Origin of the sequence: Bacillus sp. SRB_331 (genome assembly GCF_003264175.1) — a bacterium.
GTDB classification, from domain to species: Bacteria; Bacillota; Bacilli; order Bacillales; family Bacillaceae_G; genus Bacillus_A; species Bacillus_A mycoides.
On the sequence record NZ_NADV01000008.1, the window covers coordinates 1 to 57,671 of the forward strand.

Annotated in this window: 63 protein-coding genes, 3 other RNA genes and 2 riboswitches (1 of these 68 running past the window's edge); of the genes, 8 read left to right on the plus strand and 58 right to left on the minus strand. The window is 36.0% G+C overall.

Features of this window, described 5'->3' with window-relative positions; all coding sequences use genetic code 11:
• Positions 1–48: 48 nt before the first annotated feature.
• From B5P42_RS06815 to B5P42_RS06840, 6 genes are all read right to left on the minus strand, one after another.
• Positions 49–189: an FbpB family small basic protein gene (locus B5P42_RS06815; RefSeq protein ID WP_001228050.1), complete on the minus strand. Its 141-nt coding sequence runs from the start codon at positions 187–189 to the stop codon at positions 49–51.
• Positions 190–526: 337 nt separating this feature from the next.
• Positions 527–1,393: a 5'-3' exonuclease gene (locus B5P42_RS06820; protein WP_113733887.1), complete on the minus strand. Its 867-nt coding sequence runs from the start codon at positions 1,391–1,393 to the stop codon at positions 527–529.
• Between the two features lie 132 nt (positions 1,394–1,525).
• Entirely contained in the window at positions 1,526–2,251 is a 726-nt protein-coding gene (locus tag B5P42_RS06825; RefSeq protein ID WP_060751457.1) for a P-type ATPase actuator domain-containing protein, read from the minus strand.
• Positions 2,252–2,605: 354 nt separating this feature from the next.
• Positions 2,606–2,771, minus strand: a riboswitch (M-box (ykoK) riboswitch).
• Between the two features lie 355 nt (positions 2,772–3,126).
• Positions 3,127–3,513, minus strand: a complete 387-nt coding sequence (locus B5P42_RS06830; RefSeq protein WP_002086561.1) for a DUF350 domain-containing protein — start codon at positions 3,511–3,513, stop codon at positions 3,127–3,129.
• Entirely contained in the window at positions 3,510–4,745 is a 1,236-nt protein-coding gene (locus B5P42_RS06835) for a glutathionylspermidine synthase family protein (protein WP_113733888.1), read from the minus strand. The genes B5P42_RS06830 and B5P42_RS06835 overlap by 4 nt, the downstream gene beginning before the upstream one ends.
• Before the next feature lie 3 nt (positions 4,746–4,748).
• A complete protein-coding gene (locus B5P42_RS06840) occupies positions 4,749–5,060 on the minus strand; it encodes a hypothetical protein (RefSeq protein WP_002126505.1) in 312 nt (103 codons plus the stop codon).
• 83 nt (positions 5,061–5,143) lie between these two features.
• On the opposite strand from B5P42_RS06840, the gene B5P42_RS06845 reads away from it, so the two are divergent.
• Positions 5,144–5,593 carry a hypothetical protein gene (locus B5P42_RS06845; RefSeq protein WP_002030848.1) on the plus strand — a complete coding sequence of 150 codons (450 nt, stop codon included), beginning with the start codon at positions 5,144–5,146 and terminating at the stop codon, positions 5,591–5,593.
• A 55-nt stretch (positions 5,594–5,648) separates the two neighbouring features.
• On the opposite strand, the gene ssrS (B5P42_RS06850) is transcribed toward B5P42_RS06845, so the two are convergent.
• From ssrS (B5P42_RS06850) to B5P42_RS06870, 5 genes are all read right to left on the minus strand, one after another.
• Positions 5,649–5,832: non-coding RNA, 6S RNA (gene ssrS / locus B5P42_RS06850), on the minus strand.
• A gap of 21 nt (positions 5,833–5,853) precedes the next feature.
• Positions 5,854–6,036: non-coding RNA, 6S RNA (gene ssrS / locus B5P42_RS06855), on the minus strand.
• A 115-nt stretch (positions 6,037–6,151) separates the two neighbouring features.
• Positions 6,152–6,985 (minus strand): sulfurtransferase, encoded by an 834-nt coding sequence (locus tag B5P42_RS06860; RefSeq protein WP_113733889.1) that lies wholly within the window; start codon positions 6,983–6,985, stop codon positions 6,152–6,154.
• A gap of 2 nt (positions 6,986–6,987) precedes the next feature.
• Positions 6,988–7,260 carry a YpbS family protein gene (locus B5P42_RS06865; protein ID WP_000451806.1) on the minus strand — a complete coding sequence of 91 codons (273 nt, stop codon included), beginning with the start codon at positions 7,258–7,260 and terminating at the stop codon, positions 6,988–6,990.
• 21 nt (positions 7,261–7,281) lie between these two features.
• Positions 7,282–7,749, minus strand: a complete 468-nt coding sequence (locus B5P42_RS06870) for a GNAT family N-acetyltransferase (protein WP_002086567.1) — start codon at positions 7,747–7,749, stop codon at positions 7,282–7,284.
• A 71-nt stretch (positions 7,750–7,820) separates the two neighbouring features.
• On the opposite strand from B5P42_RS06870, the gene B5P42_RS06875 reads away from it, so the two are divergent.
• Positions 7,821–8,075 carry a DUF3931 domain-containing protein gene (locus B5P42_RS06875; RefSeq protein WP_000369740.1) on the plus strand — a complete coding sequence of 85 codons (255 nt, stop codon included), beginning with the start codon at positions 7,821–7,823 and terminating at the stop codon, positions 8,073–8,075.
• 3 nt (positions 8,076–8,078) lie between these two features.
• Here B5P42_RS06875 and B5P42_RS06880 read toward each other — a convergent pair whose 3' ends face one another.
• Complete coding sequence (locus tag B5P42_RS06880; RefSeq protein WP_113733890.1) at positions 8,079–11,738, minus strand: dynamin family protein; 3,660 nt, start codon at positions 11,736–11,738, stop codon at positions 8,079–8,081.
• Between the two features lie 218 nt (positions 11,739–11,956).
• Positions 11,957–12,112: a hypothetical protein gene (locus B5P42_RS31925; RefSeq protein WP_002011935.1), complete on the minus strand. Its 156-nt coding sequence runs from the start codon at positions 12,110–12,112 to the stop codon at positions 11,957–11,959.
• A gap of 354 nt (positions 12,113–12,466) precedes the next feature.
• Between B5P42_RS31925 and B5P42_RS06885 the strand changes: the two genes are divergently transcribed.
• The gene (locus B5P42_RS06885; protein ID WP_113733891.1) at positions 12,467–13,630 is read left to right on the plus strand and encodes a DUF418 domain-containing protein; all 1,164 of its coding nucleotides are present in this window, start codon (positions 12,467–12,469) and stop codon (positions 13,628–13,630) included.
• Between the two features lie 15 nt (positions 13,631–13,645).
• Here B5P42_RS06885 and pbuX read toward each other — a convergent pair whose 3' ends face one another.
• The 13 genes from pbuX to B5P42_RS06950 form a co-directional block, all read right to left on the minus strand.
• Positions 13,646–14,962 carry a xanthine permease PbuX gene (gene pbuX / locus B5P42_RS06890; RefSeq protein WP_002168774.1) on the minus strand — a complete coding sequence of 439 codons (1,317 nt, stop codon included), beginning with the start codon at positions 14,960–14,962 and terminating at the stop codon, positions 13,646–13,648.
• Positions 14,963–14,964: 2 nt separating this feature from the next.
• Positions 14,965–15,558: a xanthine phosphoribosyltransferase gene (locus tag B5P42_RS06895; RefSeq protein WP_002086571.1), complete on the minus strand. Its 594-nt coding sequence runs from the start codon at positions 15,556–15,558 to the stop codon at positions 14,965–14,967.
• Positions 15,559–15,665: 107 nt separating this feature from the next.
• Positions 15,666–15,767, minus strand: a riboswitch (purine riboswitch).
• 117 nt (positions 15,768–15,884) lie between these two features.
• Positions 15,885–16,631, minus strand: a complete 747-nt coding sequence (locus B5P42_RS06900) for a type I methionyl aminopeptidase (RefSeq protein ID WP_002168775.1) — start codon at positions 16,629–16,631, stop codon at positions 15,885–15,887.
• A gap of 152 nt (positions 16,632–16,783) precedes the next feature.
• Positions 16,784–17,257: a GNAT family N-acetyltransferase gene (locus tag B5P42_RS06905; RefSeq protein WP_113733928.1), complete on the minus strand. Its 474-nt coding sequence runs from the start codon at positions 17,255–17,257 to the stop codon at positions 16,784–16,786.
• Between the two features lie 48 nt (positions 17,258–17,305).
• Positions 17,306–18,823 carry a carboxypeptidase gene (gene ypwA, locus B5P42_RS06910; RefSeq protein WP_113733892.1) on the minus strand — a complete coding sequence of 506 codons (1,518 nt, stop codon included), beginning with the start codon at positions 18,821–18,823 and terminating at the stop codon, positions 17,306–17,308.
• Positions 18,824–18,941: 118 nt separating this feature from the next.
• Positions 18,942–20,879 (minus strand): ATP-dependent DNA helicase, encoded by a 1,938-nt coding sequence (locus tag B5P42_RS06915; RefSeq protein WP_113733893.1) that lies wholly within the window; start codon positions 20,877–20,879, stop codon positions 18,942–18,944.
• 138 nt (positions 20,880–21,017) lie between these two features.
• Positions 21,018–21,200: a DUF3921 domain-containing protein gene (locus B5P42_RS06920; protein WP_002126488.1), complete on the minus strand. Its 183-nt coding sequence runs from the start codon at positions 21,198–21,200 to the stop codon at positions 21,018–21,020.
• A 61-nt stretch (positions 21,201–21,261) separates the two neighbouring features.
• Positions 21,262–22,401: a THUMP domain-containing class I SAM-dependent RNA methyltransferase gene (locus B5P42_RS06925; RefSeq protein ID WP_002011868.1), complete on the minus strand. Its 1,140-nt coding sequence runs from the start codon at positions 22,399–22,401 to the stop codon at positions 21,262–21,264.
• A gap of 180 nt (positions 22,402–22,581) precedes the next feature.
• Positions 22,582–22,973, minus strand: an RNA gene (rnpB, locus tag B5P42_RS06930) — RNase P RNA component class B.
• Between the two features lie 87 nt (positions 22,974–23,060).
• Positions 23,061–23,396 (minus strand): cell division regulator GpsB, encoded by a 336-nt coding sequence (gene gpsB, locus B5P42_RS06935; protein WP_000622426.1) that lies wholly within the window; start codon positions 23,394–23,396, stop codon positions 23,061–23,063.
• A 97-nt stretch (positions 23,397–23,493) separates the two neighbouring features.
• Complete coding sequence (locus B5P42_RS06940; protein WP_002030808.1) at positions 23,494–24,048, minus strand: SLOG family protein; 555 nt, start codon at positions 24,046–24,048, stop codon at positions 23,494–23,496.
• Between the two features lie 56 nt (positions 24,049–24,104).
• On the minus strand, positions 24,105–24,515 hold the full coding sequence (locus B5P42_RS06945) for a CotD family spore coat protein (RefSeq protein WP_113733894.1): 411 nt from the start codon (positions 24,513–24,515) through the stop codon (positions 24,105–24,107).
• 156 nt (positions 24,516–24,671) lie between these two features.
• Positions 24,672–25,262 (minus strand): YppG family protein, encoded by a 591-nt coding sequence (locus B5P42_RS06950; protein ID WP_113733895.1) that lies wholly within the window; start codon positions 25,260–25,262, stop codon positions 24,672–24,674.
• Between the two features lie 177 nt (positions 25,263–25,439).
• Between B5P42_RS06950 and B5P42_RS06955 the strand changes: the two genes are divergently transcribed.
• On the plus strand, positions 25,440–25,631 hold the full coding sequence (locus B5P42_RS06955) for a YppF family protein (protein ID WP_002030817.1): 192 nt from the start codon (positions 25,440–25,442) through the stop codon (positions 25,629–25,631).
• Positions 25,632–25,809: 178 nt separating this feature from the next.
• Here B5P42_RS06955 and B5P42_RS06960 read toward each other — a convergent pair whose 3' ends face one another.
• Together B5P42_RS06960 and B5P42_RS06965 are read right to left on the minus strand one after the other, a co-directional pair.
• A complete protein-coding gene (locus tag B5P42_RS06960) occupies positions 25,810–26,154 on the minus strand; it encodes a YppE family protein (RefSeq protein WP_002011864.1) in 345 nt (114 codons plus the stop codon).
• 15 nt (positions 26,155–26,169) lie between these two features.
• Positions 26,170–26,412 (minus strand): hypothetical protein, encoded by a 243-nt coding sequence (locus tag B5P42_RS06965; protein ID WP_002011865.1) that lies wholly within the window; start codon positions 26,410–26,412, stop codon positions 26,170–26,172.
• Between the two features lie 118 nt (positions 26,413–26,530).
• Between B5P42_RS06965 and B5P42_RS33080 the strand changes: the two genes are divergently transcribed.
• Positions 26,531–26,677 carry a phage portal protein gene (locus tag B5P42_RS33080; RefSeq protein ID WP_307838389.1) on the plus strand — a complete coding sequence of 49 codons (147 nt, stop codon included), beginning with the start codon at positions 26,531–26,533 and terminating at the stop codon, positions 26,675–26,677.
• 343 nt (positions 26,678–27,020) lie between these two features.
• Here the strand turns inward: B5P42_RS33080 and B5P42_RS06970 are convergent, their stop codons facing one another.
• Positions 27,021–28,046, minus strand: coding sequence for a DUF2515 domain-containing protein (locus B5P42_RS06970; protein ID WP_088030894.1), 1,026 nt, complete (start codon positions 28,044–28,046; stop codon positions 27,021–27,023).
• Positions 28,047–28,149: 103 nt separating this feature from the next.
• Here B5P42_RS06970 and recU point away from each other — a divergent pair, with 103 nt between their 5' ends.
• A complete protein-coding gene (gene recU / locus B5P42_RS06975; RefSeq protein ID WP_000155584.1) occupies positions 28,150–28,752 on the plus strand; it encodes a Holliday junction resolvase RecU in 603 nt (200 codons plus the stop codon).
• Positions 28,753–28,818: 66 nt separating this feature from the next.
• Complete coding sequence (locus B5P42_RS06980) at positions 28,819–31,503, plus strand: PBP1A family penicillin-binding protein (protein ID WP_113733896.1); 2,685 nt, start codon at positions 28,819–28,821, stop codon at positions 31,501–31,503.
• Between the two features lie 23 nt (positions 31,504–31,526).
• Here B5P42_RS06980 and B5P42_RS06985 read toward each other — a convergent pair whose 3' ends face one another.
• From B5P42_RS06985 to B5P42_RS07065, 17 genes are all read right to left on the minus strand, one after another.
• On the minus strand, positions 31,527–32,045 hold the full coding sequence (locus B5P42_RS06985; RefSeq protein ID WP_113733897.1) for a YpoC family protein: 519 nt from the start codon (positions 32,043–32,045) through the stop codon (positions 31,527–31,529).
• 3 nt (positions 32,046–32,048) lie between these two features.
• Entirely contained in the window at positions 32,049–32,696 is a 648-nt protein-coding gene (gene nth, locus B5P42_RS06990; protein WP_000933020.1) for an endonuclease III, read from the minus strand.
• Between the two features lie 15 nt (positions 32,697–32,711).
• Positions 32,712–33,419, minus strand: a complete 708-nt coding sequence (gene dnaD / locus B5P42_RS06995; protein WP_000728546.1) for a DNA replication protein DnaD — start codon at positions 33,417–33,419, stop codon at positions 32,712–32,714.
• 121 nt (positions 33,420–33,540) lie between these two features.
• Positions 33,541–34,728, minus strand: a complete 1,188-nt coding sequence (gene aspB / locus B5P42_RS07000; protein ID WP_113733898.1) for an aspartate transaminase AspB — start codon at positions 34,726–34,728, stop codon at positions 33,541–33,543.
• A gap of 18 nt (positions 34,729–34,746) precedes the next feature.
• Positions 34,747–35,250 carry a cell wall elongation regulator TseB-like domain-containing protein gene (locus B5P42_RS07005; protein WP_113733899.1) on the minus strand — a complete coding sequence of 168 codons (504 nt, stop codon included), beginning with the start codon at positions 35,248–35,250 and terminating at the stop codon, positions 34,747–34,749.
• A gap of 7 nt (positions 35,251–35,257) precedes the next feature.
• Positions 35,258–35,428, minus strand: coding sequence for a YpmA family protein (locus B5P42_RS07010; protein ID WP_002086589.1), 171 nt, complete (start codon positions 35,426–35,428; stop codon positions 35,258–35,260).
• A 250-nt stretch (positions 35,429–35,678) separates the two neighbouring features.
• On the minus strand, positions 35,679–38,483 hold the full coding sequence (gene dinG, locus B5P42_RS07015; RefSeq protein WP_113733900.1) for an ATP-dependent DNA helicase DinG: 2,805 nt from the start codon (positions 38,481–38,483) through the stop codon (positions 35,679–35,681).
• A gap of 130 nt (positions 38,484–38,613) precedes the next feature.
• Positions 38,614–38,997, minus strand: coding sequence for an aspartate 1-decarboxylase (gene panD, locus B5P42_RS07020; protein ID WP_000490176.1), 384 nt, complete (start codon positions 38,995–38,997; stop codon positions 38,614–38,616).
• A 12-nt stretch (positions 38,998–39,009) separates the two neighbouring features.
• On the minus strand, positions 39,010–39,858 hold the full coding sequence (gene panC, locus B5P42_RS07025; RefSeq protein ID WP_002086591.1) for a pantoate--beta-alanine ligase: 849 nt from the start codon (positions 39,856–39,858) through the stop codon (positions 39,010–39,012).
• The gene (gene panB, locus B5P42_RS07030; protein ID WP_113733901.1) at positions 39,858–40,694 is read right to left on the minus strand and encodes a 3-methyl-2-oxobutanoate hydroxymethyltransferase; all 837 of its coding nucleotides are present in this window, start codon (positions 40,692–40,694) and stop codon (positions 39,858–39,860) included. Before panB ends, panC begins: the two co-directional genes overlap by 1 nt.
• A 342-nt stretch (positions 40,695–41,036) precedes the next feature.
• Positions 41,037–42,017: a biotin--[acetyl-CoA-carboxylase] ligase gene (locus B5P42_RS07035; protein ID WP_002086594.1), complete on the minus strand. Its 981-nt coding sequence runs from the start codon at positions 42,015–42,017 to the stop codon at positions 41,037–41,039.
• Positions 42,002–43,195 (minus strand): CCA tRNA nucleotidyltransferase, encoded by a 1,194-nt coding sequence (locus B5P42_RS07040; protein ID WP_002086595.1) that lies wholly within the window; start codon positions 43,193–43,195, stop codon positions 42,002–42,004. The genes B5P42_RS07035 and B5P42_RS07040 overlap by 16 nt, the downstream gene beginning before the upstream one ends.
• Positions 43,182–44,327: an N-acetyl-alpha-D-glucosaminyl L-malate synthase BshA gene (bshA, locus tag B5P42_RS07045; protein ID WP_002086596.1), complete on the minus strand. Its 1,146-nt coding sequence runs from the start codon at positions 44,325–44,327 to the stop codon at positions 43,182–43,184. The genes B5P42_RS07040 and bshA overlap by 14 nt, the downstream gene beginning before the upstream one ends.
• Entirely contained in the window at positions 44,324–45,028 is a 705-nt protein-coding gene (bshB1, locus tag B5P42_RS07050) for a bacillithiol biosynthesis deacetylase BshB1 (protein ID WP_085310101.1), read from the minus strand. The genes bshA and bshB1 overlap by 4 nt, the downstream gene beginning before the upstream one ends.
• Positions 45,029–45,039: 11 nt before the next feature.
• Positions 45,040–45,435 (minus strand): methylglyoxal synthase, encoded by a 396-nt coding sequence (gene mgsA, locus B5P42_RS07055; RefSeq protein WP_000684753.1) that lies wholly within the window; start codon positions 45,433–45,435, stop codon positions 45,040–45,042.
• 14 nt (positions 45,436–45,449) lie between these two features.
• Positions 45,450–46,250, minus strand: a complete 801-nt coding sequence (gene dapB, locus B5P42_RS07060; RefSeq protein WP_002126457.1) for a dihydrodipicolinate reductase — start codon at positions 46,248–46,250, stop codon at positions 45,450–45,452.
• Positions 46,247–46,591 carry a nucleotide pyrophosphohydrolase gene (locus tag B5P42_RS07065; protein ID WP_113733902.1) on the minus strand — a complete coding sequence of 115 codons (345 nt, stop codon included), beginning with the start codon at positions 46,589–46,591 and terminating at the stop codon, positions 46,247–46,249. The genes dapB and B5P42_RS07065 overlap by 4 nt, the downstream gene beginning before the upstream one ends.
• A 391-nt stretch (positions 46,592–46,982) precedes the next feature.
• Between B5P42_RS07065 and B5P42_RS07070 the strand changes: the two genes are divergently transcribed.
• Complete coding sequence (locus B5P42_RS07070; protein ID WP_113733903.1) at positions 46,983–47,864, plus strand: YitT family protein; 882 nt, start codon at positions 46,983–46,985, stop codon at positions 47,862–47,864.
• 28 nt (positions 47,865–47,892) lie between these two features.
• Here the strand turns inward: B5P42_RS07070 and B5P42_RS07075 are convergent, their stop codons facing one another.
• From B5P42_RS07075 to aroA, 12 genes are all read right to left on the minus strand, one after another.
• Positions 47,893–48,543, minus strand: a complete 651-nt coding sequence (locus tag B5P42_RS07075) for a uracil-DNA glycosylase (RefSeq protein ID WP_113733904.1) — start codon at positions 48,541–48,543, stop codon at positions 47,893–47,895.
• Between the two features lie 133 nt (positions 48,544–48,676).
• Positions 48,677–49,357, minus strand: a complete 681-nt coding sequence (locus B5P42_RS07080; protein WP_002086606.1) for a zinc metallopeptidase — start codon at positions 49,355–49,357, stop codon at positions 48,677–48,679.
• Between the two features lie 105 nt (positions 49,358–49,462).
• Positions 49,463–50,248 carry a sporulation protein YpjB gene (gene ypjB / locus B5P42_RS07085; protein ID WP_002141040.1) on the minus strand — a complete coding sequence of 262 codons (786 nt, stop codon included), beginning with the start codon at positions 50,246–50,248 and terminating at the stop codon, positions 49,463–49,465.
• A gap of 107 nt (positions 50,249–50,355) precedes the next feature.
• Entirely contained in the window at positions 50,356–51,042 is a 687-nt protein-coding gene (lit, locus tag B5P42_RS07090) for a lipoprotein intramolecular transacylase Lit (RefSeq protein ID WP_113733905.1), read from the minus strand.
• Positions 51,043–51,067: 25 nt separating this feature from the next.
• Positions 51,068–51,658 (minus strand): lipoprotein heptaprenylglyceryl N-acetyltransferase LhaT, encoded by a 591-nt coding sequence (lhaT, locus tag B5P42_RS07095; RefSeq protein WP_002086612.1) that lies wholly within the window; start codon positions 51,656–51,658, stop codon positions 51,068–51,070.
• A 512-nt stretch (positions 51,659–52,170) separates the two neighbouring features.
• Positions 52,171–52,938, minus strand: coding sequence for a menaquinol-cytochrome c reductase cytochrome b/c subunit (gene qcrC / locus B5P42_RS07105; RefSeq protein ID WP_002011836.1), 768 nt, complete (start codon positions 52,936–52,938; stop codon positions 52,171–52,173).
• A 43-nt stretch (positions 52,939–52,981) separates the two neighbouring features.
• Positions 52,982–53,656, minus strand: coding sequence for a menaquinol-cytochrome c reductase cytochrome b subunit (qcrB, locus tag B5P42_RS07110; RefSeq protein WP_000932700.1), 675 nt, complete (start codon positions 53,654–53,656; stop codon positions 52,982–52,984).
• The gene (gene qcrA, locus B5P42_RS07115; protein ID WP_002011835.1) at positions 53,657–54,169 is read right to left on the minus strand and encodes a menaquinol-cytochrome c reductase iron-sulfur subunit; all 513 of its coding nucleotides are present in this window, start codon (positions 54,167–54,169) and stop codon (positions 53,657–53,659) included.
• A gap of 144 nt (positions 54,170–54,313) precedes the next feature.
• Positions 54,314–54,769, minus strand: coding sequence for a YpiF family protein (locus tag B5P42_RS07120; RefSeq protein ID WP_113733906.1), 456 nt, complete (start codon positions 54,767–54,769; stop codon positions 54,314–54,316).
• Between the two features lie 153 nt (positions 54,770–54,922).
• Positions 54,923–55,459 carry a ReoY family proteolytic degradation factor gene (locus B5P42_RS07125; protein ID WP_002086615.1) on the minus strand — a complete coding sequence of 179 codons (537 nt, stop codon included), beginning with the start codon at positions 55,457–55,459 and terminating at the stop codon, positions 54,923–54,925.
• Positions 55,460–55,532: 73 nt separating this feature from the next.
• Positions 55,533–56,795: a tetratricopeptide repeat protein gene (locus tag B5P42_RS07130; protein ID WP_002086616.1), complete on the minus strand. Its 1,263-nt coding sequence runs from the start codon at positions 56,793–56,795 to the stop codon at positions 55,533–55,535.
• Positions 56,796–56,902: 107 nt separating this feature from the next.
• On the minus strand, positions 56,903–57,671 hold the 3' portion of the coding sequence (gene aroA, locus B5P42_RS07135) for a 3-phosphoshikimate 1-carboxyvinyltransferase (RefSeq protein WP_113733907.1). Its footprint extends 506 nt past the window's final position; only the last 769 of its 1,275 coding nucleotides appear in the window; its start codon lies beyond the right edge, outside the window; its stop codon occupies positions 56,903–56,905.

The window sequence follows — 57,671 nt, forward strand, 5'->3', positions numbered from 1 at the left end:
TATTCTATAGGGTACATTTTAATTTATAGGCTATCTTTTTTATTTTATTTAATTATTAGCACCATTATATGCTACATGTCGTTTCTCAATCCGTTCTTCAATTTCTTTCATATTCTCTTTATTAGTTAGTAGGGATTGTTTATTTTCTATTAATAATTGTTTAAAGGATTTTCTCACTTTTTTTCGCATGTTTATTTTCCTCCTTGGGGGATGGTTTATATAAAAGATAACTTGAAACTTTAATCAATGAGAGGATTTACCCTCACTAATTATTAGCCTACATCAATCGGGCTTTTACAGGGAGTTACTCTTCCATCATCACTCTTTATTCAGCTATAATACTGAGATAGAAGTCCTATCTCCCGTTAATGCGGGATAAGGATTTATCTGTGTGTCCTTATAATAGTTGATTGTTGTGAATTCCATTTGAACTTCATATGAAAATTCCATTTATTTTCTGACAACTTTGTGAACAAAAAAAAGAAAGGTTAATCAAAAATATATTTGATCAACCTTTCCATACTCTTTAAAGCATATTAATTAATATTTCAGGTCTTCCCCAATTCATTTCGTTACAAACAAAGCGTAGTTTTTCTTCGTCCATTGTGTGTAACCCTTCTTCTAATAAGCATGAAATTGGAACTTCACAATGAATTTGCGCTAATTGTAAAGAGATATTTAAATTCTCTAAATCACTTTCAATTTTTGTGCGCTGCGCTTTCGTTAATAATGCTATATTTTCTAGCACTGCCGATACTGTCCCGTATTCTTGAATCAGCTTATACGCTGTTTTTTCACCAATACCTTTTACACCCGGATAATTATCACTTGTATCTCCCATGAAAGCTTTCGCGTGAACAATTTGCCAAGGTTCTACACCTTTCTCTTCCATGATTTTTTCCGGTGTGTAATACTCGTAATTTCCAATTCCTTTACGAAGAAGCATAACTGTAACATTCGTATCAACAAGTTGAAGTAAATCTGTATCACCTGTCAAAATATAAACTTCCGCTTCATTGCAATATTGTTTTGCAAGCGTACCGATACAATCATCCGCTTCATAACCTTTCATACCGATTACAGGCATAGATAATTTCGCAGTCATTTCTTGCACTAAATCAAATTGCGGAATTAATTCTTCCGGCGGTGCTGCACGATTTGCTTTATAATTCGAGAAAGATTCCGTTCTAAATGTCGTACTTCCCATATCCCAGCACGTTACAATGTGCGTTGGTTCGATTGCTTGTGTTGCTGTTAATAAATGCTTCATATAACCATGAATCCCATTCGTCGGGGTACCATCTTGTCGTTTCATAAATTGTCCATATACACTTGTTGCGTAAAAAGCACGAAATAATAGTGCCATACCATCAACTAATAATACTTTTTTCATAATTCCTCTCCTACTAACAAAAAATAATAACCTCACGTTATCACGTAAGGTTATATATAGATTACCATTCTACGTTTCTGTTCAACTTTGTCTATTATACATTGTTTTTGTATATTTAGCATCATTAACACATTAAGACATTCTACCGCAGCACGTATGAAGTATTCCTGAATACGTATTTTTACCTGTCGAAACAACTACAGCCTTTGCATTTCCGTCAACAATATACGTACCTTTGAAACATACATTTTCAAGTTCAAGTGGATTATAGTCTTTCATCCGTTTTAATGGAATAAATCGTTTACGTTCAAGATGATAGCAACTTTCAAATTTCTCAATACTAGCATCATTTCCTGTCAGCATAGATTCATTTACTAATAAATCATTTGCATAAATAATACGTACATCTGCTGGCACTGTATCGCCCTCTGAAAGAAAAATCATATCTCCAGGTACAAGCTCTTGTATTGGTAATTTCATCATTTTCAGTTCACTGTTTAGCCCTGTTACGCTACAGCCAGCTACTCTAGAAACAGTAACTGTTTCACATTGTAATTCATCACCCATATTTTGTTTTGAAAGACCTGGGATCATTCCACTTAGCTTCATCATTACTTCCGCAATACGCGCTCTTTTTGAAGTTAATTCATTTCGACCGTATACTTGAATACGCTTTTGTGCCTCTTTCATAGATAGTCCGTCTCTTGTTGTTTTAAAATACGCAAATACAGATTTTACATCTCTTGTTGCGATTTCAATTAATAAATCTTTATTTTTTTGAAGCATTGTTTGTTCTTTCATTGCTTTTTTACTTAATTTATACGAAGTGTTACCCACACTTTTATTTACATATAACATATTATCGTCTCCTCCTTTACAACATAGGAAGAAACGCTTTGTTTCTCAATTTATCCACTTTACTGTGAAAGTGTCTAGCGCTTAAATACTCGAATAAACGCTACATTATGATAAATATAGAGGGAGGAACAAGTCGTTTCCTGCCTACATCATATATTTTTGATTTGAAGTATATGGGTAACGGAACCGAGTCAGAATTTGACATGCTCCTCACCTCCTCTTTAATTTTTTAGTTATAATCTATACTATGAAATTACTCATAGCTTGCTAACAAAAAAGACCCTTACTCATAAGAGAGCAAAGGTCATTGCATACACAAATAAGCGATTCCTAATATAATACAATTAGAAATCTACGGACCTCTCCCTCGCCGAGTTTTAGCACTGTATAGCATAGGTTCATTACCAGCTACGTTAAGAAAAACCTTAATTCGATCATTCCTGTTGACCCATTGGCGTCTCTCGACATTTTTGGGCAGTAGCATTTCTCTATACAGGAGCCTCACCTAACAGAGACTTATTATAATTACATAGAAAATGTTACTCTTATTTAAAATAGATGTCAACACTTTGTATGGAAACTTTTCCTTATTACAATAACTATCTCGAGTTTAGTACACTAATACGCATCCTGCTCAGCGTTCGGCTACATAAAGTGAAACTTTAATCAGTGGGGGTTTTGTTCATCCCCCACTGATTATTAGTTGAACCAATCGGGCTTTTACGGGCAGTTAATCTCCCAACTAACTTCTTTGCTCCAACTGAATTTTGAGGTGGAAGTTTTACTGCCCGTTAATGCGGGATAAATTAATTGAACACATATTGCAAAAAATTAGCAAATGAAAAATAAAACCCTTACGTTAAAATGTAAGGGTTTTAATACGTTACACAACCAGCAATTACAATTCCGATGGAAAGTGATAAAAACATAAGGAAAAGACCAACTGCTTGATTATCTTCTTCAAGACTTTTATTAATATTAAAACGTGGTGTAAGCCATTCCGCTAAATAAAAGACAATAATTTGAGCTAAGATCCCAACAGCTCCCCATGAAACCATATCAAGAATTGAAATAGAATTAGCAGCCGTTGAATATAAAACGATAGCAAGACCAAGTAGTCTTCCTCCAAGTACATAGCTTACCGCTTTATTCCCTTGAGCCATTAACTTAAATTCCTTAACTTTCGTTGTCACTTCCATAAGAAAAAGACCGATACATAAAAGTACAAGTGATACTGCTAAATATAGTAAAAAATTAATCATTTATTTTCCTCCTTCTTAATACCTACCGGTAAATAATACGATTCATTTCCCGTAATTTTTTCTCCGGCACGTATACCGATGCTGCTCGCTTTTCCAGCAATTAAAAAAGCCCCAAACACGTACGACAGCTTCTCAATTCCTTTTTCAGTTTCCAAAAATACAACTGGAAGCTCTGTATATTTCTGAAATATAGGCAGTGACGATTTATACGTTTCATGTGCATTTCGAATCATAATATTTGTATCCTTATCACGAATCGTAATCGTGTCACCTTCCCTACCGAACGAAGGTTTTTGAACGAAAGGACTTTTCCCAAAAAATAAATCTGGCTCTAAATATGTAGGAAGCATATATTCTTTAATCCACTTTTGTTCCTCACTTGTGTAAAAAGCACCTTCTTCTGCTAATCCCCAAATAAGACATTGAATTGATTTGGGCTGAAGTAAAAAGGCCGACAAAGGATTTATAATAAAAAGCTTTCCTTCTTTTACAAGTTGCAAAAGTTCTACTCCCACCAAATCCCCCGTTTCGGGATCTTGATCTTCAATCAAGTCTTCAATTGGATATGTTTGGCGATACAAAACATCAATTGGTAAACCATCTCTATCTACTAAAGCATCATCTGTAATTCTAAGTTCTGTCATTGGCATCACTTTATTTTCAACATGACATAGCCCACTCAAATACATAGTCGTATTCCAATCTTCTATATGTTCAAGATGAGCTGTGAAAACAACATTTGGATCTTCCATTCCTTTTGTAAACTCCATTACGGCTTTTGTAATACCAGAAGAAAGTAAGCGCTCTTGATTTGCATTTGGATCATCATAGTCAAGTTCTTCACAAACTTTTCCATTCATTTGAAAGCATTCCACAATAAAAGTTGGAGTATCACTATTAAACTCAAGCATTTTAATACGATTATCCTCTGTTAAAGCAAAATCAAATCGTGAAATAACAGATTCAGGATACATCCCTTTCAGTCTAATAAAAGGCAAGCTTGCAGTTGGAAAACCGAGTTCAAGAAGCTGTTCATTAGATAAATTCCGAAGAACTCTAGCAGTCTTAAAAAATATTTTTCCCATTCGTTCAGTTGCTACTTGTAATTGTTTCATTGTTTGCTCTGTTATCGGGAAAACATGAAACAAACTATACTCACATTCATATAAATCCGACCAGAAATGAGGATAATTCGAATAAAATTCTTTTCTTTTCTTTATGTATTGCGACATATTTTAACCTCCAAATCCACCTTTTGAACCGCTTCCAATTCCACCTTTAAATTCGGCCGAAGATTGATAAGTTTTAAACTCTGATGAATTTTTGAAGGTGGATTTATTTTGATAGTATGTACCACCATAAAAGTAATGTCCACGATAACCTGAACTACTATCATCACACTGCCAAACACCAAGCTCATCATCCCAATCCCAATCAGAACAACTATTATCATTCGGTTCGGGGGGAATATCTTGCGCGCAGCCAAATAAAGTGCCCGTCATTAAAGATGTTAGGACACCACCTACTAGCCATTTCGTTTTTGTCACCTTTGCACTCCCCTTTTTAAATTATATTTCTATTATATAAGATGTCATGATAAAGTAGAAGAAAAAGGAAGAAGAGGGATAAAATGCGATTGGAATATCGGCTCAATGATGAAACAAACGGGTATCCAGCTTTATGGAACTACGCAAATATTTCTAATTCTGAAATTGTCGCGCGCATGACTTGTGAATATTTTATAAAAGATGGAAATACATATATCGTTACTGCAACTTCAGTAGATCCAGACGGGACAGCAGTGTTATATATACAAAAAGAAGTTTTTTCCAACGACCCTTCAGATCCTACATACTCGCACATAGGTTTTGAAATTAGAGAACTAAAGGAAACCTGCTCAATTATGATAGAAAGTAAAGATATTTGGAATTACGAGGATATCTTACCCTCTCTCCATTCAGATATTATATATATTCAACGGGATGGAATACATTTGGAATTCACCCTCGATTCAAGAGAAATTGATGAAGACCGCAAGTGCTATATTTATTATGGGAACTTTACAGGTAAATCTAGATAACATGAGTATATTTATTCAACAAAAAAACCTTACGTATAAAACGTAAGGTTTTTTATATAGTCCCACATATGCCGTTATCTATAGATGTCCATAAACCTGCTCTCACAGGTGGATGTTCTCACAAATGTTTGTAACTTCCTTCTTAAAAAGATGGCCTGCTATCTACATTTAAATATTGAACTTCCGCATTATACTTATTGGTTTAAGACATACACAAGCTACGTACACCGTAGGAATTTTATATACTATTAGTTGAAATAAGACCCCCGCAAGTGCCGTCTCTCGTAAATGTCCAAAAACCCGCTACTCGCAGGTGGATGCCCTCACAGTTACCGTATATCTTCCTCCACAAGGAAGGCTTGATAATGGTCACTAAATATTGAGCTTCCGTAAAACTAACATCGGTTTTAGACATAAATAAGTTACGCACACCGCAGGATGTATTATTTACTTGTCGTTATATTATCACATTGTTTCCAATGTGTAAAATATAATTTTTTGAAGCAATCTCTTGCTTGTGACCTTATTTTAATACAAATTATTTTTGCATGCAAGTGATTAATCTTCTTCTTTTGCAATTTGATTTTCTGGATAAGAAATCCAATCACTCCAGCTACCTGTATACAATTTAACATTTTGAAAACCAGCTAATTTTAATGCAACTATGTTCGGACACGCTGTAACACCAGAACCACAATATACGATTGTTTCCTTCTCTTTATCAAGATTTTGGAAACGCCCTTGCTGTTCCTCTTCGTTTTTAAAGTGTCCCGATTCTAAAATCCCATCTTTCCAAAAATAGTTTACTGCCGTCGGAATATGCCCTGCCTTCGAATCAACGAGCTCTTCCGCACCAGCATAACGTTTTGGTTCCCTAGAATCAATTAATGTCATATTTGCACCTGCACGAATATTCTCTCTCACCGTTTCCATCGTTACAAGCATATGATCTTGTACATTTACTTTGAATGTTTTTCGTATAGCAACAGGAATTTCCGTTGTTATCGGTAGTCCATTCTCTTTCCAAGCTGGAAATCCGCCATCTAATATATATACTTTCTCATGTCCTACATAGTTTAATAACCACCAGAGACGAGAAGCATTTGCACCCGCTTGACTGTCATATGCAATTACTGTCGTATGTTCACCAATACCAGCTTGTGAAAGCTTGTCTGCAAACTCCTCAATATTCGGCAATGGATGGCGACCACCATGTTCTGTTACAGGACTTGATAAATCTAAATTCAAATCAAAATATAACGCATGAAGAATATGTTCTTCCTCATACTTTTCTCTACCCCAATTAGGATTCGCTAAATCAAAACGACAATCGATTATACGGACATTCTCATCTTCTATATGCTCACGTAACCATTCGACTGTAACTATCATCTTTAACGACCTTCTTTCTCTTGCAAACGACTTACATACTCCATAACCATTTCTTCTGTAACAAATTTACGCTGCAGTGTAACACCATTTTTTGCAAGATCATTAATTTGCTTTGTTACAACATTAATGATATCAACCGAAAATTCTTTCCCCTTTGACGCAAGAGATACGGCTGCTTCAATAGCTGCTTCACGCTGCGCATCTAATTGTAAACATGCTTTTACACTTTCATTTTGTTTACGAGAATGTGCTGTAATTGCTTTATGTACTTCCATCTTCTCTTCCCCCTAAATAAGTTATACGTTCTTATTCAATTCCATTGCAAGCCGAATCATATCGCGACATACAATCCCATTTTCAATAATCTCTTCTTCATAATGCTTTGAAAAGTAATCAAAATCAATAGAAAAAATACGAAATCCACATTTTTGATATAAAGCAAGTTGTGAAACACTAGAATTGCCTGTACCAACTTCAAGTTTTGACATACCATATCCTTTAGCAGTTTCTACGGCATGACTTAATAGCTGCTTTCCAATCCCTTTTCCTTGCAAATGCTCTACAACCGCAATATTCATAATTTCCATTGTCCTTGGTCTTGTTTCCAAAAGCACATATACACCGATGATTCTTTCTTCTTGTTTAGCTATATACGTAAACCCTCTCTGTACATATGCATCAATTTGGCTTTCACTTGGATCAGCAAGAAGTAATAAAGATTTCGGTATAGCTTCTTTCGAAATACGCTCTATGACAACAGACATAAAAATTCCCCCTCCTCTATTGTTCTAAACCCCCCTTGTCTACCATAGATAATAGAAAGGAGGGATTCACCATGGACAACAATGAGAAAAAATGCAACGTCATCTCTATTGATGGAAAGAAAAAGAAGAGCGACACATATTCCTATCCAAAATTAGTAGTAGAAAACAAAACGTATGAGTTTTCTTCATTCGTCTTATGCGGTGAAACACCAGACGGCAGACGCTTAGTTCTTACCCATATGATTTCTACTGATGAGTTTGCAGGGTTTGTAAAATCTTTAGATACTGTACTACAAAAGAAAATTGAACGAATCTTTTTTTCATAACAGCTATTTAATATAAATTTCTTTTTCAATTTCTACTAACTGCTTTTGTAGCTCTTCTTTACTTTGTTCGTATAGCGATACATCAATTGTTTCAGCTAAAGCGAATAATATACTTTCATAATAATTCTCAACGTCTTGCTGCATCACTTTTTGGAATAGGTTCCATTTTGCATCCCACTCTTGCTTATAATGATGAACGAATAAATCTTCTTCATCAACTACATAGTTTGATACGAAAGGTTCTAACACTCCTTTAGCGTCTTCTTGCATAAAAGCTTTATCATTTTTTTCAAAAAAGCTTTTCTCATTTTTAAAATGTTCTAGTGCCTTTTTAAAATCTTTTATTTCTATTGAAGGAAACGGCTCTTTATGTGTAATAATTTTATATTCATAATCCACTGTTCCACCCATAGAAATCGATTCATTTTCCACTTTGCAATTCACAACAATTTCATCCTTTGCACGCTTCATCGCTTCATCTATCCATTTTTCAAGACGTAATGATGTCGCACGCATTTCTTGTAATAAATCATGTTGAATAAATGAAACTAATTCCATTACACACTGCTGCAACTGCATTTTCACATTCCCATCTGTTCGTAACGACGCCGGATTAATAAATTCAGTAAACACATCGTTATAGCGTAAAAATAGACGTTGGTGTACATAATAAAGCAATTCTTTCACTTCATTTTGCATTGCTTGCTCTTCAGCAAGTACACTATATGATGAAATAATATGAAGTAGCTGATTACGCTCTGCTTCATATTTTTTTGTTTGCTTCTCTTTCTCATCATTTCCCTGCTTTGCGCCATTTATCATATTTACAAGAAGCTGATTCGCTCCTTGCAATGCACCATATAAAGCATGCACAGATACAAGCATTAAATCCCTCATCATAAAGGACGTAAATGATTCTTCAAACTTAGTAATCCCGGAGTTTTGTAAAATACCATACTTTTCTTTATCAATACTTTTCCCTTGCTTTTCTTCAAGCGCACATAAACTTGAAATTGCAAATAAACGTGGATTTCTAATACCGTATTGCAGGAGCTGATCGGCAATATAACCTTTTACCATTTCAAGTTCTTCTTCAGATTGTGCTAAATCGGCAGCATTTATTAAGAAGAACATTTTATCAAGTGCAAATGTATCCTTTACACGACCGAGCTGAATTAAAAATTCACGATCCGCACGAGAGAAAACATGATTATAGTATGTTACGAATAAAATAGCATCTGCGTTTTTAATATACTGGAATGCAACATCCGTATGGCGCGCGTTAATAGAATCCGCCCCTGGTGTATCTACAAGAGCTACTCCTTGCCTTGTTAAAGCACAATCATAATAAAGCTCCATATACTCAACAAAGCATGATTTTTCTTCATTAGCTACATAATCAGAGAACTCCTCTAACGTAACTTGTAATTGTTCCCCTAAATGATTAGCAACTGCCTCATATCCTTTTTGTACCGCTCGCAAAAAGCTAAATGTTGTTTTTTGCTTCCCGCTTGGTGAAGGGTATTTCATAATTTGATCAATTTTCGTTAACGCTTCTTCCAATGTAGCAATTTCATAGTGAAACATTTTATAAACAGCTTTCATATCTTCTAACAGCGCTTGCTCTGACTTAAACTGGACAATTACCGTTCCATGTGGTTTATCTTCTGTAACTGGCAAAATTTGATTTATTGTTGCTGTCGTTGGGTTTGGCGATACAGGAAGTACCTTTTCACCGAGCAATGCGTTAGCAAATGATGATTTCCCAGCACTAAAAGCTCCAAATAACGCTACTGTAAATTGCTTCGTTTCTACACGCTGTCTTTTTCCAACTACTTCTTGCTGTAGATGTTTCAGTGTAGGCAATGGATCTAATATCGTTTCAGCTTTCTTCACTTTTTCTAATATACGCTGAATATTTAAAGCTTTCGTTCCTTTAATCTCTTCTTCACTAGCCGCTACGTTATCATTTACAATTTCTTGCTCTTGTAGTTTAAACTTCTCACTAACAACTTGTTTTTTACTTTGTAATATTTCGTCTATTTGCAATCCATCTGGTATAGAAATATTTTCATTCCAAATATCTCCTAAATAGCTCTCATATTCCTCATACGTCTTAATGTACTGTAATTTTGTTTCTTTTGCTGTTTGTAACATCGTGTATTTTTCAATTTCTTCTTCAATACGAGCAATCTCTATCTTCACTTTCTTCTGCAATATACCCGTACTTTTTCCAAAGATTTGCTGAGATTTCATAAAGTATCTTTTCTTTAACTCATTTGCAACGTCAGCAGTATAAAGAAGTAAGTAATCACCGGTAAATCCAGCCCCCTGTTTAATTGTTTCAGCCAACACTTCCGGTCCGAAAGCAATTTCTAACGCATATATGTCTTTCCCTATTTCCTCTGTAAATAACCCTTCTTCTTTTAAGAAGGCTACAATAAATTCTTTCACATGAAAATCAAGTTGCGTTTCAACAGTCTTTTGAAGAGCAGAATAAAAAGCATCTACACGTCTCTGTTTTTCTTGCTCCGTCTTTCCCTTCGCAAATAACAAACCAACTTTAAACTTCGTTAATTTCGTTTCTAAATATTTATTTGCCAATTCTCTCATTTCAAATGGCATTAAATACGCGTTATCTAATATGGCTTGTAAACCTTTTATAAATTCATTTCTCACATCAGATTCTTTACTAGCCACCCGATTTTTATTTTCAGTTAACTCTTCCTTTTTTTCAACTATCTCTGAAAGTGACAGTGGTGATGTTAATTCTTCTTCATATTTCATGAGATGTTTTTCATTTTCAGAAAGAATAAACGAACAATGTTCTTGCAGTAAATATTCTGTTTCTCGCTCCATTCCCTTTCTTACATACTGCTCTTTTTCTTTCATGATAGAAAAGATTAATGCTTCTAAACTTTGAATTTCATTGTATGGATGATTCATCATTCGCAATGATGTATAGAAAAGACCATCTACTTCAATATCCCAGTTAGAAAAAGACTGTTTTACACTATCTCTATACTCTTCAAACGATAACTCATTTGCTTTATGTTTATCTATTTGGTTTACAACGAGATAAACCGTTTTATTACGTTGTTTCAATTCTTTAACAAACTGTAAGTTAACCTCTGATTGGACATGGTTATAATCCATCATATAGAAAATAACATCTGCTAGATGCAGTGTTGATTCCGTCGCTAATTGGTGGGCATCATCCGTAGAATCAATTCCGGGCGTATCAACTAACATAACCCCATCAGGAATTGGCGCATCATTTCGATAAATATGAACACCAATTACTTCATCACCGTCTTTACATATTTGTTTTAATTCTTCTGCTGAATATGCGCCGTCATATTCATACTGTTCTCCAGACTTAATCGTTACAACAACACGATCAGATCCTCTTTCAATTTTAACAACGTTAGCACTCGTTGGAATCGGACTTGTCGGTAATAATTGCGCTTTATATAGGTGATTCATCATTGTCGATTTCCCCGCAGAAAAATGACCACAAAAAGCTAGCATAAGCTGCTCTTGTTTATATTTTTGAATCACTTCAAACAACTTCAAACTATTCTCTACATCGCCGTTTTTTTGCCACTCTTCATAAAAACAAACAAGTTTTCTCATACCGTTTGTCTGTACTATGTTTGTCATCCCCTTGTTCCCCTTTATCCAAGATGTATATACTTTATCCCGCTATTTGTGGGCAGTAAAAACCCGTTTCGTGCGGGCTAGTAATCAGTGAGGGATAGACCTCCCCGCTGATTAAAGTTTCACTTTATTATCATACTAAATTTTCAGCATATTCACATCAAAAATAAAAAATCCCTTTCATTCTTTTTACAAATGAAAGGGATTTTATGTAATAGTATTCATTTTGTTGTTCCTACTCCATTTAATACATACTTTGTAACACCAACATATATAGCAATCGTTCCTGCAACAAGTGCATACACCATATTAACACACCAACCTTTTTTGATAATGATTATCACTTTTGAATACATTTTATCATTAAAGAGAATCATTATCAACAAATTTCTAAAAAAAGAAAGCTCCTTCGGGAAAAGGAGCTTTACTGCCTGTTTTAAAGAAGTTTAAAACTTGCTGTGCACTCTTATTATATCTCATAATACACATCTTAGCAGTTTTAAAAATTGGAAATAACCTATATACCCTCCTCTTTACATTTTGTATAATAGAGTGAAACTGTAATTAGTGGGGATATTTTCCATCCCCACTAATTATTAGTTGAACCAATCGGGCTTTTACAAGCAGTTGATCTCCCACCTAACTTCCTCGTATTCACTGAATTTTGAAGTGGGAGTCTTACTGCTTGTTAATGCGGGATAAAAGGGAATTACTTAACAAGGAGGAAAATAATGACACAAAATATTTCACAAAGCGAGAGGATACATTCCATCGATATTATTAGAGGAATAGCTGTACTAGGTATTTTTCTTGTTAACTGGCCTGTTATCGCTGGGATCGACTCACGTGATCTTTCAGGAGTCTATGAGGGGCTAAATAGCTATATCCGTCTATTTTACGATATGTTTATTCAAACAAAGTTTTATACTATCTTTTCGTTTTTATTCGGCCTAGGCTTTTACATTTTTATGACTCGTGCTGAAGCGAAAACGGATCGCCCAAAAACTTTATTTGTTCGTCGCTTGCTCATTTTATTATTATTTGGTTTCTTGCATTACGTTCTTTTATGGGTCGGAGACATCTTACATAGTTATGCCATCGCTGGATTTTTCTTATTGTTATTTTATAAGAGAGAGCCTCGTACTATTTTAATATGGGCATTAGTTTTACTAAGTATTTTTCAATTTTTCATGCTAATCGCTAGTATAGTGGTTGCCTTAGTACCAAAGGCAGAGTTAGGGTTTTCCTTACCGATCATGCCACTTGAAGACTGGGTGTCACAAATACAAAATCGTTTCCATGCATTTTATTCTGAAGGAATTGGACTAAATGTATTCATGCTCCCAGAAACAGTTGGACTATTTTTACTTGGTTTATACGCCGGCAAAAAAGATATTTTCCGCCGCACGAAAGAGTTAGATCCAAAGCTTAAAAAATGGCAAATCATTATGTTCATTTTGACATTACCAATGTGGTTCTTCATGGTCCGTTACTTCTTATCAAAACCATCTTATGAACCATTTTATATGCAGGCCTTTACAATGTTTAGTGGAAAAACATTATTCATATTCTACATTTTCACGCTCATGCGTTTATTACAAAAAGAAAGATGGCAAACATTATTACGTCCGTTCCAATATGTCGGACGAATGGCGTTAACAAATTACATAACGCATACGATTATTACGTTACTTGTATTCGGCCTATTTTTCAAAAATTATTATCCCGCTCCATTATGGATAGGACCACTATTTTGCATCGGTTTCTACACGTTGCAAATCTTTATTAGCCGCTGGTGGCTGTCACGTTATCAATATGGGCCACTTGAGTACATTTGGCGTCTTGGTACGTACGGGAAAATGATGCCACTTAAAAAGAAAAGCAAGGTCTCATAATGAGACCTTGCTTTTTTACGCTTCTCTTACTGCACTTTGCATAGACACTGGCTCTTCTTTTACTTTACGCTGTGGCACCATATTAAATACGATATTTAATAGTACTGCTGACGCACTTCCAAGTACAATTCCGTTATCTGTTAAAATACGGATGTTTTCCGGAAGCTGTGAGAATAACGTTGGAACGACTGTAACTCCAAGTCCGATTCCGACAGAACATGCAACAATTAATAAATTTTCTTGTTTTCCAAAATCAACACTGCTTAACATTTTAATGCCATACGCCATTACCATGCCGAACATTGCTAGCATTGCACCGCCAAGTACTGATTTCGGAATAATTGTTGTAATGGCTGCGATTTTAGGAATAAACCCAAGAGCAATTAACATACCACCACAAGTATAGATAATGACGCGATTTCTTACTCCAGTTAATTGAACAAGTCCTACGTTTTGAGAATATGTTGTGTATGGAAATGCGTTAAAAATACCACCTAGAACCATTGCTAATCCTTCTGCGCGATAACCTTTTGTTAATTCTTTTTCACCGATCTTTTTATTACAAATATCAGATAATGCGAAATATACCCCTGTTGCTTCCACAATTCCTACGCAAGCAACGAGAATCATCGTAATAATTGGCGTTAATTCAAATGTCGGTGTCCCGAAGTAAAACGGCTGAATACCGTGGAACCAATCTGCCTCTCCAACCGCTTGCAAACTTACTTTCCCCATAAACGCTGCGACGATTGTACCGAACAAAAGACCAAGTAATATAGAGATTGAACGGATAAATCCATCAAAGAAACGATACATAATAATGATAAATAATAAAACACCAAATGCTAACGCTAAATTTTCTAGACTTCCGAAATCTTTACTTCCAACTCCTCCAGCCATATCATTAATAGCTGCTGGAACAAGTGTAACCCCAATAACTGTAACGACAGATCCTGTTACAACAGGAGGAAACAGTTTTACAAGCTTCCCAAATAATTTCGCGAAAATAACAACAAATAATCCCGCAGCAATAATTGCTCCATATATAGAGGACACGCCGTATTGTTTACCAATTGCAATCATCGGTCCAACCGCTGTAAATGTACAACCAAGTACAACCGGAAGCCCAATACCGAAAAAGCGATTTGATAATGCTTGTAAAATCGTTGCTACGCCGCACATTAATAAGTCAATCGATACTAAATACGTTAATTCTTGTTGATTTAAACCAAGTCCCCCGCCGACAATAAGAGGAACAATAATTGCGCCAGCGTACATGGCAAGCATGTGCTGAATACCAAGCGATGCGATTTTAAATGGGTGCTGCTTCATCGTTAGTTCACCTCCGCAGTTTCTTGCTGTACAAATGTAACTGTGCCGTTATCAAGTGATGCAATTTCTGCTAGTGATTCAACACGAACACCCTGTTCACGCAGCTTCTTTCCTCCATCTTGAAATGCTTTTTCAATAACAATGCCAATTCCCGCAATACTTGCCCCGGCTTGCTCTACTAAACTCATTAAACCTAAAGCAGCCTGACCATTTGCTAAAAAGTCATCAATAATTAATACATGATCATTTTCATCAATATGATTTCGAGATAATGAAATCTCGTTCGTTTCTTGTTTTGTAAATGAATATACGTTTGCAACATACATATTATCTTGTAACGTTAACGATTTACGCTTTCTTGCAAAAACTACTTTTACACCAAGCTCTAAAGCAGCCATAACCGCTGGTGCAATGCCTGAAGATTCAATCGTCACGATTTTTGTAATGTTCTCTTCTTTAAAACGCTTAGCGAATTCTTTTCCGATTTCTTGCATAAGTACTGGATCAATTTGATGATTTAAAAATGCATCTACCTTTAATACATCACCAGATAAAACCTTTCCTTCGTTCAAAATCTTTTCTTGTAATACTTTCATGTTAGTTCCTCCTCTTATGCAAATAAAAAACTCCAAAAGCCGCCACCACTCGTTACAAGTGAGAGACGTGCTTTTGGAGTTTCGCAAAAAAGAATGCTAAACAAGCAAATATATTCGTCCTCACTCATAGTCAAAGTATTTACGGTACTTCGGTAGAAACTTGCAGGCCATATCCCCGCGATTATATGAGTGTAGCTAACTTATTTATTTATAGAAGGATTATAACGCACTTTTTTCACTTTGAAAAGCATTTATCGAAAAAAACACGTACGAATTTTATGAAAATACCATTTTCGTTCGAGTTTTTCAAACTTTCACATTTCATATTACAACGTCGTTAATATGATAGGACCATCCTTCGTAATCGCAATTGTATGCTCATACTGTGCAGATAATTTCCCATCCATCGTCCGTGCAGTCCATCCGTTTAAATCTACTTTAGAATATCGCATACCGGCATTTACAATAGGTTCAATTGTAATTACCATTCCTTCTTGTAATTCTTGTCCTTGCCTTGGCTTACCAAAATGAAAAATTGCTGGTTCCTCATGAATTTCTTTACCAATTCCGTGTCCCGTAAAGTCTCTTGCAACAGAAAACCCTTCAGAGGCTACATAACTTTCAATTGCGTATCCAATATCTCCAACATGGTTACCACTTATTGCTTGCTCAATCCCTTTATATAAAGCACTCTCTGCTACTAACAATAACCTTTTTGCTTCATCAGAAATATCTCCAACTATATACGTCCATGCAGAATCCGAAAGCGCACCATTTAAGTTTACTACCATGTCAATTGTCACAATATCGCCTTCACTTAAAGGAACATCTGTTGGAAACCCATGACACATTTCATTGTTCACAGATGCACATATTGCGTATGGATAATCGTTATACCCTTTCTGTTCGGATCTGGCACCATGCTCTTCTAAATACGCTTCAACAAACGTATCAATTTCTTGTGTCGTTATTCCTGGTTTCATCATTTTTGCAATTTCTCTATGACAAGAAGCTAGTAACTTCCCAGATTCATGCATCAAATCTATTTCATTTTTCGTTTTAATTGTAATCATACTACCTCTCCTTACTAAACTTGCTATTTGCTACTAAACTTCAATCATACACATCCTCTTCCAAAATTTCAAAACTTCTAATTACAACAAGTACAAAAAAACATCATTTATTTCTACATCAAAATAAAAAAACAGAAGCTCTCCTCTGTTTTTTAATCATTTTTACATATATAATTCATTTTCAAAAACTCAAAACAACTACCATTTGTTTTCTGTATAAATGTTCCAACAGCTTCGAATCCTGCTCTTTTATACACTTTAATCGCTCTTTCATTAAATGCCGCTACCGATAGTGTTATATAATTGCATCCGTATTTTTCTTTACTAAAAGCTAGTCCAGCTTTTACGAACTGTAGACCAAATCCATTCCCAGTTATATCAGGTCTCATTCCAAGACCTATATCAACCGTTTGATTATTTATGTTACTAAAACTAAAGAAACCAATGAGAGTACCATTTTCCTTCACAGAAAATGTATGATTCCCTCTACTCTCATCCTCTAAAAACTCAGCTAAATCTTCTTCATCTGCCTCTATATCATAAAAGGAATACTCCCCTTCATAATGCCAGTTATATGCAATTTCTTCTGCTTCCGCTTGCGACATTACTGTAAACATATAGCCCATTTCTCTCACTCCCTCATAAAAAAAAGCTGCCATTAAGCAGCTCCTGTTTTATAACTCATAAATCTCTTTATATTTAGCTTCTAAATAATCAGCTAAGTAGTTTGCATTTAAACCTTCACCTGTCACATCTTTTAAAATTTCAAGTGGTTTTTTCGTTTTGCCATATTGGTGAATATTCTCTGTTAACCATTCACGAATTGGTGTCACGTTTCCTTCTTCTAATAATGCATCAAAGTTTGGAATATCCTTTAGCATCCTATGTTTAAATTGCGCTGCATACATATAACCAAGCGCATAAGATGGGAAGTATCCAAATGAACCACCAGCCCAGTGAACATCTTGCAATACACCTTGTGCATCGTTTTCCGGACGAATTCCTAAATATGCTTCCATCTTATCATTCCAAGCCGCTGGCAAATCCTTCACTTGTAATGTACCATCAAATAATTCTTTCTCAAGTTCATAACGAACCATGACGTGAAGCGGATATGTAAGCTCATCTGCTTCTATACGAATAAACGATGGCTTCGATTCGTTAATCGCATCATAAAACTCATCTACTGATATATCATTGAATTGACCATCACTATACTCTTTTAATAAATCATAATTTTTCTTCCAGAATGATTTATTACGACCGATAAAGTTCTCAAAGAATAATGATTGTGACTCATGAATACCCATAGAAGTTCCACTACATAGCGGTGTACCTTCAAATTCCTCTGCAATATTTTGTTCATATACAGCATGACCACATTCATGAATCGTGCCGAAAACAGCCATACGGAAGTCTTTCTCATCGTAACGAGTCGTAATACGAACATCCCCTCTATTTAATGTAATTTCAAAAGGATGTACCGTTTCATCAAGACGACCCGCTTCAAAGTTATAGTTCAATTGTTTTAATAACTCTAAAGTAAAATTCTTTTGTTTTTCTTTTGAAAAATGTTCAGCTAAAGCATTTGTTTTTAATTCTTTTTTAGACTCAGAAATTTCTTTCACAAGCGGAACGATACGTTCACGTAGTTGACCAAATACATGATCTAACACTTCTACTGTGATTCCCGGCTCATACATGTCTAATAGCGTGTTATATTTGTACGTTTCGTAACCCCAATATGTAATAAACTTCTTTTTGAATTCAACAATTTTTTCTAAATACGGACGGAACATTTCGAAGTCAGATTTTTCGCGAGCTTCTTCCCATACACTTTCCGCTTTCGCTTCTAATTTCACATACGCTTCATGTTCCACTTGTGGAATTTTCTTATTTCTATCATATTCTTTACGACACTCTTCAACCATTTTCTTTGTCGTTTCAGAAAGTTTATTTTCAACAATTAAAGATTCTAGTTCAGTTAAATAGTTCCCCATCTCATCTGAAGTCGACATCACAAACACTTCGGATGAAAGCATTCCAATTACTTCTGAACGCTGGTCTACTCCTTGCTTTGGTGCACCTGTTCTTAAATCCCAAAACATTAAGCTTAATGCCTCTCCGTAATTCTCTATCTTCTTCACATATGTTAAAAATTGTTTTTCCACTTCATATGTAGCAACTGTCATAGTATAAAAAACCTCCTTTTTCTACCTCAAACTTATTTCGACACTGAAACATAAACTCCTTTTCTAATAGAAAAAAAGCTTGGCAAATGCCAAACTTTTCCCTACAACATTTTTTCGCTTAAAGTACTTTTCCTTCTACCGGAAGTACTTTCTTCACTGCTTCTATCACTTTTTCATCTTCATTATCTGATAAGAATAATGATATAGCACCTTTATCTTCACTTGTACGAATTAAACGTCCAATTCCTTGGCGAAGACGTAAAATCATATAAGGCACATCTACATCCCAGAATGGATCATTCACATGTTTACGCTTCGCCTCAAACACAGGATCGTTTGGAGGGAATGGTAATGACCAAATAATAACATGTGATAATGATGAACCTGGAATGTCTAAACCTTCCCATAAATGAACGGCACAAAGTACAGTCTCTTCTTCATTTTGGAAACGAGAAACGAGCTGACTAATTTCTTGATCTCCTTCATATAGGAACGGAACTGACATTTGCTCTTTACTTACATATTCTTTAAACGCTGCAAGTTCTTGCGTTGTACGGAATAATACGAGTGTACGTCCATTTGTTTTTTGTATATTTTCAAGTGTATATTGACACTTTCTTTCCCATGCATTTTCTTTCGTATACGGAAGTAAGTTTACTGTCATTTGCTCTTCATAATCAAACGGCGAAGCAACTGAGAATGATAAGTAATCTTTTACCCCTAGACTATTTGCAGTAAATGCGAACGAATCATTGTCAGATAATGTCGCAGAAGAGAAAATATATGGAATCTTCTTCGAGAATACTTTTTCTTGTAACACTTCTTCAACTGCACGCGGCATAATAACTAACGTGAAAGCACCATCGCCTTCTTCACCCCACGTAATTACATTTTTCTCGTGCATGAAAAGACGAAGCGAATGCTCTAACACATCTAAATGCTCATCAACAATATTTAAATCGTATGTGTTTACTGTATGCATTTCACTTTCAAATACTAATGCATCACCGACTTCACCGATTTTCGCATAAAGTCTTTTCGCTTCTGCAGTTACCTTTTCTGTCACAGTAATTTCTAAACGATCAGAACCTTCAATTTCCTTTTTATTCTCTTGTAGTACCCCAAAGAATTGTTCAGTTTGCCAAATTGTTTCTTCTACTAAATGTGCGAACTCTTCACGAATATCATTTTGTAATAATCTCGTTAAAAGTTGCTCCATCATCGTTTGTTTTAAACGGTACGTTAAAGCTTTTTGAGCTGCATATTCTACAAGATGCCCTTCATCGAATACAACGCAGCTACTTTCTGGTAATAACGGAATTTGTCCTTCACGTTTGCGAGCTTCGTACGTCCAAATATGATCCATATAGAAATCTTGAGAACAAATGATTAAATCTGCCGCTTTACGATAATGCTCGCGCGAAAGAGTTTGACCACAACGATGACGAGAATCACAAGTGAAGCAATCTTGGAAGTAATCCCAGTTTACCTTTGACCATTCCTCGTCATTTAACAGTGGAAATTCTTTTCGATCACCATAGTGAGTAAAGTTCTGCATCGTACCATGATCGAATACGAACTGAGGTAATTCGTAATATACATCTTCAATTACTTCTGGAGCTCGTCCACTCATAACATCTTCAAGTTTACGTAAACATAAATAATTATCCATTGACTTCGCAAGTCTAACATCAACAGATAGCCCTAATGCTTCAGATAACTTAGCAATGTCTCCTTCTTCTTTCACAAGCTGCTCAATTAACGTTTCATCTGCACAAGCGATAATAGCCGGCTTCCCTGTATAACGTGCATAACAAATTGCATATAGAAGATATACAATTGTTTTCCCTGTTCCTACACCCGCTTCTGCAAACATAACTTTCTTCTCTTGGAAAGCGCGCTCTAACTGAAACGCCATAAAAATCTGTTCATCACGCTCTTCAAAGCCCTTTTCCGGAAGAATGTCGTAAAACACATCTCCAATCCACTCATTCAACTTATCATAAAAATTATCTTGTTTTCCTACTTCAAATGGTAACCTATTCTCAGTAAACATCCTTAGCCTCCAACCAAACAGTTTTTCTATAAAAAGATATAGCAACTGCTACTCACATATGCGCAGCCACTTTCCCCTGTTACAATACATAGAAATACACGAAAAAAAATTTTCCTTTCGAAAAAGGAAAATTTTTTTCTATATTAATGACCTTAAATAACGTTTATCAATCGCTGTTTCATGTGAAAGAGCTGACAAATATTCTTCCTGCGCTTTTTGTATTCCATCTACAATTGCACCTTGACTATCCACTTCTTTTCCGAGCTCATCATACGTACGGTGAATAGCTTTTTGAATCATCGATAATTGGAAACTATCCATATCACTTCCTCCTTTACGCATTACATAATAGCCAGTATATGCGTGCTGGAGGAGTTTTATACTATGAATTACGCGGTGGACGCTTTCCAAAGTATTGATAGTAATCTGTACGGATAAATCCGTTAAACAGTTTACGCTTTTTCGATGCATCTTTCCCATAACATTTCTCAAATGCTTCATAACTTGTTAATAAATACATTGACCACGTATCTAATGGGCGGAATACCTCTCCCATTTCTTTATATAATTTTTCAACAAGCGCTCTTTCACTTAAACGTTCTCCGTATGGAGGATTCGTTACAACATAGCCATATTCCTCTTTTGTCGTGAAATCTTTTACTTGCATTTGTTTAAATGATATAAGATCCCCTAATCCAACTTCTTCTGCGTTATCTTGGGCAACTCTTATCATACGGTGATCGATATCTGATCCAATGATTTGCAATGGTTGATTATAATTAGCTAAATCTTCAGCTTCTTGACGAGCTTCGCGCCAATTTTGTTTACCAACCCAGCCCCATTCATCCGATGCAAAGCCTCGGTTAAATCCTGGTGCGATATTTTGTCCAATTAATGCAGCTTCAATTGGAATTGTACCAGATCCACAGAAAGGATCAACGAAAGGACGATCCGCCTTCCAGTTTGTTAACTTAATTAAAGACGCAGCTAATGTTTCTTTTAAAGGCGCTTCACCTTGCTCAAGACGGTATCCACGTTTATGAAGACCTACACCACTCGCATCGATTGTTAACGTCGCAATATCCTTGAGCATTGCAATTTCAATACGGAATAACGGTCCATCTTCTTCAAACCAAGTTGTGCGTCTATACGTTGTTTTTAATTTCTCAACAACAGCCTTTTTAACGATACGTTGGCAGTCTGAAACGCTAAATAATGTTGATTTCAAAGATTTCCCAATAACAGGAAATTCTCCATTCTCTGGAATATAATCTCCCCAGTTTAACGCTTTTGTTTTTTCAAATAACTCATCGAATGTTGTTGCTTTAAATTCGCCGACTTTAATTTTCACACGGTCTGCAGTACGTAACCATAAATTCGTACGACAAATCGCTTTTTCATCCGCTTCAAACGTTACCTTTCCGTTTTCCACTTCACATTCATAACCAAGATCGCGAACTTCTCGGGCAACTAACGCTTCAATACCCATTGCCGCTGTTGCAATTAAAGTAACTTTTCCCATTTGCATTCACCTCTTATGTATAATCAAACAATAATTAATAACATGTTGTCCTATTAATTATCACATATTACGAAGAATATTCTCACTTACCATTTTAACTCACAACTTATAACTTCATACAAATAAAAAGCCCTCCTCTAACAAAGGAGAGCTGAGTTATTTCATAGTTGGTTCATAACGTTCTGTAAGCCATGTTCTGTTCCTTTGTACTGCAAACGGCCCACGCCTCGTACTCCGGTGGTAATCATCTATCTACAGGTTACGAAAACCTGTCCTTTTCCGTCGTTCATTTCCTTGGAAAAGATTCCCCTACCATTATTTGGGTTTCTCGCTCGTGGGGTTTACCTCGTTCCACTCCTATCATTTCTTCAAGGACTTCGTCACTGTGGCACTTTAAAGGTAGTCAAACCATATCCGAAAGGACTTAGGTTTTTTCCCTGCCGTTAAACCAGCCTTGCAGCCAGAATACCCTAGCTTATGACTTGGCTAGGCACGAACACTACAGCCATCTCAGGCCGTGCGAGCATGGACTTTCCTCTACAACGTTGGCGTTGCAGCGATTACCCAAACGTTATGACAAACATTAGTATAGTGGAAACAAAAAGATTTTGCAATGTTTTTTTCTATGTAAAATGCTTTAACCTTTTTGTTACCTTAATTTATTCGTATAACTTACTTCCAAATACAGCTTTTTCTAAATTAGATAGACGTTTTAAAATATCCGTATTCGTATTGTTATACACTGGTTGTGCAACTGGTGTTTGTACCGGTTGTTGCGGAACTTGTGTTGCCGCTACTTTTTGTTCTTCTAATTCACGTTTCAAACGAGCATTTTGTTGTTTTAATTGATCAAATTCCTTATGAAAAGCTTCATAATCTTTAATAATCATATCAAGAAACTTATCTACTTCTTCTTGTTGATAACCTCTCATACCTGTTTTAAATTCTTTTTCTAAAATATCTTTCGCTGTTAATTTAATTTTATCCGAAATCATTTTCTTCACCTCAAATTTTTGCCAAAGCTTTCATTAACTAAATTTTTTCAGAAACAACGCCTTTTGTCAATCAAATATACGAGTACTATATTACATATTACTCTGCATTATTCCACTGTTCCTCTTCCATTATATCTTGTAAATCAGAAAAAAGAATGAAATAACTGTGATAATTTTCTATTTCTCCTTTTTTCTTAGCTGCTTCTACAATATATTTAGGGCTCCCAGACTTTTCTTCATCATATACAGCTAAAAGTGCATCGCTTTTTTCAATAAAAAATTGATTCTTTAATTTAAATTGCTCTGGGCTTTCGTACTTCCGTTTCGTAATACTATCAATATGATCTGCTTGTGAAAGAATAAATTCGTAATATTCACGGTTATCTTCCTTCCAATTTTCCTCTTGTTCTAAAAAAGGAGTAAATACAGCTAATTTTAAATTTGGATATTCTACTTGAATTTCAAAAACAACTTCAGCAGCCCATAGCTCTACTCCTAACTGACCACTTATAATAACCCACTCCAAACCTTCTTCTACAAAAACAGTTAATTTACGACGCAGCGCCTTTTTTATACACTCTACTCCTGGATGATCATTTTTAAATATTCCAAGTTCAAACGGCTTATATCCTGTTACAGCAACAACTTTCATATCAACACTCCAATTATAAAAAAAGAACTAGCATTTTGCTAGTTCTAACATATCATTTACTTTTTAAACATTCCACCAACGTTTGGTCCGATATTTGGTCCAAATGGTGACACGTTCGGTCCTGGTCCAAATGGTGACACATTCGGTCCTGGTCCAAATGGTGATATTTGATGACCATGGTGATGATGACCATGACCACATGGTCCACATCCACCGCCAAATCCACCAACAGATCCTGGATCACCAGGATCTACAACGTTTACGTTCGAGTTTGTTTGTGGGAAGAAGCTTTGATTTTTAATTTGTTGATGATGAACATGCGTTGTATGAGTTGGAAAAATGTGTGGCACCACCGTTGTTGAAAAAGAATGTGTTACGCATTGTTTCGTTGGATGAATGACAGGAGCTGTCGTACAAATCGGTCCTACAGGCTTATGCCCTCCAAAGCAAGGATGACAATGATGCATAGTTTTTTCTCTCCTCTCTCATTAAAAAAATCTGACTACACTTTACAATATGAGCGAGGGGGTAAAGCCGCTTGTTATATATACCCATTTATTTCATGGAAATTTGTCTAGTATCCAATTTCATACGTAATACCTATTATAGACAACCCCCTACTATTATTTACCAAAAAAGCCCCCGACTTGCTTAACAATCCCTGTTACTTGATTCATCGCGTTCATCATTTGTCCAGCCGTGTTCATCATTTTATTTACATCGTAGTTACCATCTGATGATTTAAATTGTGAAACAAAACTAGAAAACTGACTTGGTTGCTGTTGCTGTTGCTTTTGTTTATTCATCGTTGGATATGGTTGTTTTGGTGGATAAAACATAGCTTGTTGATTTACATATTGAGCTGGCGACATGTAGTTTTGTGAATTCATATACGCTTGCTGTGGTTGATTCGTATACATTTGCTGCGGCTGACTCATATGCGGTTGTTGTGGTTGATTCATTTGTGGTTGTTGCGACTGATCCATGTGCGGTTGCTGTGGTTGATTCGTATACGCTTGTTGCGACTGATTCATATGCGGTTGCTGCGGTTGATTCCCAAACGACACTTCAAATGGTTGATAATAATTTGGGTTTCCATAATGAGGCTCGAAAGGATACATATTATATCGTAAATATGTATCCTCATTATATTGGTACATATTTTGCTGTGCATATGGATTTGCTTGCTGATATACATTAGGTTGTTGAAACATGCATTCTCTCCTCCTTCGCATAAGTTTCTACATATAGAATATGTACCTATAAAATAAAATGTGTAACGGAGTACCTGTCTTTTTTTGTCGGAAGTTTAAATTTTTAAAAAAATTAGAAAGTAAACCCTTCCATGCTATGATAATAAGGAAGAAGATTCTCATGGGGGAGGAATCAACATGGTATTAGGGGATTTAAAACAAGCGTTTTCTCAAAAAAAGGGGTATTACACAGAAAATTCGAATGAACTGTTAGACTTTGCAAGACATTGTTATCTTGAAGGAAAAGTATGCATATCAGATTACCGAACATTAATACGAGAGTTAGAAATAAACGGTGCAACAAAACCTACAACAGTGACAGAGGCATAAAGTGAAACTTTAATCAGTGGGGGTTTTGTTCATCCCCCACTGATTATTAGCCTTCACCAATCGGGCTTTTACGGGCAGTTGATCTCCCACCTAACTTCATTGTTTCAGCCGAGTTTTGAGGTGGGAGTCTTACTGCCCGTTAACGCGGGATAAAAAAACAAGAGGGTTTTCCCTCTTGTTATTTACATTGATCTACGATATTTTGCAAAGTGTACGAAATAGCTTGATGAGTTTCAAAGAAACGTTTGCCTTTTCCCTTATTAACAAAACATTGTAGCACATTAGTTTGTAAATTATCATACACTTGATCAATTTGTTGTACATGTATATACTTAGGTCGTTCTTCCTTTATCCACCTATAAGCTAATTCTTTCCACATCTCTAACTCCGCATCTACAATATCAACAAATGGCTTCATATCCTTATAAAAATCATATTCAGCCATCTCTCTTTTTTTCACATTCGCTTCATCATTATACTGCATTAACTTCTCCGAAGACTGGATTAATGCTTCATGTCCCATTTTGTTCCCACCTTATTATGCACTCACTACGACGTTTTGAAATGTCTTTACCCAGCTCCCTTTTTCTTCGTGATGCACTAATTTATTTTCCATATGTTCTATATGCATTTCTGTTATTTCTATCTTATTGCATATTTTTTCACCTTTATCCTTCAATGCATGATTCATTCTAATCCCAATCTTCATTTCCAGCAAATCGAGAGAACTTAACATTTGATCCATTTTTTTCATAACATCTTCCTTCTGAACCATCGCCATATTTAAAACGCCCCCTTCTTTGCCTTTCCTTTGTCATGTAATTTCGCCGATTGATTAATTACTCCTTCTCACATGACAAAACTAGTTGATATTCGTCAAAGAAATCATTTAGTATGCCATTTTTAGAAATGGTAACAATACAAAAAGGAGGTGTATTACGATGACAAAAAATAAAAACGAAAAAAAGAAAAAGCAAAACAAACAACAAAACAAACCTGAGACTGGTAATCCAAAGCTTGATGGTCCAAATTTCCCCGCTACATAAAGTGAAACTTTAATCAGTGGGGTTTTGTTCATCTCCCACTGATTATCAGCCCGCACCAATCGGGTGTTTACGGACAGCAGGGCTTCCACCTACCTTCTTTGCTCCAGCCAAATTTTGAGGTGGGAGTTTTACTGTCCGCAAATAGCGGGATAAAATGACACTTTAACCAAAGTGGCTTTTACAAACAACTATTTTCTAGTCTACCTTACCTCTTCGCTTTCGATAAGTGTTGAAGTTAAAGTCGTACTGCTGGCAAATAGCCGATTAGAAAGTAACTTGTTGTAGAGCATATTACTTTTAATAAAGAAGTCCCGCCTTCATTTAAGAAGGCGGGACTTCTTTATTATATCATGAACTCATCTATTCTTTTAACAAAACTACTTAATATAGAAAGAGTATGTATTTGCTCCCTCTTCTTTCTATACCATTCTGTTATATTAATTTCCCCCTTAGGTTTTTCAAGTAAAAATAATGAATCTATTTCCAACCCTTCACTAAACCAATCTTTTTCAATTAATTTTTCATGAGTGACAATAGAATACACTTCCCGAAGAGCCGGCGTACATGATTTTCTAATTCCCCTTATATTACATTCATAATCCATTCTTGACCCTGTATGCCTAGTTTGCACTGCAAATTTATAAAAAGAAGACTTATACTTTGAATGAAATAGTAACCAAGCTAATTGCTTCCCCAGTTCTATACGTTTTTGCAACGTTTCAAATTGATAAACTGAAAATCCATACATTCCCCCTTCCACCGTTGGAAAAATAACTGCACTAACATGAAATATTTCTTGAAATTTGAACAGTGCAGTATCAAATACGTGTTTTTGAAAGTATGCATTCTCAATTACTGGTTTTTGAATTTTATTTTGTTCATTAATAATAAGTGCCGTCATAAGCCTATTTATATCTTTTTTCTCCCAAAACGCGACCCATTCTTTTTCCATAAAAATTGATATGTTGAAAAATTGTAACAAATGGAAGAGCGGCGCACATCTCTTTTTACTTTCCTCATACAGTAATAGTTGAGGAAATGCATCTAAGAAAATGAGCCAATTGGCTTTCTCATACAAAAGAAATAATCGTCTCTTAACTGTTTGAGATAAAAGATTAGAATAATATTCTCCTTCTAAATCTGTCATGTTCCATCCCCCATTCCTTGAAACCATACTCGCTAAAAAAGACCATCTAATTTCTCTATTTCTCAAATAATATTCTTGGTAAGATTGTGTACGTGAAATATTATCTACGTTAGCTACATCCGTGCTCTCCTTAATATTAAGAACTATAGCTTTTTCCTCTTCTGTACAAAAAATATCATTACGGGTCTGTTTAATTTTTTCGTAATCATTCCATCGAAACATGAGTAAGTCACCATACCTTTCTTGAAAAAGGTCACATCTTTTTTCATTTTTTGATATAATCACCTTTGTAAGTAATTCTTATCAAGTTGGGAGTGGACAAAATATGACCATTCGTTACCCAAATGGAAAAAGGTACGATCAAGCTTCACAACCTCATAAAACACCAATAAAAAAACATACTTACAGTAATAGAGGTATGTCCCTTGAAGAGGAATTGAATGAAACCAATCAATATTACTTAACCCATAATATTGCATGCGTACATAAAAAACCTACACCTCTTCAAATTGTAAAAGTAGATTACCCCGCTCGAAGTGCTGCAGTGGTAAAAGAAGCGTATTTCAAACAACCTTCTACAACAGATTACAACGGTGTATACAAAGGGAAATACATCGATTTTGAAGCGAAAGAAACTAAAAATAAAACCAGTTTTCCACTTCAAAACTTCCACCTTCATCAAATTGAACATATGAAGCAAGTAGTCGCTCATAATGGAATTGCATTTGTTATTATTAAATTTACACTTTTTGATGAATTTTATTTATTAGATGCAAAACATATTATTGCATTTTGGAATCGTCAAAATACTGGTGGACGTAAATCGATTACAAAACAAGAAATAGAAGAGCATGGGTCTTTATTATCATGCGGTTATCACCCTCGAATTGATTATATCCGCGTACTAGACACGGTTTATTTTTCGTGATAGAGTCATCACTAAGGCTCTTTTTTCGACTTTTGGGGGAGAGAATGAAAGGTAGGAGAAAGTATAATGTCAGATAATTATCGTTCTCGTACAGAACGAAATCATGTAAAAAATCAAACGAAAGAAACAAATAATAAAGAAGAAAAACCAAAGAAAAAAGGTTCCTTTTTCAAGAGATTTCTTATAGGTTGTCTACTTCTTGGTATCGTCGGTCTCGTAGCTGGCGTTTCGGCCTTCTTTGTTATGGTAAAGGACGCTCCAAAACTAGACAAATCAAAGCTAGTCAATCCTTTATCAACAAAATTCCTTGATAAAAACGGGAATTTCTTCTATGAATACGGTGCTGAAAAACGAACCCATGTTACATACGATCAAATTCCAAAAGTAATTGAAAGTGCATTCCTTGCGACTGAGGATGCTCGTTTCTACGATCATAATGGAATTGATTTTAGACGTACTGGAATGGCAGTCATGGAAAATGTCACTGGTGGTTTTGGATCACAAGGTGGTAGTACGATTACACAGCAAGTAGTTAAAAACTATTTTCTAACGATGGACAAAACTGCAAAGAGAAAAGTGCAGGAATGGTACTTATCTTATAAGTTAGAGCAACAGTACTCAAAACATGAAATTTTAGAAATGTACTTAAATAAGATTAACTTAGGTAATCGCTCTTATGGTATTTCCACAGCTGCCAAAAAATATTACGGCAAAGATTTAAAAGACATACAACTACACGAAGCTGCAATGCTCGCTGGTTTACCCCAAGGTCCTAACATTTATGATCCAACAAAACCAGATAACGTTGATAGAGCAACGAAACGTCGTAATATCGTATTAACATTAATGAACCGACACGGGTATATAACGAAACAAGAAATGAATGATGCAATGCAAATCCCTGTAACACAAGGACTTCTTCCATCTTCAGAAGTGACTGAAATGAAGTATCAGGCATTTATAGATGCTGTTGTAAAGGAAGTTGAAAAAGAATACCCTGATATAAATATCGGTTCAGACGGTTTAACGATTCATACAACACTTGATCAAGATGCTCAGGATTACGCTGAAAAAATTATGGATGGGAATCTCATCAAGTATCCAAACGATCAATTCCAAGGATCATTTGTATTTATGGATACACAGTCTGGAGAAGTTCGAGCAATTGGTGCTGGGCGTAAAGAAAGTAAGTCTACTTTCAAAGGTCATAATATGGCAGTTGATTTAAAACGCCAAGTTGGTTCAACAATGAAACCAATTTTCGACTATGGTCCAGCAATTGAGAATCTTCAATGGTCTACTTATCATCAATTAAATGACTCTGAATATACTTACTCTGATGGCACAAAGATTAAAAATGCTACAGGTAATTTTAAAGGTGACGTTTCACTTCGTGAAGCATTGAAGAAGTCATTAAACATCCCGGCTTTAAAAACAGCTCAAGCAGTCGGTATTCCTAAGGCACAAGAGTTTGCTGAAGGTTTAGGAATGACGTTTAAAGATGGGAAAGCATATGAATCTACTGCAATCGGTAGTAATGAAGGCTCTCCGTTAGATGTCGCTGGAGCTTATGCAGCATTTGGAAATGACGGTGTTTATAATAAACCTCACTTCGTAAAAGAAGTCATCTTCCCAGACGGGAAAAAGAAAAGCTTTAAACCGAAAGAACAACGTGCAATGCACGACCATACAGCTTACATGGTTACTGATGTTCTTCGTGACGTAGTAAAACCTGGTTCTGGCGGTACAGGGCCAACAGCATATGTTTCTGGATTCGACGTTGCTGGTAAAACAGGAACACAAAACTTTGATGCAAAAGATATAAAAAAATATGGCATCCCAGCTGATGCGAACAGAGATAGCTGGTTCGCTGGATATACACCACAATATACGATGGCTGTGTGGACTGGTTACGAAAAGAATGGTCCAGAAAATTACATTAGCGATCGTTATACTAAAATTGCACAACAAATGTTCCAAGTAATGATGAGCAAATTCGCTACAGATAAATCTCGTTTCGAACGTCCTTCTTCTGTTCAAGAAATAAACGGAGAATTGTACGTAAAAGGTGCGAAAAAAGATGCAGTTAAACAAATTAAAGTAGATCCACCTAGTGGCCTTAATGTCGCTTTCGATGGCGCTAGCACAGTGACACTGAACTGGTCTGGACCATCATCAGATGTTGATGCATACGCAGCAAGCTATAAAGCTACTGACGGTTCTAGTGGTAGCTTATCAGTAAGCGGTACGACAGCTACTCTTGGTGGTATTAAACCAGGTGTTACTTACAGTTTCTCTGTAGTAGCGAAAAAGGGTACTGGAACAAGCCCTGCAGTTGGTGCATCCTTCACTGCCCCTGGCGGAACTCCAGATGCGAAAAAAGCTGACGAAGAGGCTAAGAAGAAGGCTGACGAAGAGGCCCTGAAAAAGGCCAATGAAGATAAACTAAAACAAGAAGAAGCTACAAAAAAAGCTGAAGAAGATCAGCGTAAGCAACAACAGCAACAGCAACAACAGCAACAACAGCAACAACAACAACAACAGCAACAACAACAAGAACAACAACGTAAACAGCAAGAAGAAGCTCAAAAGAAAGCTGCTGAAGAAGAGGCTAAGAAGAAGGCTGAAGAAGAAGCTAAGAAAAAAGCTGAAGAAGAAGCTAGAAAAAAAGCTGAAGAAGAGCAGCACCAACAGAATACCGGAGGAGATACACCTCACGCAGACGGAGATGTTGTTACATCAGAGTCTTAATAACAAAAAAGAAGTCCTTACTCTTAACGAGAAAAGGACTTCTTTTTTGTTATCATTTTCTTAACATGTAGCTTTTCTATTTCAATATACAACTGTGCTAATTGAATATACGAATGATAATTACTCGGTTTCTTTATAATAAATGAGTATCGTTCTATAAAATTAACAGGTTGTGCTTCCAATTCATTCGTATTTACTTGTATCTCATACAAACTATGAACAGGCTTCTCATTTAGCCAATATACAATCGATAGCAAGTGTGCTGCAACAAGAATCATCGGACCCTCAGCTTCTTGTTTTTTTCGGTTTCGAAATAGTGTAGCAATTTCTTCATGCCTGCTTTTCCATACATTTAACACCGCTGGAATACTTGTTTCAATTTCATTCCACGGCTCATATTGTCTTTCAATATCAAATATAAAGTAAGTATTTTGTATTATTTCTTCAAAAGACTGGTCTGTATTATACGTAATCGAATTTGCACTCTTTTTAAAAAATGGTACGTACCGAAACTCTTTCGGTATTTCTATAACTCGCTCCATCCTTTATTTCCCCTTCATTCGTTTCTTTCCTTCACGACATATTTCTAGTAATCGACACTCTTCACATTGTGGTCGCTGCGCCTTACAGTAATAACGTCCAAAGAAAATCATACGGTGGTGTGTAACCCCCCACTCATCCATTGGAATTTTCTTCATCAATGTCTTTTCCACTTCTAACACAGAATCTTTCCATCTACAAATTGCTAACCGTTTACTCACTCTCTCTACATGCGTATCAACAGCAATCGCTGGAATTCCAAATGCCACCGAAACAACTACATTCGCTGTCTTTCTCCCTACTCCTGGTAATTTCGTCAGCTCATCACGGTCTTCTGGAACTTTCCCGTTATAATCATCTAGTAACATCCGGCACAATTTTTGAATATTTTTCGCCTTATTTCTAAACAATCCAATGGAACGTATATCTTGTTGTAATTCTTCTAAAGACACACTTAAATAATCTTCTGGTGTTTTATATTTTTGAAATAAGTTTTTCGTCACTTTATTCACAAGTGCATCTGTACATTGCGCAGATAATGCCACCGCGATTACAAGTTCAAATGGATTATCATGAATTAATTCACAATGCGCTTCTGGATACATATCCGCCATTGTATCTAAACAATAACGAATTTGCGTTTTGTTCAACATATCTTTCCTCCTACACTACTGCTCCAACCAATTATAAAAAGGCACTTTCCCAGTAAATTTCGTCTCTTGTTTTGTCGTTTGTTGTGTGCGTTGTTGATTCGCTCTAAATTTCTGGCCTTGATTTTGCGCTTGATCTACCGTTTTAATTCCGTTCTTTTTCCACTCAAACAAAATACGATCAATATACCGGAAATTAAGTTTACCACTCATAACAGCTTCACGAAGAGCCGCTTGAATTAAATTCGGATGGTGTTGATCTTGATCTTCCCACATCCCTAATGTTTCACATTCAAATGGCGAAAGTGGTCTTCCGAATTCTTTTTCAAATACTGTATATAAATTTACTTGAATTTGCTTTTGTTCTTTTTGCTCTTCCTCTATAGATTCATTCATTAAAAAGTGCAATATTTTTTCCCACAGTGGTTGTAAAGAATAACTTTCACACATCATCGCTTCAGATCTTCGTCCACCTTCTAGTGCTAAAAAACCTTTTTGGATTAAAGTCTGAATCACTTCCATGCATTTCATTTCTGTTATCGTCATCCGTTCTGAAATCTCTGAAGGAGTCGGGAACGAATTACCTGATTCTAAAAATGTGTGTACATGAAGTACTACCATAAATTCCGTCTCATTTAAACCTAGCTTTTTATAATGCATCATAAGCAATTTAGGAATCGCTATGCTTCCCTGTTCAAACCATTGTAACATCATTTTCTTTTTCATCACCAAACACCTCGTTCTCTAGTATAACACACCTTTAGCCATTTCTTTTTGCCACAATTCGTCAAAAAAACCTCCCTATATATAGGGAGGTTTTTTGCCATTTACTACAAGAAACAGACGATTAAGCCTGTACTTTACTTTTCATGAACGTATGAATTCGTTCTAATGCTTTCTCAACTTGCTCAAGAGATGTCGCATACGATAATCGAACGTTATTTGGCGCACCAAATCCTGTACCTGGAACAAGAGCCACCTTTTCTTCTTCTAATAATGCTTTTGCCCACTCATCAACTGTATCATACCCAGCTAACGCTACGGCTTCTTTTACATTTGGGAATAAGTAAAAAGCACCTTGTGGCTTAATGCAAGTGAAACCAGGAATTTGAATTAATTTATCATAAATAATGTTCAATCTTTCTTCAAACGCTTGACGCATTGTTTCTACAGGTTCTTGTGAGCCTGCATACGCAGCAATTGCACCGTATTGAGCAATTGAAGTAGGGTTTGACGTACTATGACTCGCTAAGTTCGTCATCGCTTTAATAAGCTGCTTATTTCCTGCTGCATATCCAATACGCCAGCCTGTCATAGAATGTGATTTAGATACACCATTAATAATAAGTGTTTGTTCTTTTAATGCATTAGAAAGCTGGGCAATTGAAGTATATTCCGCGTCACCATAAATTAATTTTTCATAAATCTCATCTGAAACGATTAAGATATCATGCTCTAAACATACTTCTCCAAGCTGTTGTAATTCTTCTTTGCTGTAAATCATCCCTGTTGGATTGCTCGGTGAATTAATAATAACAGCTTTCGTTTTCTCTGTAATTGCCTCACGCAGCTGCTTTGCTGTAATTTTGTACTCATTGCCTTCTAGACCTTCTACATAAACTGGCTTACCACCAGCAAGCTTTACTTGCTCAGGATAACTTACCCAATAAGGAGTTGGGATGATAACTTCATCTCCTTCATCAAGTAACACTTGGAATAATGTATATAATGCATGCTTGGCACCATTACATACAATAATTTCAGATGGATCATACGCAATTCCTTGATCACGAGTAAACTTCTTCACAATTTCTTGTTTTAACGCTTGTAATCCACCTGTTGGTGTATATTTCGTATGTCCTTCTAACATCGCTTTATGCGCAGCATCCATAATATGTTTTGGCGTATTAAAGTCAGGTTCTCCTGCTCCTAATCCAATTACATCATGACCTTCTGCTTTTAATGCTTGTGCCTTTGCTGTAATTTCTAAAGTTGCAGATGGTGTTAAAGCAGCTACTCGCTTTGCTAATTTCATTTGTAGTTCCCCCTACATCTATTTTTCAATGCTATATCGTCTTAAAAAGTTCCCATCTTTAAATTCAAGATAGTAGTAACTATAACGATTGTCATCATCAATATATGTAACTTCCCATAATGGTATATTGTTTTCAAAGCCTAATTTTGCTTTTAAAATTTCTTTCGGCTTACTTTTTGCTTCTTTACTTTCATCTCCGACTTGTTCAATCGTTCTTTGTAAAGCATCTTTTTCAGAAATACCTTCGCTCTTTTTCCTTACTATAGTTTCCCCTTTTTTCTCAGGCACCCAAACGATAAGTTGTTCTCCTTTTTCATCTGTACCTTGTACGACTGTATATGAAGATTTCCCATTATAATAATCAACAGTATTTACCTTTGTAAGCTTTGCCTTTTCTTTCGCAATTTCTACAGACTTTGACTCTTTTGGAATTTTCTTTTCCATCGCTTTATTATAAACATATGCCCCATATATTCCGCTAGCAACGATAACGATAATGATTGTAAAGATCCACTTTTTCATTGTATCACTACGTTCTGTAAATCGTAAATACAGCTGTTTCTTTATCTTTTTCGTCTAATGCTAATCCGAACATGAGGTCCTGCTCTTTTAACGTACGATTCAAACCATCAACAATTTTATACAAGTCAGACGAATATTTAATACGCGTCGTTGATAGGACTTCGATTTTCTTATCCATGAAAAAACTCCTCCGTTACACAAAAATTTCTAATTATAGAAGAACGCAATGCGGTTACAATAAGAGTACATTCTTTACAACCCCTGCTTCATCACCCATCTATTATAGCAGGACATGTACAGCAAAAAAAGGTTTCAAATCGAAAAGCAATATATTTTGTATACAAGAAGTAAGAAAAATAAAATTCCTCCTACCCACATTTTTTACGCCTGAAGTTTAAATGTACTTCAGGCGTATTTTTCTTCCAATTTTATTCATTTGACGATTCTTCTAACTGTACTAACAATTCTTCTAACGGTCCTTCATAGAGCGGTACAGTTGGGATTGATTGTAAAAATCGTTTTCCATAGGAAGAACTTGTCAAACGACGATCTAATACAAATACAGTTCCCGTATCTGTATTTGTTCTAATAAGACGACCAAACCCTTGTTTGAAACGCAAGATTGCTTGTGGGAGCGCCAACTTATCGAATACGTCTTCTCCTTGATTTTTTAACCACTCTCCTTTTGCTTCCATCATCGGCTGATGAGGAGGGGTAAAAGGCAGACGGACAATGACAAGACAACTCAGAGCATCTCCAGGTATATCTATCCCTTCCCAAAAACTACTTGTTCCTAACAAAATCGATTTGTCGAACTCCTGGAATTTGCGGATTAAACGACTTCGGCTCTTATTATTCACACTTTGCGTTAATAATAAATATCCTTCTAATGTCTCATCATTTTTCAAATTCGTATACGCTTCTTTCAACATTTCATACGAAGTGAATAAAACGAGCATTCTACCTTTTGTAGCTTTCGCTATTTTCGCAATATGTGCCGATATAGACTCAATATATTCTTCATTACTTGCTTTCTTAATAAAAGGTACATCCGTTGAAACCATTAATTTCATTTGCTCTTCAAAACGGAATGATGATGGAACCTTTAATGCATTGGGAGCAAAATCATGTAAACCTAGCTCCTCTTTTATATAGTCGAATGAATCATTAACTGTTAACGTTGCTGATGTGAAAATAACACTCTTTTTCTGGGTTAAAAATTCATCAGCAAATCTTTCACCAATATGAACAGGCTGCGCATATAGAACTGTTGAATGAATCGTTCCCTTCGTTTCAGTCTCCATCCATGTCACGTATGAATTTTTTTCTAAAATGAGTAATTGTAAAGATTGTGCCATCTTTCTCAACAACTCAATTAAATGCATAAATTCACCTGTAACGACATGCATCTCCCATTCTAATTTACTTTGCAATATTTCAGCTTGCTTCTCAAGTGTAGTCAATAACTTTCTTACATCATACACAAATCGATTTGTTAACTCGGTAATGCTATCCCATAACTTACCTTTCTCTACTTCCGTGTTATATCGATAAATGAGTGGCATATTGCTCATCCCTTGTTCCTGCTTTGTTTGTTTAAATACGAAAGTCCGTAACATTTGAAATAGTTCATCCGCATCAAATTTCAATTCCTTCAAACTATGACTCACCATACGGAAAGTCGAACGCGATGCTTGCTCTGATTTTTTCATCATTTTATATACTTTAGAAAGTACATCATCTGTTTCTAGCGTACCAAGACGAGATAAAGCTAATTGAAAATACATGCATGAGAACTGTTCACCTAATGTTCTACTCGCCGCTTCCTCGATATGATGAGCTTCATCAAAAATAATATGTTCACATGAAGCAAATAGTGGTTCTTCACTTGAAAAATCTTGAAATAATAACGCATGATTTGTAATAACGATATCTGCAAATAATGCTTTATTCTTTGCTCTTTGATAAAAACAACGACTATACCAGTTGCTTTGCATCCCGCCTGGACTATGTACATCACTACAAATACGGTTCCAAAGTAACTTGCCGCCCTCAGGAATATTTAATTCATCACGATCGCCAGTTTCCGTTTGCAATAACCACACTAAAATTTTTGCCTTTGTGAGCGCCATATCATAATTTTTCTCTTCCTCTTGCAAAGCATATTCAAATTTGTGTAGACAAAGGTAATGCTTTCTTCCTTTCAGAAGAGCTACTTCAAATGAAAATGGCATTATTTTCTTTAATAAAGGAATTTCTTTTTCTAGTATTTGTTGTTGCAATTGTACAGTTTGTGTACTTATAATGACAGGTTCTTCTTTTTTCTTTGCGAAATAAATACTTGGAAGTAAATATGCAAGCGTCTTCCCCGTACCTGTTCCTGCTTCAATCAGTGAAAACCTAGAATCTCTTAGCGCTGTATATATTTCCTTCATCATAATCTGTTGGCTTTCTCTTTTTTCAAACTTTGGCATATTCAATTCAAGTTTATCGATTGTCTTATGTAAGAAAGCAACAAATTTAGATGAGTATGTTTCACTGAGGCTTAAAGAATAATTCCGCTTTCGAAGCGCAATATTTCGATACACCTCACACTCCTCTGCCTCTTCTTTACCATGCATCATTTTCTTTAAAATATTTTCAGAAAGTACATCAGCTATATCACTTTGGAAAACATCACTTAATTCATAAAGCAATTGTAATGTGACAAGTGGTAACTTTTCAATTTCACTTAAAAATTGTAAAAACAACTCCGCTGTTGCAAGAGCATCACTATCCGCACGATGTGGTTGATCGTGCTCTAGTTCATGCTGCTTAGCTAAATCACGTAATTTATAACTATCAGCTGTCGGCAAAAGAATTTGCGCCAATTCAACTGTATCAATTTTAGGACAATGTACTTCTGTATATCCAGCCTGCCTTAATTCTTCATTTAAAAAATTCCAATCAAAGTGAACGTTATGTGCAACAAAAGCCGCACCTTGTAATAGCTCAACAATCATCGGGGCTACATCTCGAAATAACGGGGCTTGTTTTACAAGATTTTCATCAATCCCAGTTAATTCTGTAATAAATAGGGGAATCTCTCTCTTCGGATTAATAAAAGATGAAAAAATCTCTAATATCTCTCCATCTTCCACTACAACAGCTGCAATTTGGGTGATTTTATCCTTCCCATCCTTCCAGGAGTTCCCTGTCGTCTCTAAATCAACAACGACATAACGCTTACTCATATATGTAACACCTCAATTTCTTACCTATCAAACACAAAAATTATATAATGTTACTATACCACGTTTTACCTCATCTTAATGAAAAGATGCACAAAAAAGCTATCTCCTTAATTAGAGATAGCCTTCCTACTTATAATATCGTGCCAGCTTTTTCAGCACCTAACATTTCAATAATTTGATTATCATCGTCTAATACTGCAATTTTCGGCTCTTGTTTATGAATATTTTCTTCTGCCACTAAACCATAGCAAATAATAATAACTTTATCACCCGGTTGTACAAGCCTTGCAGCTGCACCATTTAAACACACAACACCGCTACCGCGCTCTCCTTTAATAACATATGTCTCTAAGCGAGCTCCATTGTTGTTATTTACAATTTGTACTTTTTCATTTTCTACAATATTTACCGCATCCATTAAATCTTCATCAATTGTAATACTACCTACATAATTTAAATTTGCTTCTGTTACAGTTGCGCGATGTAACTTCGCTCTCATCATTGTGCGAAACATAGATGCTCCCCCTTATTTCCCCATTAATGTTATATTGTCAATTAATCGTACATTTTCAAACTTAACCGCAATCGCTAAAATGATTCTTCCTTCAATTTTATTTATTGCTTTTAATGAAGGATATGCATATAAATCAGCATAATCTACAGTGCCTTTCGTATACTTCTCAATATGCTCTTTCACAAGATTCATAATGATTTCCGGATTACGTTCGCCTGCCTCAATTCGTTCTTTCGCTATACATAGACTGCCGTATAAATGAGGAGCCTCTTCACGTTCTTCTAGTGATAAATACACATTACGAGAACTTTTCGCTAATCCATCTTCTTCCCTTACAATATCAACTGGTACGATCGTAACTGGAATATTAAAATCAGTTACGAATCCTTCAATTACAGCTACTTGCTGTGCATCTTTCATACCGAAATAAGCACGCGTTGGCAATGTAATATTAAATAGTTTCATTAGTACAGTCGCAACACCAGCGAAATGACCAGGTCTTTGTTTGCCACATAATACGTCGGTACGCTTCACAACTTCTACTGTTGTCGTTTGTTCTGCTGGATACATCTCTTCTACACTCGGATAAAATAAATAATCAACACCATTTTCTTTTGCTACATTTTCATCTCTATCAATATCACGTGGGTATCGATCTAAATCTTCATTTGGTCCAAATTGTAGTGGATTTACAAATACACTTAAAACTACAATTTCATTTTCTTCCCTTGCCTTACGTAGTAACGTAGCATGCCCTTCGTGTAAATACCCCATCGTTGGAACAAAACCGATACTTTTTCCACTTGCATGCAGTTCGTTTGTAATTTGCTGCATCTCTTGCACTGTAGTTATGATTTTCATTATTGTTTTCCTCCGTATAACGCTAAGCACTCTTCCTCTTTCATTGTAAATGAATGTTTTTCTTCAGGAAATTGCCCTGTCTTTACTTCAGTAACGTATTGCGAAATCCCTCGCACAATCTCCTCTTGAACAGACGTATATTGCTTCACAAATTTCGGAACACGATTTACGCCGTACGAGATAAGATCGTGGTATACAAGAACTTGCCCATCTACTTTTTGTCCTGCTCCAATTCCGATTGTAGGAATTGTTAACTGCTCTGAAATAAGTTCTGCTAATTGCATTGGCACACATTCTAGCACAAGTGCTATCGCACCAGCTTCCTCACATTTCTTTGCATCTTCTATTAATTTTTTTGCACTTTCAGCATCTTTCCCTTGTACTTTATACCCACCTAGCACTCCTACAGATTGAGGAGTTAAACCTAAATGTGCCACAACGGGAATTCCCGCATTCGTTAAGTAGTGAATAGTTGATATAACTTCTCCAGCACCCTCTACCTTTAATGCATGTGCCCCGCTCTCTTGAACAATGCGACGTGCATTAATCATCGTATCTTGCAATGAGACATGATAAGACATAAATGGCATATCAGTAACAATAAACGTCTCTTTCGCTCCGCGGCGTACAGCTTTCGTATGATGAATCATATCCTCTACTGTTACTGGAACTGTTGAATCATACCCAAGTACAACCATTCCTAGAGAATCACCCACTAAAATCATATCGACTTTAGCTTCTTCTACTAATTTAGCAGATGGATAATCATACGCCGTTAGCATTGTAATCGGCTCACCTTGCTCTTTCATTTTCAAAAAATCTGTTTTTGTTTTCAAAAACTACTCCTCCTTTATGCAGGAGAGAGGAGATGGCCGAAATCATATAAAAAACCCCTCTGGCCATAAAAGGGCAGAAGGGTTGTGTGTTAGTCGGCATTATTCATCCCTCTGTCCCAGTCCGTTATTGGATCAAGGCAGAATCCAAATTATTATTTTTTCATACTGCGTAAAATAATGGTGCAGTTCGCTTTGATACTGCCCATATTCGAAATAATTATAGCAAATTCTGAAAAGGAATTGCTACATTTTTTCGAAAAAATAATTTTTTATCCCTATTACGGTATGTGAAATTTATTAGTATCTAAATGACAAAAAGAAGCTCCAAAATAGGAACTTCTTTTACTTAATTTCTATATCAGCAGAATGAATGTGGTGCACTTGTCCTTGATGATCCTCAAGTAACAATACACCATCCTCCGTAATTCCTTTTGCTAGCCCATTAATAGTTTCCTTCATCGTTCGAGCTGTAATTTCTTTTCCGATACTTACTGCGTAACTTTCCCAAAGAATTTTAATAACAGAGAAGCCATTTTTTAAATACTCTTCATACAATTTCTCTAGTTGCAAGAAAATTTGTTGCATAAGTTCCGCACGAACAATCGGCTTACCCGATTCAATTGCTAATGAAGTTGCAATTTGCTGAATTTCCTCATCAAAATGTTCTTGTTTCTGATTTGCATTAATGCCAATTCCCATAATAACAGCATTAATTTTATCTGGATCAGCTTGCATCTCCGTTAATATACCGACAGCTTTTTTACCTTGAATTAAAATATCATTCGGCCATTTAATCCCTACGTTTACACCGGTACATTTTTCAATTGCTTGCGCTACGCTAACAGCTGCTAATAAAGTAAGCTGTGGTGCATGATGAACTGGAATCGAGGGACGCAAAATAATACTCATCCAAATTCCTGTTCCTTTTGGGGAATACCATTTTCTACTTAAACGTCCTCTACCTGCTGTTTGTTCTTCAGCAACGACAATTGTTCCCTCTTCTGCGCCTTCATAAGCAAGTCTCGCTGCAATATGCTGAGTAGACTCAACCGATTCTTCAAAATAAACCGTTCTACCGATACGCTCTGTTTGTAATCCTAATTGAATCTCATTCGCAGTTACTTTATCTGGTTTACTAGCAATTCGGTACCCTAAGCGGCGTACAGCTTCTAGTTCATACCCTTCATTACGAAGGTCCTCCATATGCTTCCATACAGCGGTTCTCGAACAACCAAGTTTGTCACTAAGTATTTGACCAGATACAAATGCACCATCTGCTTCAGAAAAAACTTGTAATAACTGCTTTCTTATAGTAGATTGCATCTTTGTAGCCACTCCCTTATATCCTCTTTCTTATTAACTAAATCTCCTTGTACGATTGCTTCTTCAATATTTTGAAGCATTTCGGCAACCCACGGACCTGGCTTTTTATCTGTCCAGCTTAATAAATCATTACCGGTCACATTCATTTCTTGACGATTTTTTATCGGCAATGCATGAAATAATGATTGTACTTGCTTAACAGACGCACTATTATAACTTTCTATTATCGCTTCATATACTCTTTCCGCCATCTCAGCGATGCGAATCCCAGTTTTATAAAGAAGGATTGTATCCCACTCCTTCTCCTTTCTAGAACGAATTGCTAATAAAACCGCTACGATATCTTTAATCTTTTTATTCGAGAACTTCCATTGACGCAAAAAGACAGATGGATGCTCTTCTCCGATACAATATAAGAAAAATGCCCACGCCTCAACGTCTGTTTCGAAAGAATCCCATTTATACTGCGTAGCTTTCAAGAGTCTTTCTTCTGACATTTGCAAATATGGCAGATGAGAAAATAGCTTAGTTTCTACTAACTCTTGAAGACCATTCACACAATATGTACCGGTCAACAATTTTTCAAATTCAACTGTAATTCTTTCAATCGCTATATGTTCGAGCAAATGCCCATACGTTTCAATTGCTTGTTTCGTCTTTATTTCCAAAGAGAAACCTAACGTACTTACGAACCGAATACCACGCATCATTCGCAGTGCATCTTCTTGAAAACGGTCTGCAGCATCTCCAACCGTTGTAATTTCCTTCAGACGAATCGCTTCTTTCCCAGCAAATAAATCAACCATTTCGCCTTCCTCTGTCATTGCAATTGCATTCATCGTGAAATCACGTCGTTTTAAATCCTCTTCTAATGAACGGACAAATTGAACACTACTAGGTCTTCGAAAATCTTCATATTCGCTTTCTGTTCGAAAAGTAGTTACCTCATACGGTTCACCATTTTCTACAACAATTACAGTTCCATGCTCAAGACCAACCGGAACATGTCTTGGGAAAATAGCCATTACTTCTTCTGGTAAAGCAGATGTTGCGATATCGATATCTCCAATCGGTCTATCGATAATAAGATCGCGTACACTTCCACCAACGAAGTAAGCCTCATGTCCGTGCTGTTTTAACATCTCAATAATTGAACTAGCTTTTTTAAATCTTTCCATTCTTGTCATCCCTTAGTATGTCATAATAAATCGCCTCATACTGTGAAACGATTTTTTCCGAACGAAACTGCTCATATACAGATTTCATCGCTCGCTCTCCCATATTACGGTGAAGTTCTTCATTTTCTAGTAGCTGAATTGCTTGCTTAGCTATTCCGTCTGTATCTCCAACTTCACATATATATCCTGTTTCACCATGTTGAATGACCTCTGGAATGCCCCCAACCCTCGTTCCGATACTAGGCACACCACACGCCATCGCTTCTAATATAACAAGACCAAAACTTTCCTTTTCTGATAAAAGTAGCATTAAATCACTCATCGCAAGAAGCTCTGCAACATTATCTTGCTTTCCTAGGAATAAGACACGTTCCTCAATATGTAAACTTTTCACCAATTGTAAAATAGTACAGAACTCTGGTCCATCACCAACAAGAAGCAATTTCGCATCTACTTCCTTTACAATTTTGGCAAATGACTGCACAACATCCTGTACACGCTTAACCTTTCGGAAATTTGAAATATGAATCAACACTTTTTCATTTTCTCGTATACCATATTCTTTTTTTAATTGAGACATATCACGTTTGAAATAAACACGTTCATCTACAAAATTGTATACCGTCTCAATTTCTTTATCTGGTTTTACAAGTTCATTTGTTTCTTCAATTAACGAATGTGACACAGCTGTAACAACATCAGATTGTTCAATACCAAAGCGAATTAAATTATTTAACGAAGGGTCGGAACCTAACACAGTAATATCCGTTCCATGTAAGGTCGTAACAATTTTAATACGCTCCCCAATCATTTGTTTTGCTAAATATGCACAAATAGCATGAGGGATTGCATAATGCACATGTAAAATATCAAGGTTTTCTCTTTGAGCAACCTCTGCCATTTTACTCGCTAATGCTAAATCGTAAGGTGGATATTGAAAAACAGAATATTGATTTACTGTTACTTCGTGAAAATAAATGTTCGGGTACACTTTATTCAACCGAAATGGTACACCCGATGTAATAAAATGAATTTCATGCCCGCGTTCCGCCAATTGCTTTCCTAACTCTGTCCCAACAACCCCAGAACCACCTACAGAAGGATAACATGTAATACCTATTTTCAATTTCATTTACATCCCCCTATTAAATCAGCATGTAATAAAACCGGTTTCTTACTCATAAATCCTTCGGCATACAGCACTCCAACTTCTTTCCCAAACATCTTCTCCCGAGCGATTACAGTTTCAACGTATCCTTCGGTTAATGGCGTCTTAACACCATCACTCCCTGTTGAAAACTGACTTTCATACGCTTCTAACGCTTCCACCTTTTTAGAAAGGTATTCACTAATATCTATACAAAAATTCGGTTTATGAAAGCCATTAATCATATAATTATAAAAAGACTCTACACGGTGCGGCGGAAGTTCAGGCATATATTTAAGAATTCCCGCTGAAAAGATAGCTTCTTCCACAAGTTTCGCGCAATTAGCATGGTCTGGATGACGATCTTCGTAATATGGTGCGAAAATTAGTGTTGGTTTATATGTACGAATAATCTTTACAATTTCACGTATATATTCTTCTTTCATATACAAACCACGGTCTGGCATTGCTAAATTAATTCTCGTTTTTACTCCCATAATACGAGCTGCAGCCTTTGCTTCTTCTTTTCTTAGTTCTACCGTTCCATTTGAAGAAAGATCAGCTTCTGTTAAATCGCAAATGCCTACTTCATATCCTTGCTTCGTATACTTTGCAATGGTACCTGCCATGCCGATTTCAACATCATCGGCATGAGCACCAAACGCTAATATATGTAATCCACTCATAATTGTTCCCCTCATTTTCTTAACTTTCGGTAATCTAAATCTCCCCGCTCTAATGCATGCATTAGCATTTCAGCACTTGCCATATTTGTTGCTAATGGGATGGCGTATACATCACATAAACGAAGTAACGCATTAACATCTGGTTCATGCGGCTGGGCTGTTAGTGGATCCCGGAAAAAAATCACCATATCCATCTCATTTTTTGCAATCATTGCACCAATTTCTTGATCGCCACCAAGAGGACCGGATTGATATCTTGTTACAACTAAACCAGTTGCCTCCATAATACGAAGTCCTGTCGTTCCTGTTGCAAAAAGTTCATGTTTTTCAAAAATTGGTTTATATGCGTATGCGAACGAAACCATATCATCTTTCTTTTTGTCATGTGCGATTAAGGCAATTTTCATCCGTTGTCTCCCCTTTAGTCGATAATATTTTCTAAACCGTACACAAGATGATCAAGGTTCATTACTGTTTCAATTGATAGTTTTACACCTGACATAAATGATGCACGGTTGAATGAATCATGACGAACTGTTAACATTTGTCCATCTCCGCCGAACATTACTTCTTGGTGTGCAATAAGCCCTGGTAGACGTACGCTATGAATGTGAATACCGTCTACATTTGCACCACGTGCCCCTTCTAATTGTTCCGTTTCATTAGGATGCCCTTGCTCTTTTGGTACACGATTTTGGCGGATTAATTCTACTGTTTTTACAGCTGTACCAGATGGTGCGTCTAATTTTTGATCATGGTGTAATTCAATTACTTCAACATCTTGGAAGTACTTCGCTGCCATTTGTGAAAATTTCATCATAAGAACTGCACCAATCGCAAAGTTTGGAGCAATGATTGTTCCTACTTCTTTTTCTTTTGCATTTTCTGTTAATTGCTTTAGTTCTTCTTCAGTAAATCCAGTTGTACCAATAACTGATCGAAGTCCACGTTCGACTGCAAGTGTCACATGTTTCTTTCCAATTTCTGGTGTTGTTAAATCTAACAATACATCTGCTTCTACTTCATCTAAACAAGTATGTAAATCCGCGTAAATAGGTGCATCTAGCGCTGGCATTCCCGGTAAATCAGAAATTTTTTCTCCGCCATGCTTATAATCAATTGCTGCTACTAAATTGAAATGCGCTGTTCTTTCCATAAGAAGGACTGCTTCATATCCCATGCGTCCTCGTGGTCCAGCGATAATTACTTTAATTTCTTTCATGCGTCTTTCTCTCCCTCATCAATACGTGTCCAACGATCTTTATCACGTGTATTAAATTTATTCATTACAATGTTATGCGCTGTTTCTAAATCAATATTTAAACTATTTGCCATACAAATCATAACAAATAAAACATCTCCAAGCTCTTCCTCAACACTTCGTTCTTTCTCAGTCGTTTTCTTTGGTTTCTCACCATAATAATGATTAACCTCTCTTGCAAGCTCTCCCATTTCTTCAGTTAAACGAGCCATCATTGCAAGCGGACTAAAATAACCTTCTTTAAATTGACCGATATATGCATCTACTTCTTTCTGCATATCTTTCATCGTTTTTGTTTCCATACTAGTCACCTCTTATTCCTTCCTCTTTCATGTTAGCCAATTCATCGCGATTTGACAAATATTATTCCCTCATATCACTATTTACGACTCTTTTTAGGATAGACTATAATAAAGTGAAACTTCTTTTGCGTGATTTTTACAAAAGATCAGCCTGAACCAATCGGGTCCCTACAGCTGGTTCGCCCTTTTCTTCTTCGCTTTTCCCTCTACCAGCCGTTGGGACGGGATAAAGTGAAACTTTCTTTTGCAGTTTTTCCGCACAATATCAGGCTGAACTAATTAAGCTCTTATACCATTCTCTATTTTTACTATCAACTAGAAATAACTTATTATTATGTTCTATCGTTTAAGAGGAGCAATGCAATCATTACATAATTAGGGGGATTTCTAAATGACATCAAATTTGAAGATTCGAAATATCATTTTTATTTTAATCGGTTCCGCTATTTTTTCTTTCGGTATTGTGAATATCAATATTGAAAATCATCTTGCAGAGGGTGGATTTACCGGCATTACGCTATTATTATATTTTAAATTTTCACTTGATCCTTCCTATACAAACTTAATTTTAAACGTCCCTCTATTTTTCATTGGCTGGAAATTACTCGGCCGAATAACATTTTTATACACATTAATCGGTACATTTAGCGTCTCTTTATTCCTTTGGGTGTTTCAGCGCTACGAGGTTCTCAACTTACATTTAAACTTGCAAAATGATATGACACTGGCTGCTTTATTCGCTGGGGCATTTATCGGCATAGGACTTGGAATTATATTCAAATACGGCGGGACTACTGGCGGTGTGGATATTATCGCAAGGCTAGCTCACAAATATGTTGGCTGGAGTATGGGAAAAACGATGTTTATGTTTGATGCGGTCGTTATCATTATCTCTATTCTTACATATTTATCATATCGCGAGGGCATGTATACGTTAGTTGCTGTTTTTATCGGGGCTAAGGTTATTGATTTCATGCAAGAAGGTGCTTATGCAGCAAAAGGAGCAACTATTATTTCTGATAAAAACGATGAAATTGCTTCAAAAATTTTATCAGAAATGGAGCGCGGAGCAACCTTTTTAAAAGCAGTTGGATCCTATACAAAAATAGAACGTAATGTACTATATTGTGTTGTTGCTAAAAATGAAATCGTAAAATTAAAAAATATCATTATTTCAGTAGATCCACATGCCTTTGTCGCTGTAAGTGATGTACACGATGTTGTTGGTGAAGGATTTACATTAGATGAAAATAAAAAACCGTTACATAATTAAATTCAGCTAGAAAAGCTCTGTAGCTTTTCTAGTTTTTTATTATAAATCTTTTAAGTTTCTCCAAATCCTCATAAATAAGCTCCAACAAACTACGATTATAGAAAATAGAAGCTGGATGAAAGGTCGGAAAAATATGATATTCTTTTTCTGACCAAATAAATTCTGTACTGCTGCTATCTTTCAATCGCTGCACAGGTTGCTTTAACAATTCTCCATGAACATCCGTAATTTTATTATTTTTACCAACTAAACGCTGTAATGCAATATTACCAAGTGTGACAATAACCGGCTGCTGTATAAATTCCAGTTCATAATCTAGCAAAGGTGCATGGGCAAATATCTCACCTTGATTCGGTGTTCTATTGTACTTCTTCTGTATTATTTCGCCATTTCGTTCCCTTTTCTCTCTCCATTTATAAGGTCTACTCCGGACCGCACTCGTAATATATACTTCTTCCCTTGTAACGTGAATACGTTCTAAAAATTCCATTAAATGTTTTCCCGCTCTCCCACTAAATGGAATCCCATTATGAATTTCTGTTTCACCAGGTGCTTCTCCAACAAGCATTAATTTCGGGTTTTTAGGGCCCTGTCCACTTAAAAAACCTTCTAATTGGTATGTAGCACTACGCTCCTTCACTTGTTTAACTAAATAATATGGATATTCTATGTCCGTCACCTTCTTTCATCATTCCATACTTATCTTTATTTTAACTAGTTCTATACCCCATATCCTCTCTATTATTTCCATTTGTAACATATTATAAGATTCAATCCACAAAACAAAAAAAGACTATCAAAATTGATAGTCTTTAATCGTCGCTACGCTGCATACCAGTATAAATTAATACGAGACGTAATAATTCAAATACTGCTACAGCAGCTGCTGCTACATATGTTAATGCTGCCGCATTTAATACTTTACGAGCTTGACCGTACTCATCTGTTGATACGATACCAAGTGCTTCAATTTGTTGCATTGCGCGTTTTGATGCATCAAACTCAACTGGTAATGTAACAAGTTGGAAAATAACACCTGCTGCCATTAAAATAATTCCTAGTAACAACAAACCAGACATTTGTGCAAATACACCAATTAGGACAAAAACCCATGACATGTTTGAACCAAAATTAGCAACTGGCACTAACGAATGGCGTACACGCATAAAGTTATAATCTTTCGCATCTTGAATTGCGTGTCCTACTTCATGTGCTGCTACAGCTGTACCAGCAACTGAATGACCATAATAGTTATCTGTCGATAATCTAACCGTCTTTACACGCGGGTCATAATGATCTGACAAATGACCTGGCGTTTCTTCTACGGCTACATTGTACAATCCATTTTCATCTAAAATTTTTCGAGCCACTTCCGCTCCTGTCATACCTGATGTTGAATAAACTTGTGAATACTTGCTATAGGCACTACGTACTTTTGACTGTGCATACAACGGTATGATCAAAATGATCGCGAAGTAAATTAAATAAAACATCATAAACCTCCATTGAAGTTTTAATTATAGTACTACTCATTCTATTTTTTTCTTCCACCGTTGTCAATAAATAAACCTTACAATCCGTATCTTTATTTATGCGTATTATCTATCTTTAGAATGCAAGTTGCTTCTCCGCTTCTCTCTCTCCCCTTTATACTTTCTCCATCCAACATACGTTAAAGTGAACAAAATAAGTCCTCCAGTAATTGTCATAAACCAAATGAGAGAGGGAGCAATCTCATCTTTTTTTACTGTATGAAATATTTTTTGCAAATCACCTTTAATAATCCCTAGTTGCATTTGTCCACCTTTCGTTTTTAACATAACGTTACGAAATTCATCCAAATAAGATAAATGTGCATTTACACGCTGCGCTTCGTTTTCTGGCAGAGCAATCATTAAACTAGGATAAATAATATTAAATTCATTTAAAAATGTATTTAGCGTCTGTTGGAACTGTCCATCATCTTCTTTTTCCATCGCCTTTTCTACTTGAGAAAAAGCATTCATTATCTTTCTTTCTCTTTCCATCCAAAGTGGCTGATATTTAGATACTTGTGCATCAACAGCAAGTTGTAACGCTAACATATTATCCACTTTAACTTGCCTATCTGAATCTTCCGCGAGAGATTGTTTCGCCTTATCGTATGCTAAAGAAACGACTCTAATTTGTCCCGGAGTTACTTTTGAATTATTTTCATTCTCCTTTGATAGAAATTGCTCTGAGAAATGGTACAGTACTTGTATTGCCTTTTCATCTTCTTTTTTCTTCACTAACTGCAAAGAGTCATCTAGCAATCCAGTTAGTTCACTCCACTCTTCAGCATATATACGTACTGGAAACATTATAATTAGAAATGCTATCAGTCCAATTAATGTTCTCTTCATCCCGGTCCCCCCTATAACTACTAGTACAAAATATGTGGAATTGGACAAGAATAGAACAGAACAAAACCAAAAAATATATTATCTCTATGAAAACAAAAAAATTCTCTTTAAGCAGAGAATTTTTTCTTTGAAACCCTTTTCTTTTTCACTAAATATTTATACACACCGTAACAAAGCATGCTACCACCTAAAATCAATAATAAAATAATACATGCAGCATGCATAAAGAATTCTTCCGGTAACATTAAAATAACCGGATCTGTTTCAATATCAAACATCCAATAATCATTGCTAAATAAAAGCTTATGAAATAATACGAAACTCTTTTCAAAATTAATAGCAATTGGTAACGTAAGAGCTATTGGAAAAATAATTGTAAGAATCGCTCCGTGAAGTAAAAACTTTTCTTTTTTCTTTTTTAATAAATACGCTCCTCCTAATACAGCAATTACAATCGTTCCATACATTATATATTGAATCTTTACTAAAATATTTTTAACATCTACAAAATGAATGCGTCCATTTGTGGACATATCTAATGTCGGCAATTGTAATGCACCTTCATAAAACGGCGATAAATATGTAATAAGCACATCATAGTTTCTCTTAATTTCATCTTTCGTCATATCCGCTAAATCTGGAATATTTAAAAAATCAATTTCAAAATAATACAACCATTTTCCATATACAACTACCGTTGTCGCGAGAGCGAAAATAGAAAATGCTATGCTATAGGAAACTACTAAAGTGATCAATCGATCCAATATGTTTATACCGCTCTTATTTTTCTTCATTTTCTCCCCCTAAATGTCCTCACCATCATAAAGAAAACTGTTTTCGGTTCTCACGTAAGCAATAATAATATGTAATACACAGTACAGCAATACTTAACCAAAACGTAAAATAACCAATTTTCTCTACAAATAAATGCATAATCCCATATCTCGGCATTTGCCAAAATAAATAATCAATTGCATCATTATGTAATGTCCATATGCCAGCTACAGTGAAGTGCCATTTTTTTATCCGATAAAACGGAGCATATAACATTCCCTGCACTGCCATCGCAAAATGAGATAACATTAACATATATCCCATAAGGCCAATAGGGCCTTTTACATAAATCATAATTGCATTTACAACAACAGCCCAAACACCATATTTTATTAAAGTAACTATCGCTAGCGCTTCTATTAACCCCCAGTTCTTCTTCATCAAAAAAGCAATTAAAACAAAGACAAAAAAGAGAGTCGCCATAGGGCTATCTGGTACAAACGGCCAAAATATAGGTGAGGTTTCTTTTAATTGATTTCCATACCATATGAATCCGTAAATTGTACCTAATATGTTAACAACCAATAAAAATAATAGTACCGAACGTTGCCTTAACATTGCATACAAGTAAGCCAATCTGTATGTCCAACACCTTTCAAACAAAGTAATTCTTTCATCGAACTCTACTCTATTATATAGCAAACTTTCCGTCATCGTAGAGTAGAAAACTGAAACAGATTAAATTTTCTTTAGAGATGGCTTTGCTATCCCTTTTCTGTTTCAACTTCCCCTCATCAAACCGTACGTGAGGTTTTCCCTCATACGGCTTTCCGATGCTCTTCCTTCTTTAGCTTTCAGTTTGTTCTAGCTTCCTACTTTCACGAGTGTGTATGTTATTTTCTTCATCAAGTCCTTGATACGACCATGTTTCTTTCGAACATTTCTTTTCTTATTCCAGAAAAGGTTAAGCCTTTCTAAGAAGTACCAATCTATTTTACCGAGCCACTTCTGTCCAATTGAAGATAGGCTATAATAATTTTTGAATCCTTGTAGAATTCTATTTAAACCTTTCACCATCAAACAGTGCCCAGCTTAGCTGGGCACGCAAAATAAAAAGCTGACCACAGATTTTGTAGTCAGCTTTTCTATTATTTTTTATTATACTTTGCAACGAATTCCGAAAGCTTTTTCAGTTCCTCATCTGTACCTTTAAATACACCTTTAGGCATTGAACCTTTTCCATCTTTCGCAATTTTAGCGATTTCTTCTGGTTTTAAAGTTAAGTTTTGCAAAGCCGGTGCTGCCGCTCCGCCCTGTAAATTGTCACCATGACATGTTAAACAAGTATTTTTTTGCATCAACTTGTAGCCGTCATCATTTTTATCAACTGGTGCTGTTTTTACAATTGCTCCTTGTTTTTTTGCAGCTTCCCAATCGTGGTGTGCTACAGATTCCCAAGTTAAAAAAATAATCGATGCAATTGCTAAAAGCATAAACCCCGTTGCTACAGGACGCTTCAATGGTGCTCTTTCTGGGCCTCGATCTAGAAACGGAGCTAATAGTAACGCTCCAAACGCAATCCCCGGCATAATAAACGCACCAATTACAGTAAATGAGCCTGAAGCATACGAATACTTTAATAACTGATACAAGAATAAGAAATACCAATCTGGAAGTGGTATATATCCTGCATCTGTAGGATCCGCCATTCTCTCAAGCGGTGACGGATGCGCCACTGTTAAACATAAATAACCGACTAAAAAAACTGCACCAACCATCCATTCTTTTAACAAGAAATTCGGCCAAAACGCTTCTGTTTTCCCTGGATATTCAGAATAATCTTTTGGAATATTTGGTTTCCGGGCTACTGGTACCCGAGAATCTCCTACAAACTTCATCCCTTTGCCGCGATGCATAATCTCCCTCCTTTTGTTCTTTCCCCTTTAATTTAGCAATCTCTTATAGCGGACCGGAAATACCTTGTTTGCGAATCATGATGAAGTGGAAGGCCATTAAACCTAGAAGTGCTGCTGGTAAGAAGAAGACGTGAATAGCAAAGAAGCGAGTTAATGTTTGAGCGCCAACGATTTCGGAATGACCAGCGAGTAATGTTTTAATATAAGGACCAATGAGCGGCGTTTGCTCTGCAATTTGAATCCCTACTTTCGTAGCAAATAACGCTTTCATATCCCACGGTAATAAATATCCGGTAAAACCAAGACCTAACATAACAAAGAAAATAAGAACACCAACAATCCAGTTTAACTCACGAGGCTTTTTATACGCACCTTGGAAGAAAACTCTGAGTGTATGTAAAAACATCATTACAATTACGAGACTAGCACCCCAGTGATGCATACCACGAACAATTTGCCCGTAAGCTACTTCATTTTGTAAATAATAAACCGACTCCCAAGCATTTTTAATATCCGGCACATAATACATCGTCAAAAACATTCCGGACAAAATTTGAATTACTGTAACGAAAAAGGTAAGTCCTCCAAAGCAATAGACGAATGCAGAAAAGTGATGTGCCGGGTTAACATGCTCAGGTACTTCATGATCAGCGATATCACGCCATATCGGTGTAATATCTAAACGTTCGTCCACCCAATCATAAATTTTATTTAGCATCTACTTTGCACCCCCTCTTGGCTTCGCTTTTCCTAAATACAGCGTTCCATCTTTCACTTTAGACTCGTACACATCCAGCGGAGCAAGAGGCGGTGTGCCTTTAATGTTCATCCCATCTTTTGTGTAACGTCCCCCGTGACACGGGCAAAAGAATTGATTAGGATGTGCTTTGTCCGAATTCCAGTTCACTGTGCAACCTAAATGTTTACATACTGGCGAAAACGCAACAATTTCTCCACTTTCATCTTTATGCACCCAAGCAGATTTTGGCTCTTCAGACTTGTACCACCCGTCAACCTGCTTCACCTTAAAATCGAAGCGCTTCGGCTCTGTTGTAATATCCTTTACTTGTCCAACAGCAACCATATCTGTTCCCGCTTCTTTTCTTAACACCGGATCAAGCGCAAACCTCGTCATCGGCATTAAAATACCCGCCGCCATAAAGCCTCCTACCCCTGTAAGTGTGTAATTTAAAAACTGTCTTCTTGACACACGATGTTCTTTCTCGCTCACGAAAATTTCCCCCCTCTATCAGAAATTGTCCCCTCGTGAAAAAATTATATAAAAAATAAAAACTAGGACACTATCATGATATAATACCCTCTTGTATAGGTCAATATCATACTACTCATAATAATAAGAACTTTCTGTTTATTATTATTTTATCCATCTTTCTTCCAACATTTCCTTAATATTTTTTATGTGTGCACGAATAACTTCCCTTTTCGCTTGGTCACTAAATTGCTCTAATGATAACGATGGAAACCAAAATAAATCACCCTGCACATCTCTCATATCTTCTTTCCATGAAAAGTCACTTGTCACATAGGCAATATGCTTAAAACCTTGCCTTTGCAAATGATCTGTCCATTCTTGCAAACGGTCTTTTTCATTCTTTTGGCTCTCTACCAAATACGTAAATGCGGGCAGTAAAAGCACTCTTCCTTTATACTCCCTTTCCAACTCCATACTCAAAGCCTCAATAAATTCACCTTGCTCTACAACCATTTTCATTTCTTTTGCTGCCGAAATAGACAAAAGGGGTATAATCCCTGTATCTACATACTCCCTCGCTTGCTCAAACTGTTCTACATCTTTTACAATCCATTTCACCTTTTCTCCCCTCCTCCATTCGAAATAACAGAACTTTCACTTTATATATATTAAACCATACTAAAAGAGGTAAAAAAAGAAAAACTACCTATTATTAAGTAGTTTTTCTTAAAAAGTCTGAATTTCGTAAAGATTACATAATCAAAATGAATTCTATAAAATTTTTAACTCTGCTGTTAACCTATGAAATGCTTCCTTATCTTGCTTATCCAAAGCTTCATCAATTTGTTTCAAAAGACGTTCTCTTCTAAATGAGAATACACTTTCTTCTAAAAATCGTTCTGCAAGCAATCGATCTTTTTCATTCACTTCAATATGCTTTGGCAAATATGGGTTTTCTTCTAATACAGCTACATAGTTTGCATTTTGGAACGATGATTTAAAATTAAGCTGAATATAAATATCCTCATCTCGATTCAAACGAATATCATGAAACGATTTTTCTGCATCTGTTGTCATTACATTTTGTTTGAAAAAGTGAAACGGTGTGTCTTTCACACAATTTGCTGACATTACTAAGCCACGCGGACAATATTTTGCATGTTCTACGAAGTGGACTTTATGCATTAATTGATCGTGACTCATTAAATAATTCAAAATCCATACACATTCACGCTGTTTCAGTTGGTAATTATTCAAAAACCATTTTACAAAATCCTTCTTCTCGTTTACAGAAACAGGGGTATTCATAGCGATTAAGTCCCTCCTCTGTCTTTCTCTTTTCTTTTTAGATTCAAGAAGCGGCATTCAGTTTCCTTCCAACTTATGAAAAATCCTCTAAATTATATAACAATTCTTCAATATGAATTTGTGTCGGGTCTAGTTGTATTAACTGCGTAAATACTTCTTTCGCCTCTTTTCGCATTCCTTCTTCTAATAAGAAATAACCGTACTCTTCCAAGAAATCTGGATGATTCTTAAAAGAAGTATATGCACTTTCATAGTGTTTTAATGCATCCGAATACATTTCTAATTGTTTTTTTGCAAATGCAAGATCCCAAAGTAGTTGTGTATCTGGTTCTCCACTGTCAATTGCACGCTCTACAACTGCAATTAGCTCTTCGTATTTCTCTTGTTCTTTTAAAATATACGCATATTTTAATATCGCACCTAAATGTCCCGGATCTAGCTCCAGCGCTTTTTGAAGCACTTCTTCTGCCTCCGCTATTTTACCTAATTTCGCCGCAATATTCGCTAATTCTACATAGAAAGGAACAGACAGCTCATCTACTTTAATTCCTTCTTGAAGTGTTTCATAGCTTTCTTGAAGCATGCCTTCTTTTTCATAGCTTTTCGCTAAATACATGTATAACGATGCGTATTCAGGATCTAATTCTTTTAATTCTTGCCAAGCACCAATTGCTCTTTGATATTCTTCTCCTTGGTATAATGTGAAGGCATATCCAAATAATGAGTGAATATCTTTTTGCTCTTCTAACCCCGCTTCATAGTAAGAGATTGCCTCTTCCCAGTTTCCAATAGCACTTAAAGTTTCTGCTAGACGAAGCGCAATGACAACACCACCCATAACTTTATGTTCTGCTAGTAACGATTCATAATAAGTGATCGCCTTTTGCTCTTCACCTTTACTACTATATAATTCTGCTAACCCAAACGTAATAACAGGTTCGTCTGGCATCATTTCTTTCGCCTTTAATAGTTTTTGTTCTGCTACATCATCAAAACCTTGCATTTGGAATAAATCCGCTACAAGTAATAACGATTGAACATATAAATCATCGTTTTCTGGAATATCATGAAGCACTTCAATCGCTTCATCTTCTTTATCTAAATCAATATATAATTCTGCTAAAAATACCGTAAATTCACTTTCTTCCGGATATAGCAAGCGTAAGTCTTCAGTAATTGCTAACGCCTCATCCATAAACCCAAGTGTATGATAGTAACGAGCGATATCATACTTCTCTTCATCATTAGCAACTCGTAGTTGTTCTTTTAATAATTGTAATCCTTTTTCTGCTTCACCGTTTTCAATATAAGAAACAGCCTGTTCAAACTTTTGCATAAACGTCTCCTTTAATTCAAAAAATATTCTCTTCTGTTCATTTATCATAAGCAACTAGGTGTAAGAACGCAACCTTTTGAGTGAGCTACCGCTTCCTATACTTTCTCTCATAGCGCAGCTAATTGTTCGAAAAATTCCGGATACGATACAGCGACCGCATCACTATTCTCTATTTTCACTTCTCCATCTATAATACACGATGCGATTGCAAGCATCATCCCAATACGATGATCGCCTTGACTATTAACAGTATTTCCTTTTAAACTTTGTTTACCATATATAATCATACCATCTGGTGTAGCTTCAATCTTCGCACCTAATTTGCCTAATTCATCTACAACCGTATCGATACGATTTGTTTCTTTTACTTTTAACTCCTCAGCGTTTTTAATAACAGTAATTCCTTCTGCCTGCGTTGCTAATAAAGCAATTACAGGAATTTCATCAATTAATCTTGGAATAAGAGTTCCACCAATTTCTATTCCTTTTAGTTTAGATGTTTCAATCGTAATATCCCCGCACGGTTCAAACTCTTCATTTCTAATATGATCGATAGAAATAAGTGCACCCATCTTTGTTAATACATCTAAAACCCCTGTTCTCGTCGGATTTAAACCAACGTTTTCCAATACAAGCTTACTATTTTGGACAATTGCACCAGCTACTAAGAAAAATGCCGCCGAAGAAATATCTCCTGGAACTTCTATGTCTGCACCTTTAAGTTGTTGTCCACCTTGTAATGAAACAGTCCGTCCATTAACATCTACGGTACAACCGAATGCACGCAACATTCTTTCCGTATGATCACGAGATTGCATAGGCTCTGTTACCGTAGTAATCCCTTCCCCTTGCAAACCCGCAAGTAAAACTGCTGAC

Excerpts from the sequence above, each read along its gene's own strand:
- bshB1 (WP_085310101.1), bottom strand. The coding sequence starts at position 45,028 with ATGAGTGGATTACATATATTAGCGTTTGGTGCTCATGCCGATGATGTT.
- B5P42_RS06830 (WP_002086561.1), bottom strand. The coding sequence starts at position 3,513 with ATGATTAATTTTTTACTATATTTAGCAGTATCACTTGTACTTTTATGT.
- qcrC (WP_002011836.1), bottom strand. The coding sequence starts at position 52,938 with ATGCATCGCGGCAAAGGGATGAAGTTTGTAGGAGATTCTCGGGTACCA.
- B5P42_RS07065 (WP_113733902.1), bottom strand. The coding sequence starts at position 46,591 with ATGGAAACAAAAACGATGAAAGATATGCAGAAAGAAGTAGATGCATAT.
- B5P42_RS06845 (WP_002030848.1), top strand. The coding sequence starts at position 5,144 with ATGCGATTGGAATATCGGCTCAATGATGAAACAAACGGGTATCCAGCT.
- B5P42_RS06950 (WP_113733895.1), bottom strand. The coding sequence starts at position 25,262 with ATGTTTCAACAACCTAATGTATATCAGCAAGCAAATCCATATGCACAG.
- B5P42_RS06895 (WP_002086571.1), bottom strand. The coding sequence starts at position 15,558 with ATGAAAGTATTACAAGAAAAGATTTTGAACGAAGGAAAGGTTTTATCT.
- B5P42_RS06940 (WP_002030808.1), bottom strand. The coding sequence starts at position 24,048 with ATGAAAGTTGTTGCTGTAACAGGATATAAGCCGTTTGAACTTGGAATA.
- B5P42_RS06815 (WP_001228050.1), bottom strand. The coding sequence starts at position 189 with ATGCGAAAAAAAGTGAGAAAATCCTTTAAACAATTATTAATAGAAAAT.
- B5P42_RS06960 (WP_002011864.1), bottom strand. The coding sequence starts at position 26,154 with ATGGGACATGAAGCATTAATCCAGTCTTCGGAGAAGTTAATGCAGTAT.
- B5P42_RS07040 (WP_002086595.1), bottom strand. The coding sequence starts at position 43,195 with ATGGAAAGATTTAAAAAAGCTAGTTCAATTATTGAGATGTTAAAACAG.
- B5P42_RS06865 (WP_000451806.1), bottom strand. The coding sequence starts at position 7,260 with ATGGAAGTACATAAAGCAATTACAGCACATTCTCGTAAACAAAATGAA.
- B5P42_RS06905 (WP_113733928.1), bottom strand. The coding sequence starts at position 17,257 with ATGGGCTATATGTTTACAGTAATGTCGCAAGCGGAAGCAGAAGAAATT.
- B5P42_RS06835 (WP_113733888.1), bottom strand. The coding sequence starts at position 4,745 with ATGTCGCAATACATAAAGAAAAGAAAAGAATTTTATTCGAATTATCCT.
- B5P42_RS06880 (WP_113733890.1), bottom strand. The coding sequence starts at position 11,738 with ATGACAAACATAGTACAGACAAACGGTATGAGAAAACTTGTTTGTTTT.
- B5P42_RS06870 (WP_002086567.1), bottom strand. The coding sequence starts at position 7,749 with ATGTCTGTTGTCATAGAGCGTATTTCGAAAGAAGCTATACCGAAATCT.
- B5P42_RS06825 (WP_060751457.1), bottom strand. The coding sequence starts at position 2,251 with ATGTTATATGTAAATAAAAGTGTGGGTAACACTTCGTATAAATTAAGT.
- ypjB (WP_002141040.1), bottom strand. The coding sequence starts at position 50,248 with ATGAAGAGAACATTAATTGGACTGATAGCATTTCTAATTATAATGTTT.
- pbuX (WP_002168774.1), bottom strand. The coding sequence starts at position 14,962 with ATGAAGCAGCACCCATTTAAAATCGCATCGCTTGGTATTCAGCACATG.
- B5P42_RS06900 (WP_002168775.1), bottom strand. The coding sequence starts at position 16,631 with ATGATTACAATTAAAACGAAAAATGAAATAGATTTGATGCATGAATCT.
- B5P42_RS07035 (WP_002086594.1), bottom strand. The coding sequence starts at position 42,017 with ATGCAATCTACTATAAGAAAGCAGTTATTACAAGTTTTTTCTGAAGCA.
- B5P42_RS06925 (WP_002011868.1), bottom strand. The coding sequence starts at position 22,401 with ATGGGAAAAGTTACTTTAATTGCAACAGCGGCAATGGGTATTGAAGCG.
- gpsB (WP_000622426.1), bottom strand. The coding sequence starts at position 23,396 with ATGATTTCGGATAAAATTAAATTAACAGCGAAAGATATTTTAGAAAAA.
- B5P42_RS06920 (WP_002126488.1), bottom strand. The coding sequence starts at position 21,200 with ATGGATAGTTTCCAATTATCGATGATTCAAAAAGCTATTCACCGTACG.
- bshA (WP_002086596.1), bottom strand. The coding sequence starts at position 44,327 with ATGAAATTGAAAATAGGTATTACATGTTATCCTTCTGTAGGTGGTTCT.
- B5P42_RS06820 (WP_113733887.1), bottom strand. The coding sequence starts at position 1,393 with ATGAAAAAAGTATTATTAGTTGATGGTATGGCACTATTATTTCGTGCT.
- B5P42_RS06985 (WP_113733897.1), bottom strand. The coding sequence starts at position 32,045 with ATGGAGCGAGTTATAGAAATACCGAAAGAGTTTCGGTACGTACCATTT.
- B5P42_RS07130 (WP_002086616.1), bottom strand. The coding sequence starts at position 56,795 with ATGCAAAAGTTTGAACAGGCTGTTTCTTATATTGAAAACGGTGAAGCA.
- B5P42_RS07005 (WP_113733899.1), bottom strand. The coding sequence starts at position 35,250 with ATGAAAAAGTGGATCTTTACAATCATTATCGTTATCGTTGCTAGCGGA.
- B5P42_RS07010 (WP_002086589.1), bottom strand. The coding sequence starts at position 35,428 with ATGGATAAGAAAATCGAAGTCCTATCAACGACGCGTATTAAATATTCG.
- panC (WP_002086591.1), bottom strand. The coding sequence starts at position 39,858 with ATGAAAATCATAACTACAGTGCAAGAGATGCAGCAAATTACAAACGAA.
- qcrB (WP_000932700.1), bottom strand. The coding sequence starts at position 53,656 with ATGCTAAATAAAATTTATGATTGGGTGGACGAACGTTTAGATATTACA.
- dapB (WP_002126457.1), bottom strand. The coding sequence starts at position 46,250 with ATGAAAGAAATTAAAGTAATTATCGCTGGACCACGAGGACGCATGGGA.
- B5P42_RS06980 (WP_113733896.1), top strand. The coding sequence starts at position 28,819 with ATGTCAGATAATTATCGTTCTCGTACAGAACGAAATCATGTAAAAAAT.
- B5P42_RS06945 (WP_113733894.1), bottom strand. The coding sequence starts at position 24,515 with ATGCATCATTGTCATCCTTGCTTTGGAGGGCATAAGCCTGTAGGACCG.
- B5P42_RS06875 (WP_000369740.1), top strand. The coding sequence starts at position 7,821 with ATGGACAACAATGAGAAAAAATGCAACGTCATCTCTATTGATGGAAAG.
- B5P42_RS06885 (WP_113733891.1), top strand. The coding sequence starts at position 12,467 with ATGACACAAAATATTTCACAAAGCGAGAGGATACATTCCATCGATATT.
- B5P42_RS06915 (WP_113733893.1), bottom strand. The coding sequence starts at position 20,879 with ATGTTTACTGAGAATAGGTTACCATTTGAAGTAGGAAAACAAGATAAT.
- recU (WP_000155584.1), top strand. The coding sequence starts at position 28,150 with ATGACCATTCGTTACCCAAATGGAAAAAGGTACGATCAAGCTTCACAA.
- mgsA (WP_000684753.1), bottom strand. The coding sequence starts at position 45,435 with ATGAAAATTGCCTTAATCGCACATGACAAAAAGAAAGATGATATGGTT.
- lit (WP_113733905.1), bottom strand. The coding sequence starts at position 51,042 with ATGAAGAAAAATAAGAGCGGTATAAACATATTGGATCGATTGATCACT.
- B5P42_RS31925 (WP_002011935.1), bottom strand. The coding sequence starts at position 12,112 with ATGATTCTCTTTAATGATAAAATGTATTCAAAAGTGATAATCATTATC.
- ypwA (WP_113733892.1), bottom strand. The coding sequence starts at position 18,823 with ATGACAGTTGCTACATATGAAGTGGAAAAACAATTTTTAACATATGTG.
- B5P42_RS06970 (WP_088030894.1), bottom strand. The coding sequence starts at position 28,046 with ATGTTTCGATGGAATGATTACGAAAAAATTAAACAGACCCGTAATGAT.
- B5P42_RS07070 (WP_113733903.1), top strand. The coding sequence starts at position 46,983 with ATGACATCAAATTTGAAGATTCGAAATATCATTTTTATTTTAATCGGT.
- B5P42_RS06965 (WP_002011865.1), bottom strand. The coding sequence starts at position 26,412 with ATGGCGATGGTTCAGAAGGAAGATGTTATGAAAAAAATGGATCAAATG.
- nth (WP_000933020.1), bottom strand. The coding sequence starts at position 32,696 with ATGTTGAACAAAACGCAAATTCGTTATTGTTTAGATACAATGGCGGAT.
- B5P42_RS06955 (WP_002030817.1), top strand. The coding sequence starts at position 25,440 with ATGGTATTAGGGGATTTAAAACAAGCGTTTTCTCAAAAAAAGGGGTAT.
- B5P42_RS07125 (WP_002086615.1), bottom strand. The coding sequence starts at position 55,459 with ATGAATACCCCTGTTTCTGTAAACGAGAAGAAGGATTTTGTAAAATGG.
- B5P42_RS06860 (WP_113733889.1), bottom strand. The coding sequence starts at position 6,985 with ATGATAGTTACAGTCGAATGGTTACGTGAGCATATAGAAGATGAGAAT.
- dinG (WP_113733900.1), bottom strand. The coding sequence starts at position 38,483 with ATGAGTAAGCGTTATGTCGTTGTTGATTTAGAGACGACAGGGAACTCC.
- panD (WP_000490176.1), bottom strand. The coding sequence starts at position 38,997 with ATGTTTCGCACAATGATGAGAGCGAAGTTACATCGCGCAACTGTAACA.
- B5P42_RS07080 (WP_002086606.1), bottom strand. The coding sequence starts at position 49,357 with ATGTTTTATTTAATTTACTTCGCGATCATTTTGATCATACCGTTGTAT.
- aspB (WP_113733898.1), bottom strand. The coding sequence starts at position 34,728 with ATGAAATTAGCAAAGCGAGTAGCTGCTTTAACACCATCTGCAACTTTA.
- dnaD (WP_000728546.1), bottom strand. The coding sequence starts at position 33,419 with ATGAAAAAGAAAATGATGTTACAATGGTTTGAACAGGGAAGCATAGCG.